The 57,671-nt window shown below is 73.7% G+C and carries 46 protein-coding genes and 1 pseudogene (2 of these 47 running past the window's edge); 26 read left to right on the forward strand and 21 right to left on the reverse strand.

Annotated features, from left to right (window positions below; all coding sequences use genetic code 11):
* On the forward strand, positions 1–2,157 hold the 3' portion of the coding sequence (locus BN6_RS11040) for an AfsR/SARP family transcriptional regulator (protein ID WP_158509372.1). It extends 675 nt beyond the left edge of the window; 2,157 of the gene's 2,832 nt are visible here — the last part of the coding sequence; its start codon lies off the left edge, out of view; the stop codon is at positions 2,155–2,157.
* Here BN6_RS11040 and BN6_RS11045 read toward each other — a convergent pair.
* Positions 2,088–2,714, reverse strand: coding sequence for a maleylpyruvate isomerase family mycothiol-dependent enzyme (locus BN6_RS11045; protein WP_015099702.1), 627 nt, complete (start codon positions 2,712–2,714; stop codon positions 2,088–2,090). The genes BN6_RS11040 and BN6_RS11045 overlap by 70 nt on opposite strands.
* A 296-nt stretch (positions 2,715–3,010) precedes the next feature.
* Between BN6_RS11045 and BN6_RS11050 the strand changes: the two genes are divergently transcribed.
* From BN6_RS11050 to BN6_RS11070, 5 genes are all read left to right on the forward strand, one after another.
* Positions 3,011–3,586, forward strand: coding sequence for a dihydrofolate reductase family protein (locus BN6_RS11050; RefSeq protein ID WP_015099703.1), 576 nt, complete (start codon positions 3,011–3,013; stop codon positions 3,584–3,586).
* A gap of 351 nt (positions 3,587–3,937) precedes the next feature.
* The gene (locus BN6_RS11055; RefSeq protein WP_015099704.1) at positions 3,938–5,704 is read left to right on the forward strand and encodes a Xaa-Pro dipeptidyl-peptidase; all 1,767 of its coding nucleotides are present in this window, start codon (positions 3,938–3,940) and stop codon (positions 5,702–5,704) included.
* 442 nt (positions 5,705–6,146) lie between these two features.
* Positions 6,147–8,102, forward strand: coding sequence for a purple acid phosphatase family protein (locus BN6_RS11060; protein ID WP_015099705.1), 1,956 nt, complete (start codon positions 6,147–6,149; stop codon positions 8,100–8,102).
* Between the two features lie 65 nt (positions 8,103–8,167).
* Complete coding sequence (locus BN6_RS11065; RefSeq protein ID WP_015099706.1) at positions 8,168–9,205, forward strand: WxL protein peptidoglycan domain-containing protein; 1,038 nt, start codon at positions 8,168–8,170, stop codon at positions 9,203–9,205.
* Between the two features lie 157 nt (positions 9,206–9,362).
* Positions 9,363–9,779 (forward strand): hypothetical protein, encoded by a 417-nt coding sequence (locus BN6_RS11070; RefSeq protein ID WP_015099707.1) that lies wholly within the window; start codon positions 9,363–9,365, stop codon positions 9,777–9,779.
* A gap of 87 nt (positions 9,780–9,866) precedes the next feature.
* Here BN6_RS11070 and BN6_RS11075 read toward each other — a convergent pair whose 3' ends face one another.
* The 8 genes from BN6_RS11075 to BN6_RS50150 all read right to left on the reverse strand — a co-directional run bounded on the left by BN6_RS11075 (position 9,867) and on the right by BN6_RS50150 (position 21,461).
* Complete coding sequence (locus BN6_RS11075) at positions 9,867–11,600, reverse strand: ABC transporter ATP-binding protein (protein ID WP_015099708.1); 1,734 nt, start codon at positions 11,598–11,600, stop codon at positions 9,867–9,869.
* The gene (locus tag BN6_RS49540) at positions 11,597–14,269 is read right to left on the reverse strand and encodes an ABC transporter ATP-binding protein/permease (protein WP_015099709.1); all 2,673 of its coding nucleotides are present in this window, start codon (positions 14,267–14,269) and stop codon (positions 11,597–11,599) included. The genes BN6_RS11075 and BN6_RS49540 overlap by 4 nt, the downstream gene beginning before the upstream one ends.
* Positions 14,269–14,973 (reverse strand): TetR/AcrR family transcriptional regulator, encoded by a 705-nt coding sequence (locus tag BN6_RS11085; protein WP_015099710.1) that lies wholly within the window; start codon positions 14,971–14,973, stop codon positions 14,269–14,271. Before BN6_RS11085 ends, BN6_RS49540 begins: the two co-directional genes overlap by 1 nt.
* Positions 14,974–15,123: 150 nt before the next feature.
* Positions 15,124–16,035: a DMT family transporter gene (locus BN6_RS11090; RefSeq protein WP_015099711.1), complete on the reverse strand. Its 912-nt coding sequence runs from the start codon at positions 16,033–16,035 to the stop codon at positions 15,124–15,126.
* Positions 16,032–17,510 carry a class I adenylate-forming enzyme family protein gene (locus BN6_RS11095; RefSeq protein ID WP_015099712.1) on the reverse strand — a complete coding sequence of 493 codons (1,479 nt, stop codon included), beginning with the start codon at positions 17,508–17,510 and terminating at the stop codon, positions 16,032–16,034. Before BN6_RS11095 ends, BN6_RS11090 begins: the two co-directional genes overlap by 4 nt.
* Before the next feature lie 154 nt (positions 17,511–17,664).
* Positions 17,665–18,564, reverse strand: a complete 900-nt coding sequence (locus tag BN6_RS41785) for an SAM-dependent methyltransferase (RefSeq protein WP_015099713.1) — start codon at positions 18,562–18,564, stop codon at positions 17,665–17,667.
* Between the two features lie 1,293 nt (positions 18,565–19,857).
* Positions 19,858–20,349 carry a hypothetical protein gene (locus tag BN6_RS11110; protein ID WP_015099715.1) on the reverse strand — a complete coding sequence of 164 codons (492 nt, stop codon included), beginning with the start codon at positions 20,347–20,349 and terminating at the stop codon, positions 19,858–19,860.
* A gap of 77 nt (positions 20,350–20,426) precedes the next feature.
* Positions 20,427–21,461 (reverse strand): helix-turn-helix domain-containing protein, encoded by a 1,035-nt coding sequence (locus BN6_RS50150; RefSeq protein ID WP_084672628.1) that lies wholly within the window; start codon positions 21,459–21,461, stop codon positions 20,427–20,429.
* 83 nt (positions 21,462–21,544) lie between these two features.
* On the opposite strand from BN6_RS50150, the gene BN6_RS11120 reads away from it, so the two are divergent.
* The 7 genes from BN6_RS11120 (at position 21,545) to BN6_RS11145 (ending at position 29,679) form a co-directional block, all read left to right on the forward strand.
* Complete coding sequence (locus BN6_RS11120) at positions 21,545–22,213, forward strand: aldo/keto reductase (RefSeq protein ID WP_231905204.1); 669 nt, start codon at positions 21,545–21,547, stop codon at positions 22,211–22,213.
* Positions 22,210–22,395 (forward strand): hypothetical protein, encoded by a 186-nt coding sequence (locus tag BN6_RS48600; protein WP_015099718.1) that lies wholly within the window; start codon positions 22,210–22,212, stop codon positions 22,393–22,395. The genes BN6_RS11120 and BN6_RS48600 overlap by 4 nt, the downstream gene beginning before the upstream one ends.
* Positions 22,396–22,700: 305 nt before the next feature.
* Positions 22,701–23,720, forward strand: a complete 1,020-nt coding sequence (locus tag BN6_RS11125; protein ID WP_015099719.1) for a FecCD family ABC transporter permease — start codon at positions 22,701–22,703, stop codon at positions 23,718–23,720.
* Positions 23,717–24,745: a FecCD family ABC transporter permease gene (locus BN6_RS11130; protein WP_015099720.1), complete on the forward strand. Its 1,029-nt coding sequence runs from the start codon at positions 23,717–23,719 to the stop codon at positions 24,743–24,745. Before BN6_RS11125 ends, BN6_RS11130 begins: the two co-directional genes overlap by 4 nt.
* Complete coding sequence (locus BN6_RS11135; protein ID WP_015099721.1) at positions 24,745–25,590, forward strand: ABC transporter ATP-binding protein; 846 nt, start codon at positions 24,745–24,747, stop codon at positions 25,588–25,590. Before BN6_RS11130 ends, BN6_RS11135 begins: the two co-directional genes overlap by 1 nt.
* Entirely contained in the window at positions 25,587–26,543 is a 957-nt protein-coding gene (locus tag BN6_RS11140; protein WP_015099722.1) for an ABC transporter substrate-binding protein, read from the forward strand. The genes BN6_RS11135 and BN6_RS11140 overlap by 4 nt, the downstream gene beginning before the upstream one ends.
* A 280-nt stretch (positions 26,544–26,823) precedes the next feature.
* The gene (locus BN6_RS11145; RefSeq protein WP_015099723.1) at positions 26,824–29,679 is read left to right on the forward strand and encodes an AfsR/SARP family transcriptional regulator; all 2,856 of its coding nucleotides are present in this window, start codon (positions 26,824–26,826) and stop codon (positions 29,677–29,679) included.
* On the opposite strand, the gene BN6_RS11150 is transcribed toward BN6_RS11145, so the two are convergent.
* Complete coding sequence (locus BN6_RS11150) at positions 29,648–30,703, reverse strand: hypothetical protein (RefSeq protein WP_015099724.1); 1,056 nt, start codon at positions 30,701–30,703, stop codon at positions 29,648–29,650. The genes BN6_RS11145 and BN6_RS11150 overlap by 32 nt on opposite strands.
* Before the next feature lie 195 nt (positions 30,704–30,898).
* Positions 30,899–31,412 (reverse strand): annotated as a pseudogene (locus BN6_RS43525) (helix-turn-helix domain-containing protein); the annotation flags it as partial.
* A gap of 179 nt (positions 31,413–31,591) precedes the next feature.
* Here BN6_RS43525 and BN6_RS11155 point away from each other — a divergent pair.
* Entirely contained in the window at positions 31,592–32,095 is a 504-nt protein-coding gene (locus BN6_RS11155; RefSeq protein WP_041312576.1) for a GNAT family N-acetyltransferase, read from the forward strand.
* A 6-nt stretch (positions 32,096–32,101) separates the two neighbouring features.
* Here BN6_RS11155 and BN6_RS11160 read toward each other — a convergent pair whose 3' ends face one another.
* On the reverse strand, positions 32,102–32,776 hold the full coding sequence (locus BN6_RS11160) for a hypothetical protein (RefSeq protein WP_015099727.1): 675 nt from the start codon (positions 32,774–32,776) through the stop codon (positions 32,102–32,104).
* Between the two features lie 256 nt (positions 32,777–33,032).
* Here BN6_RS11160 and BN6_RS11165 point away from each other — a divergent pair, with 256 nt between their 5' ends.
* Positions 33,033–33,536 (forward strand): hypothetical protein, encoded by a 504-nt coding sequence (locus tag BN6_RS11165; protein ID WP_015099728.1) that lies wholly within the window; start codon positions 33,033–33,035, stop codon positions 33,534–33,536.
* A 319-nt stretch (positions 33,537–33,855) separates the two neighbouring features.
* Here BN6_RS11165 and BN6_RS11170 read toward each other — a convergent pair whose 3' ends face one another.
* Both BN6_RS11170 and BN6_RS41795 read right to left on the reverse strand, forming a co-directional pair.
* Positions 33,856–36,405, reverse strand: a complete 2,550-nt coding sequence (locus BN6_RS11170) for an ABC transporter substrate-binding protein (RefSeq protein WP_158509373.1) — start codon at positions 36,403–36,405, stop codon at positions 33,856–33,858.
* A gap of 195 nt (positions 36,406–36,600) precedes the next feature.
* Positions 36,601–38,154, reverse strand: a complete 1,554-nt coding sequence (locus tag BN6_RS41795; protein ID WP_051075514.1) for a lipase family protein — start codon at positions 38,152–38,154, stop codon at positions 36,601–36,603.
* Positions 38,155–38,423: 269 nt separating this feature from the next.
* Between BN6_RS41795 and BN6_RS11180 the strand changes: the two genes are divergently transcribed.
* Both BN6_RS11180 and BN6_RS11185 read left to right on the forward strand, forming a co-directional pair.
* Complete coding sequence (locus BN6_RS11180) at positions 38,424–39,170, forward strand: class I SAM-dependent DNA methyltransferase (protein ID WP_015099731.1); 747 nt, start codon at positions 38,424–38,426, stop codon at positions 39,168–39,170.
* 236 nt (positions 39,171–39,406) lie between these two features.
* Positions 39,407–39,808 (forward strand): hypothetical protein, encoded by a 402-nt coding sequence (locus tag BN6_RS11185; protein WP_041316510.1) that lies wholly within the window; start codon positions 39,407–39,409, stop codon positions 39,806–39,808.
* Between the two features lie 12 nt (positions 39,809–39,820).
* Here BN6_RS11185 and BN6_RS11190 read toward each other — a convergent pair whose 3' ends face one another.
* The 6 genes from BN6_RS11190 to BN6_RS11215 form a co-directional block, all read right to left on the reverse strand.
* Positions 39,821–40,780: a helix-turn-helix transcriptional regulator gene (locus BN6_RS11190; protein ID WP_041312581.1), complete on the reverse strand. Its 960-nt coding sequence runs from the start codon at positions 40,778–40,780 to the stop codon at positions 39,821–39,823.
* 495 nt (positions 40,781–41,275) lie between these two features.
* Entirely contained in the window at positions 41,276–42,490 is a 1,215-nt protein-coding gene (locus BN6_RS11195) for a multidrug effflux MFS transporter (protein ID WP_015099734.1), read from the reverse strand.
* Positions 42,487–43,470 (reverse strand): alpha/beta hydrolase, encoded by a 984-nt coding sequence (locus BN6_RS11200; protein WP_015099735.1) that lies wholly within the window; start codon positions 43,468–43,470, stop codon positions 42,487–42,489. The genes BN6_RS11195 and BN6_RS11200 overlap by 4 nt, the downstream gene beginning before the upstream one ends.
* Entirely contained in the window at positions 43,467–44,444 is a 978-nt protein-coding gene (locus tag BN6_RS11205) for an alpha/beta hydrolase (protein WP_041312583.1), read from the reverse strand. The genes BN6_RS11200 and BN6_RS11205 overlap by 4 nt, the downstream gene beginning before the upstream one ends.
* Before the next feature lie 29 nt (positions 44,445–44,473).
* On the reverse strand, positions 44,474–45,430 hold the full coding sequence (locus tag BN6_RS11210; RefSeq protein WP_015099737.1) for an aldo/keto reductase: 957 nt from the start codon (positions 45,428–45,430) through the stop codon (positions 44,474–44,476).
* A gap of 16 nt (positions 45,431–45,446) precedes the next feature.
* Positions 45,447–46,556 (reverse strand): zinc-binding dehydrogenase, encoded by a 1,110-nt coding sequence (locus tag BN6_RS11215; protein ID WP_015099738.1) that lies wholly within the window; start codon positions 46,554–46,556, stop codon positions 45,447–45,449.
* Positions 46,557–46,659: 103 nt separating this feature from the next.
* Between BN6_RS11215 and BN6_RS11220 the strand changes: the two genes are divergently transcribed.
* Entirely contained in the window at positions 46,660–48,009 is a 1,350-nt protein-coding gene (locus tag BN6_RS11220; RefSeq protein WP_015099739.1) for an amidohydrolase, read from the forward strand.
* Between the two features lie 57 nt (positions 48,010–48,066).
* On the opposite strand, the gene BN6_RS11225 is transcribed toward BN6_RS11220, so the two are convergent.
* The gene (locus tag BN6_RS11225) at positions 48,067–48,789 is read right to left on the reverse strand and encodes an SDR family NAD(P)-dependent oxidoreductase (protein ID WP_015099740.1); all 723 of its coding nucleotides are present in this window, start codon (positions 48,787–48,789) and stop codon (positions 48,067–48,069) included.
* 269 nt (positions 48,790–49,058) lie between these two features.
* Between BN6_RS11225 and BN6_RS11230 the strand changes: the two genes are divergently transcribed.
* The 8 genes from BN6_RS11230 to BN6_RS11265 form a co-directional block, all read left to right on the forward strand.
* Positions 49,059–50,036: a methyltransferase family protein gene (locus BN6_RS11230; RefSeq protein WP_015099741.1), complete on the forward strand. Its 978-nt coding sequence runs from the start codon at positions 49,059–49,061 to the stop codon at positions 50,034–50,036.
* A gap of 267 nt (positions 50,037–50,303) precedes the next feature.
* A complete protein-coding gene (locus BN6_RS11235) occupies positions 50,304–51,839 on the forward strand; it encodes an ABC transporter substrate-binding protein (protein ID WP_015099742.1) in 1,536 nt (511 codons plus the stop codon).
* A gap of 64 nt (positions 51,840–51,903) precedes the next feature.
* On the forward strand, positions 51,904–52,845 hold the full coding sequence (locus tag BN6_RS11240; protein WP_015099743.1) for an ABC transporter permease: 942 nt from the start codon (positions 51,904–51,906) through the stop codon (positions 52,843–52,845).
* On the forward strand, positions 52,842–54,683 hold the full coding sequence (locus BN6_RS11245) for a dipeptide/oligopeptide/nickel ABC transporter permease/ATP-binding protein (protein ID WP_015099744.1): 1,842 nt from the start codon (positions 52,842–52,844) through the stop codon (positions 54,681–54,683). The genes BN6_RS11240 and BN6_RS11245 overlap by 4 nt, the downstream gene beginning before the upstream one ends.
* Positions 54,680–55,519, forward strand: a complete 840-nt coding sequence (locus BN6_RS11250) for an ABC transporter ATP-binding protein (protein WP_015099745.1) — start codon at positions 54,680–54,682, stop codon at positions 55,517–55,519. The genes BN6_RS11245 and BN6_RS11250 overlap by 4 nt, the downstream gene beginning before the upstream one ends.
* A 24-nt stretch (positions 55,520–55,543) precedes the next feature.
* Entirely contained in the window at positions 55,544–56,134 is a 591-nt protein-coding gene (locus tag BN6_RS11255) for a TetR/AcrR family transcriptional regulator (protein ID WP_015099746.1), read from the forward strand.
* A gap of 41 nt (positions 56,135–56,175) precedes the next feature.
* Positions 56,176–56,907, forward strand: coding sequence for an alpha/beta fold hydrolase (locus tag BN6_RS11260; protein ID WP_015099747.1), 732 nt, complete (start codon positions 56,176–56,178; stop codon positions 56,905–56,907).
* A gap of 279 nt (positions 56,908–57,186) precedes the next feature.
* A protein-coding gene (locus tag BN6_RS11265; protein ID WP_015099748.1) for an alpha/beta fold hydrolase crosses the window boundary here: on the forward strand, positions 57,187–57,671 show its 5' portion. Its footprint extends 394 nt past the window's final position; 485 of the gene's 879 nt are visible here — the first part of the coding sequence; its start codon is at positions 57,187–57,189; the stop codon falls past the right edge of the window.

Genomic DNA, 57,671 nt, shown 5'->3' on the forward strand with positions numbered 1-57,671 from the left:
GTCGACCCCGGCCCGGCGCTGCGGGAGCTGCACCGGGGCATCCTGACCGCGAGCACGTCGCTGGCCACGCCCGCGCGGCCGGAGCGCCCGCGCTCCCCGGTGCCCCGGCAACTGCCCGCCGCGCCGCGCGCGTTCACCGCGCGGGAGGGCGAGCTGGCCGTGATGACCGCCGTCGCGGACCGGGCGGCGACCGTCGTGGTGTCGGCGCTGTCGGGCATCGGCGGCATCGGCAAGACGTGGCTGTCGCTGCACTGGGCGTACCGGCACCTCGACCGGTTCCCCGACGGCCAGCTGTTCGTCAACCTGCGCGGGTTCGACCCGGCGGACCGGCCGCTGCCCGCGCCGGTGGCGCTGCGGGGCTTCCTGGACGCGCTCGGCGTCGTGCCCGAGGCGATCCCGCACGACCTCGACACCCAGGCCGCGCTCTACCGGAGCCTGGTGGCCGACAAGCGGATGCTGATCGTGCTCGACAACGCCGTGGACACCGCCCAGGTCGTGCCGCTGCTGCCCGGCGGCGACACCTGCACGGTCGTGGTCACCAGCCGCAACCGCCTGGCGGGCCTGGTCACCGCGCACGGCGCGCACCCGTTGCGGCTGGACGCCCTCCCGGCCGCCGACGCGCGGGACCTGCTGGTGGCCCGGCTCGGCGCGGACCGGGTGGCCGCGGAGCCGGCCGCCGTGGACGACCTGGTGGCCCGGTGCGCCGGGCTGCCGCTCGCGCTCGGCATCGTGGCCGGCTGCGCCCAGCAGGACCCGGACCTGCCGCTGGCGGGCATCGCGGCCGACCTGCGCGACGCCGCCCGGCTGCTCGGCGGCCTCGACGAGGACGACGCGGCGGCCAGCGTCCGGGCCGTGCTGTCCTGGTCGACCACCGCGCTGACCGAGGCCGAGGCGCGGACGTTCACGCTGCTCGGCACCGCACCGGAGGTGGACATCAGCCTGGCCGCGGTGGCCCGCCTGACCGACCGGGGCACCGAGGAGACCGCCGCGGCGCTGCGGGCGCTGGAACGGGTGTCGCTGGTCCACCAGGGCCGCGCCGGCCGCTACCACCTGCACGACCTGGTCCGCCTCTACGCCGCCGAGCAGCCGCTGCCCGAGGGGGAGCGGCGCGCCGCGCTGGTCCGGCTGGTCGACCACTACACCGACACCGCGCACACCACCTCGGACGCGGCCTTCCCCTCCCGCCAGGCGTGCCTGTTCGGCACCGCGAGCCCCGAGCCGCCACCCGACCACGCCGGCGCGTGGGAGTGGTACCAGGCCGAGCGGACCAACCTGGTGGTGATCGAGCGGGCGGCGACCGCGCAGGGCCTGGTCGACCGGGTGTGGCACCTGGCCTGGCACCTGGTCGCCTTCCGGACCAACCAGGGCGCGCTCCAGGAGAACCTCGCGGCCTGGCAGAACGCCCTGACCTGCGCCGAGCGCCTCGGTCGGGCGGACGTGACGTTCCACTCGCTCCTGCTGCTCGGCCACGCCCACGCCATCCTGGGCGGCTACCGGGAGGGGCTGCACCACGTGCGGCGGGCGGCGGAGGTGGTGGACCGGACCGGGAACCCCGTCGACCGGGTCCGGCTGGAGATCGGCTTGTCGACCGTGCTGGCGCGCAGCGGCGACCTGCGCACGGCCCTGGTGCACGCCCGGCGCGCGCACGCGCTGTTCGAGGGCGTGGACGACCCGGGCCTGGAGTCGAACGTGCTGGGCATGGTCGGCTCGCTGGCGGGCCTGCTCGGCGACCACGAGGAGGGCCGCGCCGCCCTGGAGCGGTCGCTGGAGCTGGACCGGCGGTTCGGCGACCGGTACGGCCAGGCCGGTTCGCTGCGCTGGCTGGCCGAGGTCGAGCGCAAGGCGGGCCGGCTGGAGCGGGCGCGGGACCGCTACCGGGCCGCCGCCGAGACGAGCCGGGCCGCGAACTACGCCTACAACGAGGCCACCGTCCTGGTCCTGCTCGGCGAGGTGCACCTCGAACTGGGCGAGCGCGCCGAAGCCCGCGCGGTGTGGGAACTCGCGCTGGACCTGCTGCGCGGCCAGCACCGCACCTCGGACGTCGACCGGTTGTGCCGGCGGCTGCACGACCTCGGGTGGGCGGCCCGTCAGGCGGGTGTCGGCAGCGCGGCGACGCCCGGCCCGTCGAGGGCGGCCGGTGCCGTCGGCCGCCCGTAGACGCCCAGGAGCAGCGCCGGCGCGGTCCCGGCCACCTCCGGGCCGTCGCCGATGGACAGGTCGGTGTCGGTCGCGGTGAGCCGGACGCGGGCCACCAGCTCCTTCGCGCCGCCGAAGGACGCCGGGGTGCTCGTCAGGTAGCGCAGCGCCTCGACCACGGCCTCGGTCGGGTAGTCGCGGGTGAGGCCGAGGGGACGGCGGATGTCCTCGCCGTGCACGACCTCCTCCACGAGCCGGCTGCCCAGGGGCGCGGGCGGCGTCGACGTCCGGGTGGCCACCACGCGCAGCCGCGCCAGCGTCTCCCGCGCGGTGGCACCGCGTTCCCGGGTCACGCCGCGCGCGTTCTGGCGGTCGAAGTCGAACCGGGCGGCGACCAGGCCGACCACGAACCCGAGGCGCGTCGTCCGCGCGGTGTCGACCAGGTGGGCGACCACGTCGTGCACCGTCCACCCGGCGCACAGCGACGGCGTCTCCCACGCGCTGTCGTCCAGGGGCGCGAGGTCCTCGATCAGGGCCGCCCGCTCCACGTGCACCATCGACCAGATCTCGTCCTTCACGGTTGCTCCTCCGCTCGACCGCAGTGTGTCGTCGGGTGGGACTGCCGGCACAGCGCGAACTCGTCGCACAGTGACCGGGATCACTCTCGATGGCCGGTGGTCCGGCCGCTGCCCTGGTCGGACGTCCCGCACGATGAGCACCACTACGGCAGAAGAGTGCGTCGCGGGACGTGCGGACGGCGGTAACGCGGTGCGTCCGGACGGTGCCGGAAAGTTTTCGGCACGGGCTGTCGATCCGCCGGCCCGTCGTTCGACGCACTGGTGAGAAGCAGGAAAGACCGACCTAGGAGCACCCGATGCGCACCCTGATCGCCACCGCGTTCGTCTCGCTCGACGGCGTTGTCGAGGGACCCGGCGGGGAGCCGGGCTACCGCAACAGCGGCTGGACCTTCCAGGACATCGAGTTCGACCCGGCCGTCTACGAGCTCAAGGGCCGCGAGCAGGGCGAAGCCGCGGCGATGCTGCTCGGCCGGGTCAGCTACCAGGCGTTCGCGCCGGTGTGGCCGGGCATGACCGAGGACTTCCCCGAGTACAACGCGATGCCCAAGTACGTCGTGTCGACCACGCTGCGCGACGAGGACCTGGTGACCAACTGGGGGGAGACCACCATCCTGCGCTCGCTGGACGACGTCGCGGCGCTCAAGGAGGGCGAGGGCGGCCCGATCAGCGTGCACGGCAGCGCCACGCTCAACCGCAACCTCTCCGACGCGGGCCTGATCGACCGCTACCACCTGCTGGTCTTCCCGGTCCTGCTCGGCGCGGGCAAGCGGCTGTTCAGCGAGACCGACAAGGACCGGCAGAGCCTCAAGCTCGTGGAGAGCGAGTCCTACTCCAACGGCGTCCAGAAGCTCATCTACGACGTCGTGCGCTGATCCCGGCGCAGCAGTCGTTCCCGACGCGGAGGTCGGCCTGGCGCGGTCGGCTTGGCGCGGTCGGCTTGGCGCGGAGGTCGACGTGGTGCATCGAGGCCGTGCGCTGAGGCCGGGCGCTGAGGCCGGGCGCGAGGGGCGGCGTCGTGCGCGCCGACCTCGGAGCGGGACCGGATCCGGCCGGGTGATCGAGCGGCCGGCGCCGTCGAGGTGTGAACGTACCGGTCCTTTCGGACGGGTCCCGCGCTCTGTCGCCCGGCCGACGCCCTGCGCCAGACTGGTCGGTACCGCCGCTGTCGTCCTTGCGCTCGCGTTCCCGCCCGGTACGCGAGTCCCCTGCGAAGGAGACCTGCGATGGAACCACCTCCCGACGCGCCCGCCCGCGTGCGCCGTCGTCACCGGAAGTCCCTGGTCGGGCTCGGCGTGGTCGTCCTGCTGGCCGTCACGGGCGCGCCGGCCGCCGGAGCACCTGCCGCGTCCGCCGTGCCGCCGTCCGCCGCCGCCGTCGAGGAGCGCGTCTTCGTCGAGTCGACGGTGGACAGCGACCACGACGGCCGGCCCGACCGCATCGCGCTCGACATCGCCCGCCCCGCCGGGACCGGCCGCTACCCGGTCGTGTTCGAGCACAGCCCGTACCGGACGGGGCTGGGCTCGCCGCCGATGTACCAGGTGAACGTCGACCGGCTGCCGCAGGAGGGGCTGTTCGGCGCGGCGGCCGGCGGGCGCGGTGCCGTGCGGGTGGCGTCGCCGAACCTGCCCGGCTGGCTGGACGACTACTTCGTGCCGCGCGGCTACGCGGTCGTGCTCGGGCACAGCATCGGCACCGGCGCGTCCGAGGGCTGCCCGACCAGCGGCGACCAGCAGGAGGCGCTGGCCGGCAAGGCGGTCGTGGACTGGCTCAACGGCCGGGCGCGCGGGACCGACAGCGCCGGCCGGGCGGTCACCGCGTCGTGGAGCAGCGGGAGCGTCGGCATGACCGGCATCTCCTACAACGGCACCCTGCCGAACATGGTCGCGACCACCGGCGTGGCGGGGCTGAAGACGATCGTGCCGATCGCCGCGCAGTCGAGCTGGTACGACTACTACCGCGCCAACGGGCTCGTCGTCGCGCCGGGCGGGTACCAGGGCGAGGACGCCGACGTGCTGGCCAAGGCGGTGGTCACCCGCAGCGGGTGCGCGGACGAGATCGCCGCGCTCACCCAGCGCCAGGACCGCGTCTCCGGCGACTACAACGCGTTCTGGGACGAGCGCAACTACACCCGTCAGGCCGGGCAGGTGAAGGCGAGCGTGTTCGTCATGCACGGCCAAGGCGACTGGAACGTCAAGGGGTCGCAGTACTCCCAGTGGTGGGAAGCGTTGCGCCGCAACAACGTTCCGCGCAAGATCTGGCTGCACCGGGGTGGCCACGCCGCACCGTCCCGATCGGACTACCAGGCCACGCTGCTGCGCTGGTTCGACTACTGGCTCAAGGGCACCGACAACGGCATCATGCGCGAGCCCGCCGCCGAGGTCGAGCAGACCACCGGCTGGCGCAAGCTCGCCGACTGGCCCGACCCCGCCGCCCGGCCCACCACCCTGCACCTCGCCGCGACCTCCGCCACCGCACCCGGCCGCCTCGCCCCGGCGGCGGGAACCGGTGTGCCGCAGTCGTTCGAGGACCAGGGCCGCACCCGAACCGCGGCGCAACTGGCGGCCCGCCCCGACACCGCCGACCCGAACCGGCTGGTCTACCGCTCGGACCCGCTGACCGCCGCGTCCCGCCTGTCCGGGGTCGCGACGGTCGCGTTGCGGGTGGCGGTGGAGAACCGGGACGACGCCAACGTGACCGCGCTGCTGGTCGACTACGGCCCGGTCGGCAGCACGGCCGCGCCGGTGGTCGTGACCCGGGGGTGGATCGACCCGCAGAACCGCGATTCGGCGTCCACGGGCGCGAAGGTGGTGCGCGGGCAGGAGTACGACCTGCGCTTCTCCCTGGAGCCCAAGGACCACGTGTTCGCGGCGGGCCGCCGGATCGGCCTGGTGGTCGTGTCGACCGACTACGACTACACCCTCCGCCCGGCGGCGGGCACGAAGCTGCGCGTGGCCCCAGGCAGCTCCGTGACGATCCCGCTGGCCCCCTGACCCGACAAGCCGCTCCGAACCGTCCTACCGGGACCGTTCGGAGCGGCGTCACGGGCCCGCCGCCGAACGTGTCCGCGGCGGAACGGGTTCCGTTTGGTCCACCGCCTTGCCCCACTGGGGTGACGGGCCGACGCACGCCGGGCCGACGCACGCCGGGCCGACGCACGCCGGGCTGACGCACGCCGGGCCGACGCACGCCGGGCGGGCTGCGGTCGGCGTGACGAGGGTCGCGTGCGGGTCGGTAACGGTGACCGATTGGTTCGGACCAACTGCGGGCGGCGACGAAAGTCGGTGTCTACGCACGTCCGGGCGGTGTCCGTCCGCGCAAACTTGTTCCTGCCCCGGGATCGTCATCCGCTGTTTGATGAGCGTTCCTCAACTGGCAGGGGTCGCTTGCGAGCGTCTGCGGGCACCACCCCGGACCAAAGGAGCACTCCGCAGCATGTCTTCTCAGCAGCCGAAACGCGGTGTGCGCAGACCCTCGCGCACCGTACTGGCCGCCGCCGTCGTCGGGTCCTTCGTGGCGGGCGCGCTCGCCTTCGCCGTGCCGGCGTCGGCCGAAACGGCGAACGTCAGCCGGGTGATCCTGACCCCGACCGCGACACCCAACGACTCGCAGAACTTCACCTGGCGCAGCACCGACGCCGGCGGCGGGACCGTCCAGCTCCGCCCGGCGGGCGGTGACGCGGTCACCATCGCGGCGCACGCCGTGGACACCAGCAACCTCGCCGGTGTCGACTACACCCACTACTCGGCCACCGCGACCGGCCTGTCCGCGGACACCGCGTACGAGTACCGCGTCGGCACCGGTGACGAGTGGAGCCGGTGGCGGGCGTTCCGCTCCGCGGCCAAGGGCGCGAAGCCGTTCGAGTTCTTCTACTACGGCGACGCCCAGATCGGCCTGGACTCCACCTGGCCGGCCGTCGTCGCGGCCGCGAACGCCAAGTCGCCGAACGCGGCGGGCAGCGTGCACGCGGGCGACCTGATCGACAGCAGCACCCAGGTCCAGTGGACGAGCTGGTTCAAGGGCATGGGCGAGAGCGCCGCCACGACCCAGGTGCTCGCCGCGCCCGGCAACCACGAGTACAGCGGTGACAGTGCGCTGCGCAACTGGAAGATGAACTTCGAGTACCCGGCCAACCACCCGAACCTGACCACGATCGGCGCGCTCGCCGACCGGGCCAAGGGTGACACCGACGCCGCCCGCCAGACCGCGGCGTACTTCGCGCACTGGGACAACGTCGCCAAGGAGACGGTGTACTTCAGCGACTTCCAGGACGTCCGCTTCATCACGCTCAACGCCACCCAGAACCTCGGCTACCTGCGCCCGGCGACCCTGCCGACGTGCGCGGTGGACTGCCCGGACGCCGCGTCGCTGTGGGTCCAGTTCCAGGCCGCGTGGTTGGACCACATCCTGGCGAACAACCCGAACAAGTGGTCCGTGGTGACCTTCCACCAGCCGGTCTACAGCACCTCGACGGGCCGTGACGAGCCGATCCTGCGCGCCAACTGGGTGCCGGTGTTCGAGAAGCACAACATCGACCTGGTGCTGATGGGCCACGACCACACCTACGCCCGCGGCTTCAAGAACAGCGACGCGAGCGGCACCCCGGGCATCACCAACGGCCCGGTGTACGCGGTCAGCAACTCCGGCGCGAAGCACTACACGCTGGCTCCGGTCGACAACAACGTCTGGACCCAGAACGGCGCGACCCAGGTCCGCCGCGGCCAGGGCATCACCACCTACCAGGTGATCTCGGTCAACGGCGACACCGTCACCTACCGGTCGTACGTGGCGGAGAAGATCGCCTCCTCGCCCGAGCCGGAGAAGGTCGGCGACCTGTACGACACCTTCACCATCACCAAGCGCGGCGGCGTCAAGCACGTCACCGAGGCCGGCATCGAGCCGCCCGTGGCCGACGGTGAGCAGCGCTTCAAGGTGACCGTGCCCGAGCGCGCCCCGGGCGAGCTGGTGTGGAGCATCGACGGCGGCAACGGCGTGGTCGACCTCGGCACCGCCAAGGAGTCCGGCGACCACTTCGCCGCCACCGGCTCGCTCAACCCGGTGCGGGTGACCGACACCCGGATCGACGGCCCGCAGTGGTCGCTGTCCGGCCAGGTCGGCGACTTCACCTCGGCCGGTCAGACGTTCAGCGGCAAGTACCTGGGCTGGACGCCGTTCCTCGGCGGCAACGACGGCGGCGCCGTCCCCGGTGCGGAGGTCGCCTCCGGCTTCCTGGCCGGCAACGGCCTGTCCCAGTCGGCCACCCTGGGCAGCGCCCCGGTGGGCCACGCGGGCGGGTCCGCGGTCCTGCGGGCGGGTCTGGACCTGAAGCTGCCGGTGACGGTGGCCGACGGCACCTACCGCGCGACCCTCACCCTGACCGCCCTGGGCTGAGCCGGCCCCGGTGGGGCGGCGCACCGCGCGCCGCCCCACCGGCTTTTTTCGTTGGGAGAACGAGAATGTCCCGCACCCTCCGCCCGCTGCTCGTCCTGGTCACCGCCGCGTTCGCCTGGGTCTCGCTGCTCTGGGCCGCGCCCGGTGCCGCGCTGGCACAGGACCCGGTGACCTGGGGGGTGCGTCCCGCGGCCTCCGCCGACCACGGCGACAACCGCCCCAACTACAGCTACGCGGCCGAGCCGGGCAGCACCGTCCGCGACGCCCTGACCATCGCCAACCACGGCGACCGGCCGATCACCCTGCTGGTCTACGCCGCCGACGGCTTCACCACGGCGGGCGGACAGCTCGACCTGCGCCCCCGCGGCGAGCAGTCGACCGGCCTGGGCGCGTGGGTGAGCGCGGCGCAGTCGCAGGTCGAGGTCCCGGCCAAGTCGGCCGTGGACGTGCCGTTCACCATCGCGGTGCCCGCCGACGCCGGCCCCGGCGACCACAGCGGCGGCATCGTCACCTCGCTGGCCGTGCCCGAGCAGTCCGGCGGCGTGAACGTGGACCGCCGGCTGGGCACCCGCATCCACCTCCGGGTCGCGGGCGAGGCCGCGCCGGCCCTGGCGATCAGCGACCTGGCCGTGGACTACCGGGGCACGGTGAACCCGCTCGGCCTGGGCTCGGCGACCGTCGGCTTCCGGGTGACCAACACCGGCAACCTGCGGATGAGCGCCGAGCAGGCGGTCTCGGTCGAAGGACTTTTCGGGCTGGGCGGCCAGGAGCGTGCGCTCACCGTGCCGGAACTGCTGCCGGGTGCCCACTTGGACTTCACCGTGGAACTGGCCGACGTGCCACCGCTGGTCCGGCTGGACGCCGAGGTCCGGCTCACCCCGAAGGTCGAGGGCGTCGACGCCGGCGGCCAGTCCGGTGACGTGACGGCAGCCGCCGGCGCGTGGGCCGTGCCGTGGAGCGCGCTGGTCTTGTTGGTAGTGGTGGTGGGCCTGGTCGTGCTGCTGCGCCTGCGAGCACGCAGGCGTCGGGTGGCCACCGACCGCCGCATCGCCGAAGCGGTGCGGGAAGCGCTCGACAACGACCGGACCCCGGCCGACCACTGACCCCCGGCGGTACGCCCGAACGACGTTCGCCGACCGCCCACGCCGATCGCCGGCCGCGTCGATCGCCGGCCGACGTGGTGCCGGCACCGGGTGGTGGTGTTCCGCGCCGGTCGACGGGGTAGCCGGGAGCGGACACTTCGGACGTGGGAGGACGAGCATGGAACCGTTTGCCTTCACCCCGTGGGCGTGGCGCGATCCCGCCTGGATGGCCGTCGCGTTCGACCGGTCCCCCGCGGACTCGGACGACGAGCAGCCGGAGGCGGAGCTCGCCGGGTACCACGTGGAAGCCACCGACGGCGGCATCGGCAAGGTCGACGGGGCCACCGCCGGAGTCCCGGACGGGTGCCTGCTGATCGACACCGGACCGTGGATCTTCGGCCGCACGGTCGTGCTGCCGGTGGGGATCGTGCGGCGGGTCGACCACGACGAGCGCACGATCCACGTCGACCGCACCAAGGAGCAGATCAAGGCCGCCCCGGAGTACGACCCGGCCGGGCCGGACCACGCCGAGTTCCGCACCCGCACCGACGCCTACTACGCGGAGAGCTACCGACTGCTGCCGCCGATGCTCTAGCGGCCGCGCGGCGGGAGTCCCGTGTGGACGGTCGCATCACCGCGCTCTCCGGCCGCGTCGAGACGGGGTGGTCGGGGTGGTCGGCGGCTACTCCGGCGCGGGTGTGGTCTGCCGGCCGACGCGCCAGGTGGCGCTGCGCTCGTGGTGGGCGCGGAACTCGGCGAAGCGGCCTCCCCGCGCGGTGAGCTCGGCGATGGTGCCCTGCTCGACCACGGCACCGTCCTCCAGGTACAGCACGTGGTCGGCGGTGCGGATGGCGTTGAGGCGGTGGGCGACGATCAGGCGGGTGCGGGGGTGGGCGTCGTCGGCGAGGGTCGCGGTGATCGCGGCCTCGTTCTCGGTGTCCAGCGCGCTGGTGGCCTCGTCGACGAGCAGGACGGGGGCCGGGCTGAGCAGGGCGCGGGCGATGGTGACGCGTTGGCGCTCGCCGCCGGACAGCGCCGTCCCGGCTTCGCCGACCTGGGCGGCACCGTCCGCGATCCGGTCGACGCGGGCCAGCGCGGCGGCGCGGTCCACGGCCGCCTCGTCGGCGGTCGGGTCGCCCGCCCGGATGTTGTCCCGGATGCCGCCGGTGAACAGGTAGGGGTGCTGGAAGACCATGCTGCACAGGCGTCGGCGCTCGGCCGGCGGCAGGGCGGTGGTGTCCACGCCGCCGATGAGGATCCGGCCGCTGTCGGGTTGGTGCAGGCCCGCCAGCAGGGCGAGCACCGTGCTCTTGCCCGAACCGGACGGGCCGACGATCGCGGTGGTGGTGCCGGGCCCGACGGTGAACGACAGGCCGTCCACGACGGGCGTCCCGCCGTAGCCGAAGGTGACCCCGCGGAACTCGATGCCGGGCGGGACGTCGACCTCGATCGGTTGTCCCGCTTCGGGTTCGGCGTCGGCGGTGCGGACGGCGCGGATGTCGTCCAGGCTGCCCCGGACGGTCTCCAACGCCGGGGCCAGTTCGGCGAGCGTGGTGAACGGCTCCAGGAACCGCACCGCCACCACGACCAGCGCCACCGCCTCCGGGCCGGGCAGGTCGCCGCGCACCGCGAGCACGGCGACCGTCCCGGCCAGCAGGAGCAGCCCGATCTGGGCGGCCACGCCGAACAGCAGTTGGCCGGGCACCTGGAGCAGCAGCAGCCGCAGGGTGGTGCCGCGCTGCGCGGTGACGGCCGCACCCGCCGCGCTGCGCGCCGGGTCGACGCGGCGGGCCGCGCGCAACGCCTGCTGGGTGCGGGCGAACTCCAGCACGCGTTCGGTCACCGCGCTGTGGGCGCGGGCGTCCGCGGCGTCGGCGGCCCGGCTGACGCGGTTGCCCGCCCACAGCGCGAACAGCAGCGCCGGCACCGCGAGCGCGGCGGCCACGCCCACCGGCCACGCGACGACCAGCAACCCGAGCGCGAGCACGACGGGCAGCAGCACGGCGCTGAGCAGCGGCGTGAGCAGGTTGACGACCAGGCCGACGAGTTCCGGCCCGCCCGCCGCGACGGCCCGCCGGGCGGTCGCGGTGCGCTCCCCGGTGAACCAGCCGAGCGGGACGCGGGTGAGCCGCTCGGCGGTGTCCCGGTGGGTCCGGCCGAGCAGGGCGAAGCCGATCGTGAAACCGAGCCGGGCCAGCGCCGCGTCCACCGCCCAGGCGAGCGCGGTGACCGCGGTGAGCGCGCCCAGCCAGCCGTACGCGTCGGCCGGGGTGGCCGAGAACAGCGCCGACACCAGCGGGACCAGCAGCAGGCAGCTCGTCGCGCGCAGGACCGTCGAGCCGACCGCGAGCACGGCGTACCGGGTCGCCTTGCCGCGGTCCTCGGCCGGGATCAGGCCGATCAGGGTGCTGATCATCGGGTGGCCTCCGCTCGGGCGGGCGCTCGGTGGCTGTCCCACAGCGCCCGGTAACGGCCGGCGGCGGCGTGCAGGTCGGCGTGCGTGCCGGTCTCCACCACCCGCCCCCGGTCCAGGACGACGATCTGGTCCGCGTCGGTGACGGTGTGCAGGCGGTGCGCGATCACCAGCACCGTGCGGTCCCGGGTGAGCCTGCTCAGCGCCTGCTGGACGAGGTACTCCGACTCCGGGTCGGCGAACGCGGTGGCCTCGTCGAGGATCAGCACGGGCGTGTCGGCGAGCAGGGCGCGGGCGATGGTGAGCCGCTGGCGCTCGCCGCCGGACAGCGCGGCCTCCGGACCGATCACCGTGTCGTATCCCTCGGGCAGCCGGATGATCCGGTCGTGCACCAGGGCTTCCCGCGCGGCGCTCTCGACCTCGGCGTCCGTTGCGTCCGGGCGGGCCAGGGCGATGTTGTCGCGCACGGTGCCGCGGACGAGCTGCACGTCCTGGAAGACGAACCCGATCCGCCGGTACAGCTCGTCGGAGCCCAGCGCGGCGACGTCCCGCCCGCCGACCCGGATCGCGCCCGCGTCGACGTCGTGGAACCGGGCCAGCAGGCCCGCCAGCGTGGACTTCCCGGACCCGGACGGGCCGACCAGCGCGGTGACCGTGCCCGGCCGCAGGGTCAGCGTCACGTCGTGCACGACCGGCTTGCCCGGCCGGTAGCCGAAGGACACCCCGTCGAAGTGGACGGTCCCGGGTTCGGCGGCGCGCGGCGCGGACTCCCGCTCGACCAGCTCCGGCTCGCCCAGGGCCACCGCGATCCGCCGGGCGGCCAGCACGCCCGCCCGGACCCCGCCGAGCCCGTAGCCGATGCCGAGCAGCCGCGCGCCGAACGTCGTGCCCAGCAGCAGGAACGGCAGCAGGGTCACGGGGTCGAGCGCCCCGCCGACCACCATCGGCGTGCCGGCGGCGGCGATCAGCCACAGGAACGTCGTCGGCCGGGTCACCAGGTCGATGAACGTCTTCTTGCCGATGAACGGCCGCTGCCACTCCTCCAGGAACGCGGTGTACCCGGTCTGCGCGCGGCGGAACGACGACGCGGCCACGCCGAACACCCGGATCACCGGCTGCCCGTCGAGGTAGGCGGCGGACTCGGCGGTCATCCGCTCCGCCCAGCGCGCCGCCTCGGCGATCTTGGGCCCGCTCTGGAACATCATCGCGGCGAACGCGAGCAGGTACACCAGGACCGGCACCAGCAGCACCAGCGCGAGCCGCCAGTCGGTGGCGAACAGGTAGCCGAGCACGGCGACCGGCGCGACCACGGCGGCGACGGCGTCCGGGATGGCGTGCGTGACCAGGGAGTGCAGGGCCAGGGTGTCGTCCTGCACCAGGTTCTTGACCGACCCGGAACCGCGCCGGGTGAACCACCCCAGCGGCAGCCGGGTCAGCTTGCCGAGCAGCCCGTGGCGCACGTCCGCGCCGAAGCGGGCGTCCACGACGTGCAGCCACAGCATGAGCGCGCTGCCCAGCGCGGTGCCCGCCGCGAGCAGGACGAGGAACGCGATCCCGGTGCCCCGCAGGCGTTCCGCGTCCGCCCCGGCGAGCAGCAGCCGGGCCAGGTCGACCAGCACCACGAACGGCGCGAGCTGGACCAGCGTGATCACCGCCTGGAGCACGCCCGCCGCGATGATCGTCTTCTTGACCGGGGCGAACAGCTCCCCGGCGGCCTGCGACCGCCAGCGCCCGGCCTTCCTGGTGGTCGCGGCCTTGGTCGCCGCCGGCCCGGTGGTCGGCCCGGTGGTCGGCCCGGTGGTCGGCTCGGCGGTGGCGGACCCGGTGGCGGACGCGGTGGTAGATCCGGCGGCGGACCCGGTGGTAGGTCCGGTGGGGGACGGCGTGGGGTCGGGTGCCGGGGGATCGGGTTCGGCGGGTTCGGTGCGGCGCAACGACCCCATCGCCCGGCCGTGCGCCCAGTACGCCTGGGCGTGCAGGTCCGCCTTGGGGAAGCCGAACCCGTCCCGCAGCAGCTTGCGGACGTGCTTGAGGGTGCCGGTCTCGGTGGCGACCCAGGCGTGCCAGTCCGACCAGTCGCGGTCCTCGATGGCGGCGGCCAGCGACGTCTCGCCGCGCCGGGGCACGCGGTGCACGCGCAGCCCGGGGTGCTCGGCGAGCGGGATCAGCCCGTCCTCGTCGTGCTGCTGCTCCAGGTACAGCTCGACGTCGGCGTCGTCGGGCAGCACGCCGAGGATCCCGTTGACGGCCGGGACCGACGCCGGGTCGGCGACCAGCAGGTAGCCGGCGGGCGGCTGGTCGGGCAGCGCGAACCGGGACGAGCCGAACGAGGTGACGGCGACCGTCGCGCCGGGCTCGGCCGCGAGGACCCACGCCGTCGCCGGCCCGGCGGGCTCGTGCAGCACGACGTCGACCGCGAACTCGCCGGTCTCCCGGTCGGCCCGGACGATCGTGTAGGCGCGCTGGTGCTCCTTGTCCGAGCCGGTCGGGTCGGGGAACCAGAACCGCAGCCACTCGGTCGGCTCCGGCTTGAGCGCGTCGACCAGGTCGGGCGCGGACAGCCGCACCCGCACGAAGTTCGGCGCGATCCGGGACACCCCGACCACGGTCGCGACGTGGTCGCGCGCGCCGAACCCGCGCAGCACCGCGCCCTGGAACCCCCGTGCGGCCATCAGCGCTCTCCTGTCGACAGGCCCAGCGCGGTGGTGATCTCGGCGACCGAGCGGCCCGCGGGGGCGGTGGTGAGGATGCCGCCCAGGCACGCGGTGACGACCAGGCGGAAGTAGGCGTCGGTGCCGATGTCGGGCATCTCGGCGTGCGCTTCGGCGAGCAGCCCGCCGGTCCCGAGCAGCCGCCGCGACTCGGCGAGCCGGCGCTCGAACCCGGGCGTCGCCGCGATGCCCTGGCGTTGCCGCTCCTCGGCGGCGGCGAGGCTGATCGCCAGCAGCGCGACCGTGCCGCAGACCACCGACGCCGCGTCGGGCCGGTAGCCGCGCCGGACCAGCGCGGCGATCCCGCCCTCCAGCAGCGCCGCGCCGGAGGGGCCGCGCGGGAACAGGACGTGCAGATAGGTGGACAGACCCGGGTGGTCGAGCACGAAGTCCCGCAGCTGCACGGCGAAGGACACCAGGTGCCCGGCCACGTCGTGCGCGGGGTCGTCCACGACCCGCAGCCCGGCCAGCACCGCCTCGCCGACCAGCGTCTCCAGCCCGAACCGGCCGTCGACGTGCCGGTAGAGCGCCGTGGGCGTCACCCCGAGCGCGGTCGCGACGGCCTGCACGGTGAGGTCGGCCAGCCCGATCTCCCGGCCGGCCCGCTCGATGTCGGCCAGGCCGATCCGCGCGGGCCGGCCGCCGACCCGTCCCCGTGCCGCCATGCCGAGCCTCCAGGTTAGGGCACCCTTTGTTGAGGCCGTAACTTAGCTCTGGGCAGCACTGTTGTCCAGGGCCGGCCAGCGGGGCCGTCCGAGGCACGCCGACCCGGCGGGGTCGCCGCGCCCGGACCACGAGACCCGGCGGGTTGGGCGTCAACCGGCGGGCGGCGCCGCCGGCTCCCGTTCCCGCGCGGCGGGCTTGGTCCGCGACACGGCGACACCGACCAGGCACAGCGCGCCGCCCAGCACGGCCACCGGGCCGGGCACCTCGTCCAGCAGCAGCCACGACAGCAGCACCACGATCGCGGGCACCGCGTACGTCGTCGCCCCGAGCTTCCCCGTCGTGGTGCGGGACAACGCGTACGCCCACGTGTAGAACGCCAGCGCGGTCGGCAGCAGACCCAGGTACACCACGGAAATCGTCGCCGACGCCGGCGCGGCCACCACGTCGTCCACGAGCCGCCCGGCGAACGGCAGGCACGCCACCGCGCCGATCGCGCACCCGAAAGTGGTGGCCTGCAACGCCGACGCGTGCGCGAGAGCGGGTTTCTGCACCACCACGCCCACCGCGTACCCGGCGGCGGCGAGCAGGCACAGCAACACCCCGGACGTCGTCGAAGACCCGTGACCGCCCGCCAGACCGGCCGCCACCGCTCCCGTGAACGCGATCGCCAGCCCCGCGACGAGCCGCGCCGGCAGGCCCTCCTTCAGCACGACACCGGCCAGGATCGCGGCCAGCACCGGGCCGACGCCGACGACCACCGCGGCGGTACCCGCGTCGGCATGCCGCTCGCCCCAGTTCAACGCCACCGTGTAGAGCGCGAACCAGAACACGCCCGACCCGGCGATTCCCGGCCACGCAGCGCGCGGCGGAGCCGTCACCCCCTTCACGACGGCCACCGCGCCCAACGCGAGCGCGCCGACGAGCAACCGGCCGAGTGCCAGGGAGCCGGGTTCGTAGTGCGCCCCGGCGTAGCGGATGCCGACGAAAGCCGACGCCCACAACACCATCGTGACCACGACGGCCGCCAGGGTTTTCCAGTCCACTTCGGACCGACGGGTCACCGCGCGGCCAGCGCCCGGACCTCGCGCCGCCGCAGCTTGCCGCTGGGCGTGCGGGGCAGCGCGGTCACGAACACCACGTCCTCCGGGACCTTGTACCAGGTCAGCTTCTCCTTGGCGGTGTCGAGGAGTTCCGCGCCCACCCGCTCCGCCACACCGTCCGGTGCCCTGTTCTCGCGGGCCGACTCGGTGAGGGCGACGTAAGCCCGCAACGTCGTCACACCGTTGCCCCGCCGGACCGAGCACACCCCCGCCTCCTGCACGTCGGGGTGCCGCATCAGCAGGTCCTCGATCTCGGTGGGGTGGACGTTCTGCCCGCCGACGATCTCCACGTCGTCCAGCCGGCCGTGCAGCCGCACGTACCCGTCCACGTCGGCGGTCGCGGCGTCACCGGTGGCGTACCAGCCGTCCGCGCGCGAGAACTCGTCGCCGCCGTGCAGCACGCCGGGCGTGATCGACGGTCCGGCCACCTCCAGCCGGCCCTCCACGCCGGGCGGCGTCTCGACGCCTTGCTCGTCCACGATCCTGATCCGGTACGGCGGCAGCACGCGGCCGACCGTGCCGGGGCGTTGCGCGCCGGGGGCGTTGGAGATGGCGGCGTGCCCGATCTCGGTACTGCCGAACACGTTGAGCAGCCGGTCGCCGAGCAGCTCGCGCACCCGCGCCTCCACCGCCTCCGACAGCACCTCGCCGCCGACCATGGCCAACCGCAGCCCGGTCAGCTTCGCGTGGTCGGGGTGCCCGAGCAGCCGGGCGTAGAAGCTGGGCTGGCCGTAGAAGAGCGTGACCCCGTGGCGCTGCACCAGGTGCAGCGCGCTGTCCTCGGTGGCCCGTTCGCGGGACAGCACGACCGACCCGCCCCGGTGCAGCGGGACGAGCAGCGAGTTCGCCAGGCCGAACGCGAAGTACATGCGGGACACCGAGAACGTGACGTCCGCCGGGGTGACGCCGAGGACCTCGCCGATGCCCTGCTCGTACACCCCGGGGTCGCCGTGCGTGTGGAAGCACAGCTTCGGTTCGCCGGTCGTGCCGGAGGTGAACACCGCATACGCCGGGGTGTCCGCCGTGACGTCCGCGACCGCCGCTCCATCGCGCGCGGCACGCAACTGCGCCGGATCGACCACCGCGTCGAACAGCGCGGCCAGGTCGGCTTCGGCGACGATGACATGCGGTTGCGCGGTCCGCACCGCCCGCACGATCTCGTCCGGGTGCAGCGCGCGGTTGACCGGCACGGCCACCGCGCCCAACCGCACCGCGCCCAGGAACGCCCACACCAGGTCGATGCCGTCGGGCAGCGCCAGCACCACCCGGCTGCCCGGCCCCGCACCACGCGCGCGTAACGCGGCGGCGAACCGCGCCGCACCCGTGTGGACGTCCTCGTAGGTGTACACGTCGTCGCCGACGCGGTAGGCGGGCAGGGGGTTCCAGCCGTTGTCGAGCGCCCGGAGCGCCAAGTACCCGGCCAGGTTCGCGGTCATCGGAAGGGTCTCCTCGAATTCGCCCAGCGGTCACGTCGATGTTGACCTACACCACCGCCGCGTCCGGGCTCAACACCTCCCGCACCGCCCCCGCTCCCACCCGCCGATCAGCCGGGTCGGGTCGCCGAACGTCACTACGGCCCGCGCCGCCGGCTCACGCGGGCTTGTCCAGGACCAGCGCGCTGTAGCGGCACGGGGTGACCAACGCGTCGAGGTGCGCGTCCATCAGCCGGACCAGGTGCCGCCAGTCGGCGTCGGTCAGCGCGCCGAGCGCCGGCCGGTAGAGGCGGGCGGCCCGACGTCCCGCCCGGGTGGCGAGCACCCGCCGCAGCGGCGGCACGAGCCGGCCGTAGTGGGCCAGGACGTGGGGCGTCCAGTCGTGGACGGCCCGCACGGTGAAACCGGTGTCCCGCGCGGCGGTCAGGTAGCGGTCCAGCGGCTCGAACTCCTCGAAGTGCCAGGTGGTGCGGACCAGGCGGTCCCGGTCGAGGGCGTCGATCGTGGTGGGGTCGCTGCCGCGCCAGGTGAAGTCGACCAGCACGAGCCTGCCTCCCGGGCGCAGCAAACGGTGCGCCGACGCCAGGAACGCCCGCCGGCCGTCCGCGCCGAAGTGGAACGCGGCCTCCAGGCAGTGCACGCGGTCGAAACCGCCGTCGGGCAGGTCGACGTCCCCGGCCCGCGCCGGCGGCGCGGTCACGTCGGCGACGGCGAACCGGGCTCCGGGCTGCCGCCCGAACCGGGCGCGGGCCTGCGCGACCTGCTCGGGCTGGATGTCGACGCCCACCGCCCGGCAGCCCCGCCGGGCCAGCCACGCCGTGGTGAGCCCGCGCCCGCAGCACGCGTCCAGCACCGCCTCGCCCGGCCGGGCGTCCAGCAGCGCGAGCGACCGGCGGACCAGGCGGCGTTGGAACCACCCCAGGCCGCCGAGCGCCAGCGGCAGGGTGGGCCAGGTCAGGTAGCCGACGTTGACCAGGTCGCCCCAGCCGACGTGACCGAGCACGCGGAAGAGCACGCTGTTGTCGTTGTAGGAGTCGGCGATGCCGTCCGAAGTCATGACCGGTCTTCCTCCTCGGTGTGCCGCATGGTGGCCCTGGTCCAGTGTGCGCCATGCGGTCCGGGCGGCCGGCCCCGGCCTTCTTCAGTCCACAGTGGACGATGGCTGGCCGCGTCGGCGGCTGACGACGTGCGGTGAACGGCTGATACCGCTGCGCCACCACCTCGCCGCCTCCGGCAGGCCCGACCGGCACGGCGGCGGGCGTGCCGCAGAGTGCGGGGGTGCGACGAATTCCCGAGGGTGCCGAACTGACCGTGCTGATGCGGTGCGCCGGCTACCGCTTCAACCGCAACGGCGTGGCCTGCGGACGACCCGGAGCGCCGACCGCCGAAGACCCTCGCCGAGGCCGCGCGCCTGGGCCGGCCGGTCGACGTCCGGCAGCCGGTGACCGCGCATGAGGTCGTCGCGCGGTCGGCGGCGACCGCCGCCCGGTCGACGCCGGGGGAGGTGGCCCGCGCGTTCGTGGACGGGGTCGGCGGCAGCGCGCCGCGCGGGCGGCAACTGCTGATCTCCTACGCGTGGGCCGCCCACCTGCCCTTGGACGCGGCCGACTGCCGGGGTAGGTGTTGCCCCGCACCGACAAGTGCCGGCGCTACGGCATCCTCGTGGGCCTGGCCGAGGCGGACGTGCTGCCCACCGCCGTGATCGCCCCGTCGCTGGACCGGTCCGTGCCCACGACGGAACGCCACGAGGCCGCCCGCCGGGTGCCCGGCGGCTCGCGGTCGGACGTCGTCCTACCACTGGCCGCGTGGCGAGGTGCCGACGGGCGTCCTCGGTCGCAGGTGGGCGCGGGGCACTGGAACAGCCTCTTGGCCTGGGCGATCGCGTTGTGCATCCCGACACCCAGGACCGTCACGTCCGGGGCCGGTTCCCGTCCGGCGCGGCGGAGAGGTGCGGGGCGCCCAACGCGAGGGGCGGTCGGTGGGGCGGAAGTGGTTGGCGGGACTGGGAAAAGCCGAAGATCCCGCTGATCGGGCTGGTGCCCGATCAGCGGGATCCGGTCTGGCTACGGCCTTTCCCGATACCTCCGCGACACCGTGCGCCGGACGGAGCCGGCGGCGTGGTGCCCGGAGAGTCGGACGGATCGACCCGGGTGGAGCGGCGGACGGACTATTGGGCTGGGGGGTTTCGATCCCACCCCCCGGAGTGGCAGGATCGGGGTACCCGATGCCGCCTCCGCGAATCGGGAGCCCGGTGTTGAGTCCGGGCTCCCCTTGCCTGTGGTGTCCGCTTGTCCCGGCACCCCGCGGGCAACCGTCCCTACTGGACGGGTTCGGCCGTGCTGAACGATGTTCAGCCGTTCGCTTCGCCGGTCAGGTTGGCGATGGCGACGCCGGGGGCCTCGCTGACGCCCACCACGCCGGCGCCGTCGCTGTCCTCGTTGCCGCCCGCGCCGTTGCCGTTGCCACCGGCGCAGCTGTTGTTGCCGGTCTGCTCGTTGATCACGGTGCTGGTGGTGGTGTCGCCGTTGTGGCCACCCAGCACGTTGATCTCCGGCAGGCCCACGTTGGGCTTGATGTCCTGCACGGCCGCCGCGACGGCGACGAGGCCGACCGCAACCGGGATCTGCGGCTTCGCCACGCTGACGCACTGCAGCGCGTTGGCCGCCGCACCGTCGGCGACGCTGACCTGGTCAACGCCGATCACGTTGTCCTTGTGCACGATCTCCCGAGCGCCGGGCGCGAAGTCATGACCCTCGACCTCACCGGCGGAGGCCATGCCGGTGCCACCAATCATGAACAGACTGGCGACCCCGGCAAACACGATACCGGCCTTCTTCAACACTGTAGGTTCTCCTTCGATTTCCCTGCGAATGCCCGACGAGGTCCGTGAAACGCTTCGGATGTCGAACGACGGGGACACTATCGGGATGTTCCGGCCCGAAATCGCCAGATAGCCGCATGGTGTACACAAGTCACCCAATCCAGTGAACATCGCCATTCGGACGGTAACCGTTTCGCTGGCCTTTGGTGGAACCGTCGTCGAATCGCCCTGACCAGCCCGGATCTCCGTTCGCGCCGGGTTCGCGCGGTGCCCGGCGGGGCGTGGCGGCGCCACCGGACCGGCGAGCGGTCCACGACGCCACTGCGGTCCGTATCCGCAGGTCCATCACCTGGGCGCGGTCGTGGACACCCCGGGGCCGCCGCGAGCCCGGACGGAAAGTGCCTGGTGGCGAAGTCGGGCTGGTTCTCCGGTGTCGGTGGCGACGGTGTCGGCGACCATCGTTTCACCCGAACGGGTTTCGGGTGACGAATCGCCCGGCCATCGTGACGGGCCGTCCGATCACCGCGCGAACAACGGACTGCGACGCCACGTCGAGGCGGGCGGCGAGCGCGTCGGCCGCCACCCGGTCGCCCGGCAGGGTCAGGCTCTCGTAGGCCAGGTCCAGCACGCCGGCCACCGGGTGCCGCCACGACCGGACCCCGGTCCCGTCGGGCACGGCGGTCGCGGCGGTGAAGCGCCGGCCGAACTCGTTCGGCGAGCCACCGGAACCCGGTGGTGCACGCGAGCACGTCACCCCCGCTGTCCACGACGTACGCCGGCGTCGGTTCCGGCCGGTCGAGCAGCGCCGGCACGGTGGGGCGCACCGGGCGCGGCGCGGCCATCGCCGAACACGTCGCGCCGCCCGCCTTCACCAGCCGGTGCACGTGCACGCGCTCGTGGGACGAGAGCCGCAGCGCGTCCGCCAGCGCGCCGACGACCTGCGCCGACGGGTGCCGGTCGCGGCCGCGCTCCAGCCGGGTCAGGTACTCCACGCTGATCCCGGCCAGCACCGCCGGCTCACCCCGGCGCAGCCCCGGCGTGCGCCGGCGGGTGCCGTCCGGCAGCCCGAACCCGGCCGGGGCGGCGGCCTCCCGCCGGGCGCGCAGGAACCTGCCCAGTGCGTTCTCGGCCATGTTCCGAGTCCAGGTCGCGCCGGGTGCGCAGAGGGGCCCTGCGGGGCCTCCCCACGGCGGGCCGGCCGTTGCACGCTGGGGCCATGACCATGAAGTACCGCCTGTTCGGCCGCACCGGGCTGCGCGTCTCGGAACTGCTGCTCGGCACGATGACCTTCGACGACCCGGCCGAGGCCGGGCGGATCGTCGACGCCTACGCCGACGCCGGCGGCAACGTGCTGGACACCGCGTCGGCGTACGGCCGGAGCGAGGAGCTGATCGGCTCGGTCGTGCGGCGGCGGGACCGGTTCGTGCTCGGCACCAAGTACACGCTGTCCCGCGACGCCGCCGACCCGAACGCCTCGGGCAACCACCGCAAGAACCTGACCGTGTCGCTGGAGCGCAGCCTGCGCCGGTTGCGGACCGACCACGTCGACCTCTACTGGGTGCACATCTGGGACCGGCACACACCGGTCGAGGAGACCCTGCGCGCGCTCGATGGCGCCGTGCGCGCGGGCAAGGTCCTCTGCACCGGCATCTCCGACGCGCCGGCCTGGGTGGTCTCCCGCGCGAACACCCTCGCGGACTGGCGCGGCTGGACGCCGTTCACCGCCGGCGCGCCGGGCCGACCCGGCCTCGCTCACCGGGCGGGAACGGGCGGTGGTCGCCGCCGTCCAGCAGGTCGCGGGGGAGCTGGGCGCGACCCCGGCGCAGGTGGCGCCGGCGTGGACCCGCCGCCGGTTCCGGTCGGTGCTGCCGCTGGTCGGGGGTGAGCAGCGTCGCCCAGCTCACCGACAACCTCGCCGCGCTCGACCTCGTGCTGCCCGACGACGCGGTGGCCCGGCTGGAGGCGGCGACGGCGTTCCGGCTCGGGTTCCCCGGTGAATTCATCGCCGAGTGCGAGCCGTCGTCGTTCGTGTTCGGCGACACCGCGACCCTGGTCGAGCCGCGCTGAATGGCGTCGACCCGCTCCCGTGCAGGTGGACGGAAAGGCGAATTGCCTCGCGGCGAATGAGCATTTCCGGACAGGTCGCGCGAGCGCCAAGGTCGGATCGTGCTTTTATTCGCCCGGAATGCCGTACCGGAGCATCCCGGTCGGCACGATCCGGTCCGCGCCGACGTCCGGCCGCTCCAGGACCGGTGGCGACGGAGGGTGACCCGGTGGGCCGTTGTGAGCAGCGGCTACGGCGTTGCGACTACGCGCCGCTGTCTTGTTAGCCTAACCTAAGGAGCTGGTCGGACGCGGGCTGCGGAGGTGGCATGGGACAGGCGGGAGCGCGGCGGGCCGGACGCCTGTCGGCCTGGCTGGTCGTCGCCCTGCTCGGCCTCGCCGCCGTGGCCGTCGTCAGCGTGTTCGTCGGTGCCAAGCCCATCCCGCTGTCCACTGTGGTCGACGCGTTCACCCGGTTCGACCCGACCGACAACGACCACCTGTTCGTCCGCGACGAACGGGTGCCCCGCACGCTGGTCGGCCTGCTGGTGGGCGCGGCCCTCGGCGTGGCCGGCGCGGTGATGCAGGGCGTGGCGCGCAACCCGCTGGCCGACCCCGGTGTGCTCGGGATCAACGCGGGCGCGGCGCTGTTCGTGGTCGTCGGGATCACCGTGTTCGGCGTGACCGCGCTCGCCGGGTACGTGTGGTTCGGCTTCGTCGGCGCGGCGCTCGCGGCCGTGCTCGTCTACGGCGTGGGCGCGCTCGGCCGCGAGGGCGCGACGCCGCTGAAACTGGCCCTGTCGGGCGCGGCGACCAACGCGGCCTTCGTGTCGATGACCACCGCCGTGCTGCTGACCAGCACCGACGCCTTCGACCAGTTCCGGTTCTGGCAGGTCGGCGCGCTGGCCGGGCGGTCCATGGACATCTTCTGGCAGGTGCTGCCGTTCATCTCGTTCGGACTGGTGCTGGCGCTCGGCTCGGCCCGCGCGCTCAACGCCCTGGCGATGGGCGACGACCTGGCGCGGTCGTTGGGCCAGGACGTCGCGCGGAGCCGGGCGCTCGCGGGCGCGTCGGTCGTCCTGCTGTGCGGCGCGGCCACGGCGAGCGTCGGCCCGGTGGCCTTCGTCGGCTTGGCCGTCCCGCTGCTCGCGCGGGCCGTCACCGGCCCCGACCACCGGTGGCTGCTGCCCTACTCGATGGTGCTCGCGCCGGTCCTGCTGCTCGGGGCGGACGTCCTGGGCCGGGTGGTCGCGCGCCCCGGCGAGGTGCAGGTCGGCATCCTGACCGCGGCGATCGGCGCGCCGGTGTTCATCGCCCTGGTCCGCGGGCGGAAGGTCGCCGCGCCGTGAGCGCCGAGGTGATCGCGCGGGCCCGGTTCCGCGTCCGCCGGCGGCAGGCTGCCGTGGTGGGTGGACTGGTCGCGGTGCTCGTCGTGCTCACGGCGGTGGCCCTGACCCTGGGGCGCGGGCACGTGTCGCTGCCCGACGTGCTGTCCACAGTGGTCGGTCAAGGATCCCGGGCCACCGACTACATCGTGCTGGAGCTGAAGCTGCCGCGCGCGCTCGCGGCGATCCTGGTCGGGCTCGCGTTCGGCGTGTCCGGCGCGGTCTTCCAGAGCCTGCTGGGCAATCCGCTGGCCAGCCCCGACGTGATCGGGATCAGCACCGGGGCGAGCGCGGCGGCGGTGTTCGGGCTGGCGGTCCTCGGGGTCGGCGGGCCGGCGCTCTCCGCGCTGGCGCTCGCGGGCGCGCTGCTGACCGCGGTGGTGATGTACCTGCTGACCTGGCGCGGCGGGGTGACCGGCTCGCGGCTGGTGCTGGTCGGCGTCGGGCTGGCGGCGATCCTGCTCAGCGTCGTGTCCTACCTGCTGACCCGCACCCGGGTGGCCACCGCCCAGGACGCCCTGGTGTGGCTCACCGGCAGCCTCAACGGTCGCAACTGGACGCAGGTCGTGCCGCTGGCCGTCCTGCTCGCCGTCCTGCTGCCCGCCGTCGCCGCACTGGCCAGGGCGCTGGGCCTGCTCACGCTCGGCGACGACGCGGCCAAGGGCTTGGGCGTGGCCGTCGAACCGGTCCGGCTCGGCCTGCTGGCCTGCGCGGTCCTGCTGGCCGGCGCGGCGACGGCGGCCGCCGGGCCGGTGGCGTTCGTGGCGCTGCTCGCCGCGCCGATCGGCCGCCGGCTGGTCCGCGACGGCGGGCCCGCGCTCGTCGCGTCCGGGCTGGTCGGTGCGGCGGTCGTGCTGGGCGCGGACTGCGCGGCGCAGAACCTGCCGGTCGACCAGTCCTACCCCGTGGGCGTGCTGACCGGCGCCGTCGGCGCCCCCTACCTGCTCCTGCTGCTGGCGCGGGCGAACCGGACCGGGAAGGGCGGCTGATGACCGCGGAGCACACCCTGCGCACTGAGGCGCTGCGGCTGGCCTACGACCGCCGCGAGGTCGTCAAGGGGCTGTCGGTGACGATCCCGCCCGGCCGGGTGACGATGATCGTCGGGCCGAACGCGTGCGGGAAGTCCACCCTGCTGCGCGGGCTCGCCCGGCTGCTCGCCCCGGTGTCCGGGGCCGTCTACCTGGACGACCGGGACGTGCACACCATCCCCAACCGGGAACTGGCCGCCGTGCTCGGCATCCTGCCGCAGGGCCCGGTCGCGCCCGAGGGCATCACCGTCGCCGACCTGGTCGGCCGCGGCCGCTACCCGCACCAGGGCTGGTTCCGGCGGTGGAACCGGCGCGACGACCAGGCGGTGGCCGAGGCGCTGGCGGCCACCGACACGCTGGAGGTCGCCGACCGGCCGGTGGAGGAGCTCTCCGGCGGCCAGCGGCAACGGGTGTGGATCGCGATGGCGCTGGCCCAGCGCACCGACCTGCTGCTGCTCGACGAGCCCACCACCTACCTCGACCTCACCCACCAGGTCGAGGTGCTCGACCTGCTCACCGACCTCAACCGCGACCGCGGCACGACCGTGGTCGTCGTCCTGCACGACCTGAACCTGGCCTGCCGCTACGCCGACCACCTCGTCGCGATGCGCGCCGGGGAGATCGTCGCCCAGGGCCCGCCGGCCGACGTGCTGACCGAGGACGTCATCGAGCGCGTCTTCGGGCTGCGGTCCCGGATCGTGCCGGACCCGCTGTCCGGCACGCCGATGGTCGTGCCCGTGGGCCGGTACCACTGCGCTGATCCCCCGCCGGAGGACCAGCGCCGCGCACAAGGAGGAACTCCGTGACATTCCGCCTCGCCGCGGCGATCGCCGCCGCTGTCCTGCTGACCGCGTGCGGTCAGGTCGAGGAGACGGCCGGCCCCGCCGCCTCCGGTGCCACCGTGCAGACGATGTTCGGTCCGGTCACCGTGCCCGCGAACCCGACCAAGGTGGTCGCCCTGGGCTGGTCGGACGCCGAGACCGCGCTGGCGCTGGGCGTGCGGCCGATCGCCGCCGCCGACTGGCTGGCGTTCGGCGGCGAGGGCGTCGGACCGTGGGCGGCGGGCAGGTACACCACCGCGCCCAAGATCCTGCCGACGCTGGAACCGGACTACGCGGCCATCGCGCAGCTCCAGCCCGACCTGATCCTCAACACCCGCTCGGACAACTCCGAGGAGAAGTACCGCGAGCTGAGCAAGATCGCGCCCACGGTGTCGGGTCCGGCGGGCGTGGTGTCCTACGGCACGACGTGGCGTCAGCAGATGGAGCTGGTCTCCCAGTCGCTGGGCAAGCCCGACGAGGGCCGCCGGCTCATCGGCGAGGTCGACGCGGCGTTCGACCGGGCCAAGGCCGACAACCCGGTGTTCGCGGGCAAGACGGCCGCGATCGGCGCGTACTACTCGGAGAAGTACTCCGCCTACGTCCGCGGCGACTCGCGGGTGGACTTCGTGGAGGGCCTGGGGCTGAAGAACAAGCCCGAGGTGCAGGCGCTCGCCGGGACGAGCTTCGCGGTCGACCTGTCCCGGGAGCAGATCGAACTGCTCAGCGCGGACCTCACGGTCGTGTTCCCGATCGGCGGTGACGCGGCACCGTTGCGCGCCGACCAGGTGCTCAACCAGCTCCCGGCGGCGCGGGCCGGGCACCTGCTGATCATGGACGACAAGACGTTGGTCAACGCGTTCAGCAGCGGGTCGACCCTGGGCACCTTGTACGCCATCGAGAAGGCCGTCCCGCTGTTCGCCTCGACGTTGACGAAGTAGCCCGCCGGCACGGGGGCGCACTGCGGCAACTCGCGGGCCGGGGTCGCCTTGACCCTGGCCCGCGAGTCGGTTGGTCCCGTGAGCGGGTCCGGTTGCGCCGGAAGCGGCGATCGAGACGCTGCGGGCGCGGCTGGGCCGAGCCGACGCACGATCCGCTGCCGCACGGACCACCTGGTGCGGTCGAACGTTCGCGACCTCCCAGTAGGGGTTGAGCCGGTGGCGCGGAGCGGATAGGAAGCGTGCGGTGATCCGCACCGCGGCATCGACCCAGAGGATCGGGATGACGGTCGAGTTCCGACTGCTCGGCGAGATCGAGGCGACGGTCGACGGCCGGCCGGTGGACGTCGGCTCGGCCAAGGGGCGGTGCCTGCTCGCCGTCCTGCTGATCGACGTCGACCACCCGGTGTCGGTGGACCGGCTGGTGGACCGGGTGTGGGGCGGGCAGCGGGTGCCGCGCCGGCCCGCCGCCATCGTGCAGAGCTACCTCTCCCGGCTGCGGCGGGGCCTCGCGCCGGCGGCCGGGGTGCGGATCGTGCGGCTCTCCAACGGCTACCGGCTCACCGCCGACCCCCGCACCGTCGACCTGCACGACTTCCGCCGGCTGACCCGCGACGCGCGGGCGGCCCCTCGCGACGAGGACGCCGAGGAGCTCTACGAACGCGCCCTCGCGCTGTGGCGGGGAGATCCGTTCGGCAGCCTGGACGTCCCGTGGCTCAACGTCGTGCGCTCCACGCTGGTCGACGAGCTGCACGCCGCCCGGCTCGACCTGGTCGACGTCCGGCTCCGGCTGGGCGACCACGCGGCGCTGCTCGCCGACCTCGCCGCGCGGGCCCGGCGGCACCCGCTGGACGAGCGGGTCGCGGGCCAGCTCATGCTGGCGCTGCACCGCAGCGGCCGGTCGGCCGACGCGCTCGCGCACTACGACGGGCTGCGCCGGCGGCTGGTGGAGGAGCTGGGCACCGACCCGGGCGCGCCGATTCGGCGGCTGCACCAGCAGATCATCACCGCCGATCCCGCGCCGGCCCTGGCGCGGACGCCCACCGACGCGTCCCCCGGGCCGTCCCCCGGGTTCTCCCTCGGGCCGCCCGGCGGCACTCCGGTGCCGCGCCAGCTGCCCTCCGCGCCGAGGCTGTTCGCGGGCCGGGCCGCCGAGCTGGCCTTCCTCACCACCACGCTGGGCCGGCACGTCGACGCTGGCACGACGGTGGTGATCACCGCGATCGGCGGCATCGGCGGGATCGGGAAGACGTGGCTGGCGCTGCACTGGGCGCACCGCAACCTCGACCGGTTCCCGGACGGCCAGCTGTTCGTGAACCTGCGCGGCTTCGACCCGCTCGACGCGCCGATCCCGCCGGCCACGGTCGTGCGGCGGTTCCTGGACGCCCTGGGGGTCGTCCCGGCCGCCGTCCCGGTCGACCTCGACGCCCAGTTCGGCCTGTACCGCAGCCTGGTCTCCGGGCGGCGCATGCTGATCGTGCTGGACAACGCCCGGGACAGCGCGCAGGTGGTGCCGCTGCTGCCCGGCAGCCCGACGTGCGCGGTCCTGGTCACCAGCAGGAGCAGGCTCACCGGGCTGTGCGCGAACCACAGCGCGTTCGCCGCGGACCTGGACCGGCTGTCCGACGGCGAGGCGCGCAACCTGCTCGTCCGGCGGCTGGGCCGCGACCGCGTCGACGCGGAACCCGGTGCGGCGGCCGAACTCCTGGACTGCTGCGCCGGCCTGCCGCTCGCCCTGGGCGTGGTGGCCGCCCGCGCGGCGGCCCACCCGGACTTCCCGCTGGCGACCCTCGCCGCCGAGCTGCGCGATGTCGCGAACCGGCTGGACGCGCTGGACACCGGCGACCTGACGGCCAACGTCCGCTCGGTGCTGGCCTGCTCCTACCAGGCGCTGGACGCCGTCGCGGCCAGGGTGTTCGCGCTGCTGGGCGTCGCACCCGGGCCGGACCTGGGCCTGCTCGCGGCCGCGTCCCTGTGCGCGCTGCCGGTCGCCCGGTGCCGCAACGTCCTGCGGGAGCTGGAGGAGATGCACCTGGTCCAGCAGCACGTGCCCGACCGGTACCGGATGCACGACCTGGTCCGCCTGTACGCCGCCGAGCAGGGCCGCCAGGACCTGTCGGCGGACGAACGGGACGCCGCCCTGCACCGGTTGGTCGACTGCTACACGCACACCGCGTACGCGGGGGACCGCCTGCTGGAGCCGCACCGCCCGCCGATCGGGCTGGACCCGCCGGCCGAGGGCTGCGCGCCGGCCCGGCTCGCCGACGCCGACGCGGCGGCCGGCTGGTTCGCGGTGGAGGGCTCGTGCCTGGTGGCCGCGCAGCAGGCGGCGGCCGACCGGGGCTGGCACACCGAGGTGTGGCGGCTGTCCTGGGTGCTGCACACCTTCCGCGGCCGGCAGGGCCTGTTCCACGACCTGATCGACGGCTGGCGGGTCGGCCTCGCCGCCGCCCGCGAGCTCGACGCGCTCGGCCCGCAGATCCAGGCGCACCGCCACCTGGGCACCGCGCACAGCCGGATCCGCCGCCACCAACTGGGGTTCGAGCACCTGGGCCAGGCGCTCGCGCTGGCCGAGCTGGCGGGCGACCTCCAGGCCCAGGCGCACTGCCACCACGGGCTGACGGCCCACTGGGAGCTGGTGGAGGACCACGAGCAGGCGCTGCGCCACGCCATGGCCGCCCTGCGCCTGTACCGGGAGCTGGGCGACCCGGTCGCCGAGGCGAGGGCGCTCAACCACGCGGGCTGGGAGTACGCGATGCTCGGTTCGTACGAGGACGCGCGCTCCTTCTGCGAACAGGCCCTGACCCTCAACCGGCAGCACTGGGACAGCGACGGCGAAGCGGCCACCTTGGACAGTCTGGGCTACATCGCCGGCCAGACCGGCGGGCACACCGTCGCGGTGCGCCACCTCCGCGAAGCGCTGGAGGTGTCCCGCCGGATCGGCAACGCCTTCCTGGAAGTCGACGTCCTCGAACACCTGGGCGTGGCCCACCTCGCCCTCGGCGAGCACGCCGAAGCCCGCACGGCCTGGCAGCGCGCCATCGAACTGTGCCGGTCGCAACGCCGCGCCCCCGACGCCGAACGCGTACAACGCCGCTTGGACGAACTCACCGCAGCACAACGCCGACAGGACCGTTGAGCGCCCCAGGCGATCGCGGCGTCCAGTCCCGCAGGTCGGACAGGACCAGCACGTCGTCCTTGTGCACGGTCAGCACCGAGGTTCCCCTGCCGCGCACCGAGTACGCGAAGTCCCCGCACGGACTGTGGTCGTCGGCCAGGGCCGGGTAGAGCTGCGCGGTGGTGAGCACCGGGTGGCCGGCCAGGGCGATCTCGTCCACGACGGACATCGTCGTGAGGTCGACCGTGCGCAGCCTGCCGTTCCCGGTGCTCCACGAGCCGGCACCGCCCGGCAGCAGCACCAGGTCCGCGCCCGGCAGGTCGGTGCCGTCCCGGTCGGCGTCCGGGTCGACCTCCGCCCACTCCAACGTGCCCAGGCAGGCACCGCCCGGCCACGACCGGCGGACCAGGCGGTCGTCGTCGGCGGCCGGCAGCCAGGTGCCGTCCGGGCCGACCAGCGCGGGCAGGCAGTCGTCGGCCGGCAGGGGGTCGGCCGCGGGGGCGGCGGGATCGCGCAGCAGCCAGGACCGCTGACCGTCCTGCCCCGCCGCGACCCACAGCACCACCGCGTCCGGAGCGGGGTGGGGGAGCAGCATGACCGAGGAGCCGCCGAACTCGTCCGGCACCGTCACCGAAGTCCGCACGCGGCCGTCGGGCGTGCGGACTTCCACGTGGACGTGATCCCCGGTGCCGTGCGCCACCCACAGCGCCTGCCCGGACGGCAGCCACCGGCACGCGGCCTCGCCGGGCAGCGGCACGGACACCGGGTCGTCGGGGTCGCCGAGCCGCAGCCGCCCGTCGACCACCCAGGCCCACCCGGCACCGTCCGCCGACACGGCGAGGTCGCCCGTCGGCCCGCCCAGGTCGACCTGCCGCACGACCCCCAACCGGTCGTCCACAACGGTGAGCGCCCCGTCCGGCGACACCAGCGCGAAGCCCGCACCGCACGCCCGCCCGTAGTACGCGCGGTGGTCGAGCACGGCGGTCGCGGCGACCGGGACCTCACGTGCCGGACGCTTCCCCCCGCTGCTGCCCTCGGACTCCACGCCGCCAACCTACCGCCGGCGGGGCCGTGTATCCGTTGTCACGTCGAAAGGTCCGGCGCGTCCCGCTTTCGGCAACGGAGCTTGTCCGGCGGAGCCGCCGCGCACAACCTGGGCACCGGGGGCGGCGGCGGGTGTGTCGCGGGCGAGCCGGAACCCGTTGTGACCGCCCGGATACCTCCCGAACGGGCATCGCCGTCAGAACAGATCCGGTGCCAGGACCTGACCAACGAACTCGCCGCGCCCAACCGCCGGGGGCTGCCACCGGCCGTCCACCTGCGCGAGGATGTTGAGCACCTCGACCGGGCCCGCCCCGGTGCTGCCGAACCAGTGCGGGGAGGCGGGTCTCGAACTCGGCGGCCTCACCGGCCGCCGGCACCAGGTCCTGCTCGCCCAGCACCAGCCGCAGCCGGCCGGAGACGACGTAGAGCCACTCGTGGCCCTCGTGCGTGCACAGGTCGGGCGTGCTCCGGTCCGGCGGGATGATCGTCTTGAAGGTGTGCAGCGGGGCCGGCTGCCGGGTGAGCGGGAGCACGACGCTGCCGTCCACCCGCCGCGGCGTCGGCCGGATGCTCGGATCGGCCACCTCCGGGCCGCCGGTCAGCTCGTCCAGCGGCACCCGGTGGGTGCGGACGATCGGCAGCAGCAGCTCCAGGCTCGGCCGGCGCTGCCCGACCTCCAGCCGGGACAGCGTGCTCCTGGAGATCCCGGTCCGCTCGGGTCGAACGGTGCCATGGGGCCAGGACAGCATGTCGTCCCGGAACCGGCGACGAACGTTGCCGTTCCAGCACCGAGCGGGCCGGCCAGCGTCAGCACGGATGGACCCTTGTGCCGGTGATGCAAGGGTTCGAGGCCGCGAAGGTGTGGACAGGGGCCGGGCTAGGCTGGGTCATGGCTCCGGAACGGTCGATGTCGCTGCACCTGGAAACCGAACGCCTGGTGATGCGCCCTTGGGTCGCCTCGGACGTCGGGGAGTACCGCGCGCTCGTCACCGAACGGGGCGGCGGGGTGCCCGCGGTCGAGAACATCCAGGAGCGCATCGAGTCCCAGCTCGCCGCCACGGCCCGGACCGGGATCGCGCTGCTGACCCTGCGCCGGCGGGTCGAGGGGGACTTCATCGGGTACTGCGGGCTGATCATCGGGCGGGCCAGCCTCGACGAGCCGGAGATCGCCTACGAGCTGTTCCAGCGGGTGCACGGGTTCGGCTACGCGACCGAGGCGGCCCGCGCGGTGCTCGACGCGGCGATCGCGGGCGGGTGGACCCGGCTGTGGTCGACGGTCGGAGCGTGGAACGCGCCGTCGTTGCGGGTGCTGGAGAAGCTCGGGTTCGAGCAGGACCGCGTCGAGGAAGGCGACCGGGGAGGGTTGGTGTGGCTCACGCGCACCCTGCCGTGACGGCGTTCAGGGCGTGTCGGCCGGTGGGTAGCCGATGGCGGTGACGGCGTTCTCCAACCCGGCCGGGGTGACCTCCGGGTTGAGGGCGGCGACCACCCCAGGGGTCAACGGGCGCAGCGCGTAGACGTGACGGACGGCGTCGAGGTCCACGGGGGTCTCGTAGTAGTCCCGCGCCCAGTCCCGGTACCCCTCGGGCGTGCCGTCGATCAGCAGGCCGAACAGGTAGTCGGCCCCGTCCGGGACCTCGTCGGTGCCGTCGAAGTCGACGTCCCCGGTCCGCCACCGGTCGTCGCCGGGCTCCCGCCACAGGCACGCGGTCACGCGGGGGAGGCCGTCCTCGTCGGCGAACGACGGTTCCCGGACCCAGTCGTGGAACACCTCCGGCACGGAGTCGAGCACCCCCGGCCACGGGCGCGGCTCCGCCACGAACGGGCTCATCGGCGAGTGGTGGTCGAACCCGCGCACGTACGCGCCGGCCGCCGAGAACACCACCGAGTACTCGTCGCCCGCCCCGTTGTCCATCCACGCCAGCTCTCGCGCCCCGGACCAGCGGGCGTCGTAGCCGTGGCGGCGGTACTCGTTGTCCGGGTTGAGGATCGCCTCCACCATGGCCATCGACCGGCACAGGTCCCGCAGCGCGGCGATGTCCGGGAGGCGTGCGGCGACGTCACGGGCAGACATGGGGCCATTCCACCACGAGGCGTCCGGTGGTCACGCTGCGCGGTTGATCGGGGACGCTGGAGAACCGTTCGGCACGAAGGAATAACGGTGCCGAGGGACGTGTAGCGCGCCGGTCCTCGCCCACGACGTCCCATTGCGACACGACGATCATCCTGCGGGCGGCGTGCGCACCGCACCGGACGACGGCGCGCCGAGCGGGCCGCTCCGCCACACTGTTCCGGGTACGCGAGGTGTCACGGGTTCAAGAGAGGCGACGATGGACGAGCTTGCGCGACGGATGCGGGAACAGCAGCGGGAGCAGGACGCCCACCGCAACCGGATGGCGGCGGAGGCCGACGAGAGCCACCGGCACTGCCGGCAGTTCGTCCAGCTCATGCGCACCAACGACGTGCCGACGTGGACGCTGTACGTGAAGACGCGCGAGCGGATCACGCCGCCGCCGGTGAAGAGGTTCCTGCGCAAGCCGGCGCAGCCCGAGAGCCGGATCGAGGACAGGTACGCGGTGGTGGGTCGGGGCTGGCTGGTCGAGGCCGGCGACGCCGACGGCACGGACTACTACCTGATCCTCGAATCCGGCGTGTCCCACCCGTGCACCCCCGCCACCCGCTGGGGCAACGAGCCGTTGCCGGGCCTCGAGATGCCGTACGCCGTGACGACGACGACCGAGAACAACCTGGTCGAGAACCGCCGGTTCATCGGCAAGTACGGCCTCGACCTCCTGGCCCGCAACGCAACCACCCTCCTCAACCGCTCCCGCTAGCCCCGCCACTCGCCGCCGCCGCACGCCGCGCACCACCGCGCCGCCGGGTCGCACCGGGTCGCATCGGGTCGCCGCACCGGGCCGGGCAGGGCCGCACCGGATTGCCGCACCGGGGCGCCGCGCCTCGCCGCGCTGTACCGGGCCGGGCCGCACCGGGGGGCTGCGCCACGCCGCGCTGCACCGGGCCGGGTCGCACCGGGGCACTGCGCCTGCTGCGTTCCGCCGTGCTCGAAAGACTCGCGTCCGCACGGGTTGCGCCGGACGACTCGCGGCCGGAGGTTGCGCGCGCTTGGCCAAGGCCGGGGCCTGCGGTGTCCGCTCAGGCGTACGCGACCACGTAGCCCAGGACGACCGTCAGGATGAAGACCGGGTAGGCGACCCTTGCGAAGGACGACAGCTTCGCCTCCGTCCGCCCCCGCCCCCGGTTCACGAAGCGCTTGCGCAGCATGGCGACCAGCACGCACATCGCCGCCAGCAGGATGAACGCGTAGTAGCCCCACTCCAGCGCCACGGTGTAGCTGACCGACGGGAGTTGCGACGTCACGTTGTTCAGCAGCACCGCCGTGCTCAGGATCGCCGTGACACCCATGGAGACCGGTGCCGCGCCGTCGCTCGCCTTGAAGAACAGCGACAGGTAGGTGACGCCGATCAGCAGCACCAGCGGCAGGAGGTTCTTCACCAGGAAGGGCAGCACGTCCCGGGCGATCTCGACGTCCGCGGTGTACTGGCTGTAGTAGATGCCCGACACCGCCCCCGACGCCTCGTTCCCGCCCAGGGCGTCGCTGCTGCCCACGGTCCGCTGGGCGAAGGTCACCGAGGACGCGAACCAGTTGGGCAGGTTGTCGATGCCGGCGTCGGCGTCGGTGCCGCTGCGCAGGTACTCCTCCGGCGACTGGTTGAGGATCTCCTTGTCCGTCACGTAGATCACCTCGTCGGCGGTGCGCGTGCGGTTCTGCAACCGGACGTCCAGCGCCTGCCGGTCGAACGGGAAGTCGCGGAACTCCAGCGCGTTCTTGAACCGGTCGGCCACCCGGTAGAGCCGGTAGGTGCGGCCGTTCTCGGTCACGTCGCGCAGCGGCTGCCCCAGCTTCAGGTCGGGCTTGACCGAGTTGACGAACGACACGTCGGACGCGACGTGGTCGCCGTTGTACTTCAACCACAGGAAGAAGTCGACGAAGTAGGTGCCGTCGCGGGTGTCCAGGTCGCGCACCTCGTTGAGGTTGACGCCGGTCGCCACCACCTGCCGCAGGGTCAGGTACCGGCCGTCGATCGCGATCACCTCGCCGCCGGCCAGGCCCTCGCGCAGCGCCCGGTCCGACGGCGGGTCGTAGGCGGTGAACTGGACCGGGGCGGACACCAGCCGGGTGCCGTCGCTGACCACGAACGACACCGGCATCTGCGCCGAGCCCGCCGCCGAGAAGTACAGCGGCCCGAGCAGCGCGGGGAAGGCGTTCTTGCGGTCCTTCAACGACGCCAGCGCGTCCCGCAGGCGGCGGCGGTCCTCGCCGCGGTGCGACTCGTCCAAGCCCAGGCCGCCGGTGAGGGCGGCGTGCACGCCGATGTCGATCGCCTGGCGCGCGGTCGCGGCCGGCCACAGCGGGCGCTGGCCGTAGCGCTTCTCGTAGTCCTGCGCCCAGGTCAGGGCCGGGCCGGACAGCGAGTCCAGTGCGAGCGGCGTGGCCAGGTGCAGCCCGGCGGTGAACAGGCCGGGCCGGCCGCGCTCCCGCTCGTCGCGCACCAGCGCCCGGTGCACCGACTGCGTGCCCATCGAGGAGGTGCCGAGGACCGGCGCGGTGAAACCCGCTTCCCGCAACCGTTCCACGAATCGCAGCCCGCGCTTCTCGGTCGTCGCCAGCACGACCGGATCGGCCGAGCGCGAGTCGGCGAGCCGCCGCACGGCGTCGTCCGCGGTGGCGTCGTCGGTGACCGGGATCCCCTCGGCCGTCGACCCGAGCAGGCCGAACGCGGTCGAGAAGGACTGGTTCACCGACTGCCCGTACTCCTCGTCGTCGTACACGACCTTGGCGGCTCGCGCGCCCAGGGCCTTGGCCGCGTAGGCGGCCAGGAAGTCGCCCTGCGTGCGGTTGCCGAACATGCTGCGGAAGTACCACTCGCTGTCGTCGGTCAGCCGCGACGACCCGGCGGACGGCGTGACCGCCGCGATCCCGGCCGCGCGGTACACCGGTGACGCGGCCAGCGCCGTGTCGCTGCCCCCGTGCCCCACCACGAACAGCGCCCGCCCGTCCCGGACCACCTCTTCGGCGACCGCCCGTGCCCGGTCCGCTCGTCCCTCGTCGTCGTAGACGTCCAGTTCGACCCGGTGGCCGGCGACGCCGCCGCGGGTGTTCAACTCGTCCACGCGCATCCGCAGGCTGCGCTCGACGTGCGCGGACTGCTCGGCGATCTCGCCGGTGCCGGAGGTGACGACGGCGATGTGCAGCGTCGGGCCGAGGCCGCCGCCGGTCATCGTCCACGCGGCGATCAACGTGACCAGCAGCACCGCGGCGAGCACGATGGCGACCATCCTCCGCTTGCCCCGCAAACGCTTTCGGGTGCGCGCGACGCTCACCGGACGCGGCGGGTCCACCAGGTCCGCCACCTCGGTCGGCGGGCGGCGCGGGCCCCGGCCCAACGCCGCGCGTGCCCGCAGCGTGTCCGGCTCGGCCACCAGGTTCGCCGCCTTGTCCAGGCAGAACCGGCGTTCGGCGGGGTCGTCCACGAGTTCGGCGAGCCACCGCCACGCCGGTTCGTAGCCGAAGTCCTCGGCCAGCGCCCGGCCGAGCAGCTCGCGCGCCCGCGCCGGATCGGCTTCCCGGGCGCGCAGTGCTTCGTGGGTGTACGCGGACGCGGTGCCGGGTAGGTCGGGCACGGTCACAACCTCCGGAACCGCGTTCGCGGCGACAGGCGGGATCGTCGTGGCGCAGCGGGCCGCCACAGCGGGACAACCCGAGAGTACGGCCGGGGGCGTGCGCCGATCGAAGCTGTCCATGATCGACGCGGAGTGATGAGAAGTGTTCCGCGCCAAGGACTTCCGCCACGTCCGAGTGAACGGACGGTACTGCCGTCAGAACCGGCCGAACAGCCAGTGCCCGGGGTGCGAGCGGTCGGGGGCGCGGCAGTACCCGCGGATGGCGTCGACCAGTTCGGCCACCGACAGGTGCCCGTCACCGCTGGAGTCCAGCCGCGCCACGATCTCCCGGGCCTCCTGCTCCGGCACCGCGCAACCGCTCAACAGGCGGAGGAGTTCGTCGTTGCGCACGACGTCGTCGCCGCTGGTGTCGACCAGCGCCAGCACCGCCGTCGCCAACGGCAGCACCTCGGCTTCCGCCGCGCCGTCGACGATCCAGCGCAGGAACTCGGCTTCGCCCACCCGGCCGTCGTGGTCGGTGTCGGCCCGCCCGACGACCGCCCGCCACAGCGCGCGGTAGCCCTCCCGGACCGCGCGGGCGCGCGGCGACCCCGGCGGTTCGCCGAACGCCTGGACCAGGCGCAGGGCGAACGCCTCGTAGTCGTCCAGGCTCAGGTGACCGTCGCCGGTCGGGTCCGGCAGGGCGAACCGGGGCGGGGCCGGCGGGGGAGCGTCGGTGGCCCGCCGCGCCCACCGGGTCAGCGCCCCGACGTCGACCGACAGCAGGTCGGCGTGCCTCGCCCCCTCGTGCGCGACCAGCGAGACGTCGGCACCGGCGGCGCGCAGCTCGGCGGCGTACCGGCGGACCACGTCCAGCGGCACGATCTCGTCCGCGTCGCCCGCCACGATCAGCACCGGCCGGTCCAGCCGCGCGACCGGCACCCGGCAGGACTCCAGCACCTCGGCCACGCCCGGACGCCCGGCCAGCCCGGTGGTGCCCAGGTCCCGGTTGGTCAGCGCGGCGGTCGCCCTGTACACCTCGAACAACGTGGCGTGCTCGGCCAGCGCCACCAGTTGCGCGCCCCGCTCGGTGAGCAGCCCGCGGGCGTCGAACCCGGGGTGCGTCACGCGCAGCCCGGCCAGCAGGAACGGCACCAGGATGGTCACCGGGGCGTCGTCGTCGGCGGTCTGCCGGTGCACGATCTGCGGGATGTGCACCGGCGGCGCGAGCGCGATCGTGCCGCGGAAGTCCAGTTCCGGGGCGTACCGGGTGGCCACCAGCCCGGTGAACAGCGCGGCGTGCCCGCCCTGCGAGAACCCGACCGCCAGCCACTGGTCGCGCAGCGCGAGACCCAGGCCGTGCGCGGCGCGGACCACGTCGATCACGTCGTCGGCCACCGCCTCGCCGTTGAGGTACGGGTGCGGGCCGGGCGTCGCCAGCCCCTCGTAGTCGGTGGCCGCCACGACGTACCCGGCCGCGAGCCAGCCCTCGACCAGCTCGCGTTCCCGCCTGGTCAGCCCGGCCCGCGAGGGCGCGGCGGCGTCGGAGAGCCCGGTGGTGCCGTGGGCGAAGCTGACCACCGGCCACGGGCCGTCGCCCTCGGGCACGAACACCGAGCCGGACACCTCCCGCCCCGCGCCGTCGTACCCGACGCCCTGGTACCGGATCCGGTGCGCGACCGCCGTCCGGCCCGGCCACAGGTGCCGGTCCAGCACTTCGGTGTGCAGCGGGGAACCCGCCGGTAGCGCCCCGGATCCGACCACGTCCACCTCACCGCCGCCGCGACACCGACCACGACAGCGTGGCAGCAGCCGGCCCCCGCCACGCGACCGGGCGGGCGACGACACCCGATCGTCCGAACGCGAACCCGACCGCCGCGAACCCGAGGCGCACCCACCGCCTCGAACCGCCTCCGCGCGCCTGCCGGCGAACCGCGCCCGCGTCCGGGCCGTGGTGCCGTGGTGCCGTGGGGACCTCGTGCCGTGGGGGCGCGGAAAAGCGGGCGACCCGGGCGAAGCCTTCGCGCTACGTTCCGGCGGTGACCGATGAGGACGGGTACTTCGGGGAACGCGCCGCGGGTCGTTACGACGAGTCGTCGGCGGAGATGTTCGAGCCGGCCGTGGTGGAGCCGGCGGTCGACTTCCTGGCCGGGCTGGCGGGCACCGGAGGTGCGCTGGAGCTGGGCATCGGGACCGGCCGGATCGCGTTGCCGCTGGCGGCGCGCGGCGTGCCGGTGCACGGCGTGGACCTGTCCCGGGCGATGGTCGCCAGGCTGCGCGCCAAGCCCGGCGGCGACGCGATCCCGGTGACCATCGGCGATTTCGCGAGCACCGAGGTCGGGTCGACGTTCTCGCTCGCCTACCTGGTGTTCAACACGATCATGAACCTGACCTCACAGGACGCGCAGGTCGACTGCTTCCGCAACGTCGCCGCGCACCTCGAACCCGGCGGCTGCTTCGTCGTCGAGGTCGGTGTGCCGGACCTGCGCTCGCTGCCGCCCGGTCAGCGCGCCGTGCCGTTCCACGTGAGCCCGACGCGCTGGGCGTTCGACCTCTACGACGTGGCCACCCAGGCGATGAGCTCGAACTACGTCGACGTGGTCGACGGCCGCGGCGACTACCGCTCGATCCCGTTCCGGTACGTGTGGCCGGCCGAGCTGGACCTGATGGCCCGGATCGCGGGCCTGCGGCTGCGCGAGCGGTGGGAGGGCTGGGCGCGGGAGCCGTTCACCAACGAGAGCCGTCGGCACGTCTCGGTCTGGCAGAAGCCCGACACCGCGAGCTGAGCGACCGGGCCGGCGCGGCGGGCACGCCCGCGCCCCCGGGCACCGGCCGGCGAGTCCCTCGCACGGGGGCTCCTGCCCCGGTGGACCTCCTCGGGAGGGTGGACGCCGGTGGCGGCGGGGACTGGTCGGCGCGGACCGGGCACGACTCCGCGCGGCCGATCTCGACCATGGTGCGGGGGTGCGCGGCCCGCAGGTACTACGGTTTGGGGAGCGGCCGGACGCGGGAGGCGACGACGGTGACCACCTGGGTCAATGTGATCAACTATGTGCGCAGTCGGTACGAGGTGCTGGAGGAGTCCGACACGTGGCTGCGGTTCCGGCTGGACACGGAGGGCGGGCGCACCCAGCAGGTCGCGGTGCACCACGTCACCGACGCGGCCGGCGCGGCGTGGCTGGAGATCTCCTCGGCGGTCGGCCGGGCCGACGCGGTCGACCACGCGCGGCTGCTGGAGCTGGCCGGCACGTCGCTGATCGGCGGCGCGGCCGTGGTGGACGGTGTCGCGCTGCTCAAGCACACCGTGCCGCTCAAGGACCTGGACGACCTGGGCGTGCGCGAGGAGTTCGAGCGCCCGCTGACCATGCTCGTGGCGAGCGCCGACGCGTTCGAGCACGAGCTGACGGCGGCCGACCACTTCTGACACCCACCCGGCTCACGGACCCGAGCCCGCCGCGAGCAGCCGCCGGCCCAACCGCCGCGCGGCCTCCCGGAGCTCGGGGCAGCCCACCACGGTGAACGCGGCGGGGAGCGTCGCGAGCTGCCCGGCGTACCAGGCCGGGTTGCTCGTGCTGCCCACCAGCCGGGTGGTCCCGGCGTCGACCGGCGCCAGCCGGCCCAGGGCCCGGGGCACGCACCCGGTCAGCACGTCGACCGGCGCGTCCAGCAGCACCTCGGCGGGGAACTCCCAGCCGACGGCCAGGTGGTCTTCGAGCACGGCGACCGGGTCGAGGTCGGCGGGCGGCCGGAAGCCGTCGGCCAGCACCTCCACGTCGTGGACCCGGTCGACCCGGTACGCCCGCAGCGCGTCGGCGACGTGCGAGTGGCACAGCAGGTACCACCGGCCGTGGCGCACGACGACCGCCCACGGGTCGACCTCGCCGACCCACGCCGACCCGGCCTCGGACCGGTAGCCCAGCCGCACCCGGCGGTGCGCCGAACACGCCTGCACCAGGTCGGCCGTCGTGGTCGGGTCGGGGCGGGCGGCGTAACGGTCGGGCGCGGGGGCGGTGGCCCGGCGGACGGCCTCCGCCTGCGCGGCCACCGGCGCGGGCAGGGCCCGCACGATCTTGCCCAGCGCGCTGCCGACCAGGTCGGTCGGGTCGCCGGCGTCGTGGTGACCGTCGAGCACGGCCATCACCAGGCCCAACGCCTCGGCGGAGGTGAACACCAGCGGCGGCAGCCGCAGCCCGCGACCGAGCCGGTAGCCGCCGTGCGGGCCGCGGGTGGCGTCGACCGGGATGCCCGCCTCGCGGAGGGTGCCCACGTAGCGCCGGGCGGCCCGGTCGGTGACGCCGAGCTTGGCCGCCAGCCGCTCGGCGGTGATCCCGGGCGAGGCCTGGATCAGCTCCAACGCCAGCAGCGCGCGGGCCGTGGGGCTCGTTTCGGGGTTCATCGGCAGCCAATCCGGAAGGACAACGTCCGCAACGGCTCCCAGTCTGCCGGACAGGGCCGACCCGACCACCGACCAGGACACCCGGATCGTCCCCGCCGGCCTGGTCGCCTACCTGGACGGGCGTGTGGTCGATCACCGAACCGGGCAAGGTGATCAACTGGGGCGAACTGCACGTCGGAGCCCGCCAGGTGTTCGAGGAGGCCGGGTTCGCGGAGGCCGGCCGGCCGACCCTGCGCCGGGTGGTCATGCGCGTCGACTTCACCGCCGAGGCCGCCGCCGAGCCCCTGACGCCCACGCCGCGCTGTGCCCCCGCGATGTCACCCCGACGATGTGACGCAGGGTCGCGCGGGCCGCAGCCGGTCCCGTCGCCTCGATCGGTTCGGCGCGCGGAGCGCCGGTCCGCCTCGGCGTTCGAGCCCGGAAATTTCGAGCCCGGTGGTGACGAGCCCGGTGGTGACGTCCGGCCGACGCCCCACGAGTCGGCCGGACGTCGGGTCACAGCGGGCCGGGCGGGACCGGGGCGGCTTGCTCGGCCTCGACCTGGCGGCGGCGCAGGCGGGGCAGGACGGCCAGCCACACCAGGGCCGCCGCGGCGCAGTACGCCACCGTCATGGTGAGGCTCATCGACAGCGGGCTGGTGCCGTTGAGGGACACCAGCGGTGCCACCAGCGGGCCCAGGGCGAACGAGGTGGTGCCCAGCAGGGCCGCCGCCGTCCCGGCGCGGTCGCGGTGGTCGGCCAGGGCCAGGGCCGAGCCGTTGGACTGGGTGCCGCCGCTGGCCAGCATCATCAACGCCAACCCGATGAGCAGCGGGACCAGCCCGGCGTCGAACAGCACCGAGACGAGCATCCCGACGGTGGCCACCGCGCCCAGGGTGGTGCCGATGGCGTACATCCGCGCCGGCCCCGCGCGCCGCACCACCACCCGGTTGACCTGCGCGCCCAGCACGGCCATCACCGCGTTGGCCGCGAAGCACAGGCTGAACACCTGCGGGCTGAGCGAGTAGCTGTCCTGTAGCACGAAGCTGATCGACGCCAGGTAGGTGAAGAACGCGACGCCGCCGCACGCGCCGACCACCAGGAACCGCAGGAACATCCGGTCCTGGAGCACCTCGCCGAACTGCCGCACGCCGCCCTGCGCGGAGCGCGCTTCGGGTGGCAGGCTCTCCGGTAGCGAGGTCAGCGCCAGCAGGAACAGCGCCACCCCGATCCCGGCCAGCACGCCGAAGATGCCGCGCCACCCCATGAACGGGGCCAACTGCCCGCCGACGACCGGGGCCACGATCGGGGCCAGCGCCCCGACCGTGGTCAGCATCGCCAGCAGCCGCACCAGCTCCACGCCGTCGGTCAGGTCGCGGGCGACCGCCAGGGCGATCACGATCCCGGCGGAACCGCACAGCCCCTGGAAGAACCGCGCGGCCAGCAGCAGCTCGATGGACGGCGTCAGCGCGCACGCCAGCGACAGCAGCGCGAACAGCCCGACGCCGAACAGCAGCGGCCGCCGCCGGCCGAACCGGTCGCTGAGCGGGCCCACGACCAGTTGGCCGAGGGCCAGCCCCAGCATGCACGCCGACATCGTCGCCTGCGCGAGGCCGTCGCTCGTGCCGAGTTCGGCGGCGAGCTCGGGCAGCGCGGGCATGTAGAGGTCCATCGAGATGGGACCGAAGGTCTCCAGCAGGCCCAGCACGACGGCGACGCGGCGCAGGCTCACGGTGCCCGCAGGATCCGGCGCAGCCAGGACAACCGGACGGCCTCGGCGCTGCGGGAGACCTCGGCGCCGGGGGAGAACCCCGCGAAGCCGTGGTACCCGCCGGCCCACACGTGCAGCTCGGCCTGCCCGCCGGTGGCCCAGATCCGGGACGCGTACTCGGTCGCCTCGACCCGGAAGATCTCCGCCGCGCCGACGTCGACGAACGCGGGCGGCAGGCCGGACAGGTCCGCCATCCGCGCCGGCACCTGGTACGGCGACGCCTCGTCGGTGCCGCGCAACGGCCCGAGGATGGCGTTCCAGGCGGTGTCGTTGTTGTTGCGGTCCCACGCGCCCAGCCCGTCGTACTGGAGCGTGGACACCGACTCGTTGCGGTCGTCGAGCATCGGGCACATCAGCATCTGCCCGGCGATCGCGGGACCGCCCCGATCCCTTGCCAGCAGGGAAACCCCGGCGGACAGGCCGCCGCCCGCGCTGGCCCCGGTGACCACGACCCGATCGCGGTCGACGCCGAGCTCGTCGGCGTGCTCGGCGAGCCACACCAGGCCCGCGTAGCAGTCCTCCACCGCCGCCGGCGCGGGGTGCTCGGGGGCCAACCGGTACTCGACCGACACCGCGACCGCGTTGAACCGCAGCACGTCCGCGATCAGGCCGTCGATGCCGAAGTACCGGTTGCCCAGGACCATCCCGCCGCCGTGGATGCCGTAGAACGCGGGCGCGTCCACGACCCCGCCGCGCGGCCGGATGATCGTCAGCTCGACGTCCGGCGCGCCGGCCGGGCCGGGCACCGTGCGCTCCTCGACCTCGACCGGCCGGTCGCCGACGATCTGCCCGACCGGCGGGACGATGGTGGCGAAGTGCGCGCGGTTGGCCAGGATCGTGTCCGCCCGCAGCGGGATCCCCTCGACCAGGTCGAGGAACGCGGCGAGCCCCGGTTCCAGCTCGGGGTCGTACGGGACGGGCGGGTACCGGTCGGCGCTCATCCCGCGACCAGTCCGAGCACCCGCCGCAGCCACGACGTGCGGGTCTCGATGGCGATCTTGCTGACGTGCCACTCGGGCACGTACATGTCGAACCCGTGGAACGCGCCGCTCCACACGTGCAGCTCGGCCTGCCCGCCGGTCTCCCAGATCCGCAGCGCGTACTGGGTGTCCTCGTCGCGGAACGTCTCCGCGCTGCCGACCTCGATGAACGCCGGCGGCAGCCCGGACAGGTCGGTGGCCCGGGTGGGTGCGGCGTACGGCGACACCGCGTCGGTGCCGTAGTCCGCGCCGAGCAGCGACTGCCAGCCCGCCAGGTTCGTCTCGCGGGTCCACGTGCCCCGGTTGCTGTACTGGTGGCTGGCGACGGTGGTGTTGGTGTCGTCGATCATGGGGCACAGCAACAGCTGGCCGACCAGCGCGGGGCCGCCCCGGTCCCGGGCCAGCAGCGCGACGCCCGCGGACAGGCCGCCGCCGGCGCTGCCGCCCATGACCACCACCCGCGACGGGTCGATGCCCAGCTCGGCGGCGTGCTCGACGGTCCACACCAGACCGGCGTAGCAGTCCTCGACCGGCGCGGGGTGCGGGTTCTCCGGCGCGAGCCGGTACTCCACGTTGACCGCGACGACGCCCAGCTCCAGCACCAGCGCGAGCAGCCGGCCGACGTCCATGTTGCGGTGGCCGACCATCATGCCGCCGCCGTGGATGTTGTACAGGCAGGGCACCGGGCCCTCGACGTCACGCGGGGAGATGACGGTGATCTCCAGGTCCGGCGCGCCCTCGGGGCCGGGTACCATCCACTCGGCGACGTGCACCGGCGCGTCGCCGACCTGCTCGGCGGCGGGCGGGAACATCGCGGCCATCGCGGCGCGCATCCCGGGGATGGTCTCCGGCGTGAACGGCGGCGCGTCCGGCGAGAGGATCTGCGCCAGCGCGGGCTCGATCTCGGGGTCGAAGGGGACCGGGGTGTGGGTCACGGCAGGCTCCTGGGATGTGGTTCGGGTGCTCACGGCCCCTCCGGGTCGACCACGCCCTTGTCGGCCCAGAACGGCTCGACCAGCGCGCGCAGCTCCTCGGCGCCGACCTGCTCGACCAGGTCGACGGCGGCGAGGTTGTCCTCGACCTGCGCCGGCCGGGACGCGCCGAACAGCGTGGTGACGTTGGCCGGGTGGGTCAGGGTGAAGGCGACGGCGAGCCGGGCGGCGCTGGTGCCGAGCTTCTCGGCGACCTGGGCGATGCCGGCGGCGTGGCCCTTGAGCGTCTCGCGGATGCCGCCGGGGTCGCGGCCGATCTCGCGGCTCTGGCCGTCGGAGCCGGCCAGGATGCCGCCTTCGAGGACGTCCGAGGCCTGCATGGTGAAGCCGCCCGCGAACAGCTCGGCGAAGGGCGCGCCGTCCGGGATGGACCGCCGGCCGATGCTGTACTTGAGCTGGGCGATCTGCGGGCCGTCGACGCCGCGCGCGGCGGCGATCTCCTGGAGGCGGCGGATGTTGCCCGCGGACCAGTTGTTGACGCCCCACGCCCGGATCAGGCCGTCGCGGGCCAGCCCGGACAGGTCCTCCACGAGGTCCTCCAGGGCGACGTCGTCGCGCCGCAGGTCGCCCAGGATCACCAGGTCGGCGACCTCGTAACCGCCGCGCAGCACGGCGTTGGCCAGCTGCGGGCGGAACCCGTCGTCGCCGAAGCCCTCGATCCACAGCTTGGCCGAGACCAGGTACTCCTCGCGCGGGATGCCGGCGGCGCGCATGATCGCGCTCCAGATCACGTCGGTGAACACCGGCGGCATCCCGGGGAAGCCGTAGACGCCGACGTCGAACAGGTTGATCCCGGCGTCCACGGCGGCCCGGATCATCGCGACGGCGTCGGCGAAGTCCATCCGGTCGTAGGTGTGCCAGGAGCCGAGGGACAGCAGCGAGACGTCCAGGTCGGACGTTCCCACGCGGCGGCGGGGCAAGGGGGACACGAAGCCTCCTACGAGGTCAGGGGAGACGGGGGTCGACGACGGCCTTGACCTCGTCGAGGCGGTGCATGGCCTCGATCCGGTCGGACGCGGCGGACAGCCCCACCGGGGTTCCGAACAGGTCGTGCCACGGCATCCGCTCGCCGAAGGCGCCGAAGAACTCGATCGCGCGGTGGTAGTCGGCGATGTCGCCGTTGAGCGAACCGACGACGGTCAGCTCCTTGCCCATGACCGTGCCCAGCGGCAGCGGCGCGGAGTCGGGGCCGGTGGTGCCGACGATGACCACGCGACCGCGCTGGGCGGCCATGGCCACCGCCTCGCGGCCGACCGAGGGCGCGCCGGCGAAGTCCATCACCAGGTCGGCGCCGTGGCCGCCGGTCAGCTCGCGGACGCCCTCGACGATGCCGTCCGAGCCGAGCGAGATGTCGACGGTGGCGTCCGCGCCGAACCGGCCGGCCAGGGTGAGCCGGGACGCGGGCGCGCCGACCGTGATCACCTTGCCCGCGCCGGAGATGTGCGCGACGGCGGTGGCGAACAGGCCGAGCGCGCCGGAGCCCTGGACCACGACCCGGGAGCCCGGCGTGACGCCGCCGACGTTCTGGAAGGCGCGCAGCACGGTCTTGGCGGCACAGCCCGCCATGGCCGCCCAGGTGTCGGGCAGGTCCTCGGGCAGCAGCAGCTTGGCCGCGCCCGGCACGACGTAGGCGTACTCGGACAGGCCCGCGGTCGCGTAGGGGTGGACGTCGGAGCGTTGCAGGAAGCCGTAACCGCGGCGGGAGCAGGCGACCGGCTCGCGCAGGACGGTGCAGCCGTAGCACTCGCCGCACGTCGACTCCGACCAGCCGATCCGCGCGCCGACCGGGACGTCCCGGCCGAGCGCGTCCCTGGTGCCCGGACCGACGGCGACGACCTCGCCGACCATCTCGTGGCCCAGCACCATCGGCAGCATCCCGGGGAAGCTCATCTTCCCGGACCAGATCTCGACGTCCGTGCCGCACAGCGTGGCGCACGAGACGCGCACCAGGGCGGCGCCGGGTTCGACCTCGGCGGGCAGCGGGAGTTCGGTGAGGTGCAGCGGTTTGCCGTGATCGACTAGCACCGCCGCACGGGTGGAGGTCGGGACGGGCATCGGACTCCTTCCGGTGGCGGGAGGCGCGAACAGGCCACCCGGTGGGTTAGTCTACGGATGTCGACTAAAATGTCGAGACCCCCGGACACAACAGGGAGCGCCAGTGGGGACTTCAGTTGCGGACCTCGTCCTGCGCGGCGGACCGGTCCACACCATGGCCGGCGCTCGCCCCGCCACCGCGCTGGCCGTCCGGGACGGGCGCGTGCTGCGCGTCGGCTCCGACGAGGACGTGCGAGACCTGACCGGGCCGGGCACCGAGGTGGTCGACCTCGCCGGTCGGGCGGTCCTGCCCGGCATCAACGACGCCCACCTGCACGCCACCTGGCTGGGCGCGCTCTGGCCGCACACGCTGTTCGGCGACACCGGCGCGCCCGGCATGGCCCCGGAGCGCCCGCTGACCACGCCAGCCGAGCGCCGGGCCGCGATCCTGCGGGCCGGGGACCTGTTGGCGGGGCTGGGGATCACCAGCTACACCGAGCCGGGCCTGGGGCCGGGCGAGGACGCGGGCAGCACCGGCGCGTTCGGCACGTCGGTGGTCGAGCAGTACCGCGACCTGGCGGCCGAGGGGCTGCTCAAGGCCAGGGTCACCGCGCTGTGGCTCTACGGCGAGCTGGACGGCCCGAGCACGCTGGCCGACTTCCGCGCCGGACTGGCCACTGTGGAGGGTGCCGGCCCCGACCCCGAACGGCTGAACTTCGCCGGCGTCAAGATCTTCGCCGACGGCATCCCGCCGATGCGCTCGGCCTACACCCACCACTGCTACGCCGACGGCTCGCGCGCCGAACTGCTCGTCGCGGGCGGTGACGACGCCGAGCGCGAGGCGAACCTGACCCGGATGGTCCTCGACGCCCACCAGGCGGGGCTCCAGGTGGGCCTGCACGCCACCGGCGACCGGTCGATCGACCTCATGCTGGACGCGGTCGAGCGGGCCCGCGCCGAGCACGACGTGGACCTGGGCCACTACGTCATCCACGGCGACCTGGTGAGCGCCGCCCAGCTCGACCGGATGGCCCGGCTCGGCGTGGGCCTGTCCGCGCAGGCGGGGATCGCCGTGCGCACGGTCGGCGTGGTCAACGCGGCGCTGGGGCCGGGCCGGGCGGAGGGCGCGTGGCCGTTCCAGGCGGCGCTGGACGCCGGCGTGCCGCTGTGCCTGACCTCGGACTCGCCGGTGCTCCCGCCCGACTGGCGGCGCGAGATCGCCGCCGCCGACCGGTGGATGGGCCCGGCGGCGGACCCGAGGCAGCGGGTGGCGACCCTGCTGCGCTGCTACACCGTGCACCCCGCGCGCCAGGACGGTGCCGCCGACTGGAAGGGCACGCTCGCCGAGGGCATGGTGGCCGACCTGTGCGTGCTGGCCGCCGACCCGCTGGAGCTGACCGCGGCCGAGCTGCCCGACGTGGCCGTGGACCTGACCGTCCTGGGTGGACGGGTGGTGTTCGAGCGCGCGGTCTGAACAACGCCGTAAAGGGGCCGGACCCGCTCGGGTCCGGCCCCTTGTCGCACGCGGAGATCAGGTGAGGAGCTGGCCGCCGTCGACCGGCAGGCTGGTGCCGGTGATGTGCGCGGCGGTGTCGCCGGCCAGGAACACGACGGCCGCCGCGACCTGCTCGACCGCCGCGAGCCGCCGCAGCGGGATTCGGCCCTCCCACGCCAGCCGGGCGGGCGAGCCCTCGGGCAGGCCGGCCGCCAGCATCGGGGTGAGCACCGGGCCGGGGGCCACCGCGTTGACCCGGATGCCGTGCTCGGCGAGCTCGATGGCCGCCCACCGGGTCAGCGCGTCGACCGCCGCCTTGCTGCTCTCGTAGCCGCCCATGCCGGGGGTCGGCTGCCGCCCGCCGATGGACGACAGGTTGACCACCACGCCGCGCACGCCCGCGTCGACCATCCGGCGCGCCACCTGCTGCGTGACCAGGAACGTGCCGTGCACGTTGGTCTGCAGGATCCGCAGCATGTCGGCGGCGGGCAGGTCGAGCAGCTTGCCGTGCACGCTCAGGATGCCCGCGTTGTTGACCAGCACGTCGACCGGGCCGACCTCGTCGAGCGCGCGGGCGATCGAGTCCTCGTCGGTGATGTCCACGGTCACCCCGCGCACACCGAGCGTGGCCGCGGCCTCCTCGACGCCGTGCACGTCGGCGAGGACGACGGTGTCACCGAGGGCGGTGAACGCGGCGGCGATCGCGCGGCCGATGCCGCCGGCTCCTCCGGTTACCAGCACGGTGCGGGCAGAGGTCATCGTCGGTTCCTCTCGCGGGACCGGGTGTCCGGTCGGGCTGTCAGTATACAAGCGTAGAAAATAAACCCGTTGAACGCCAAGCGGAACCGGGTGGTGGCACCCGTCGCGTCCACTCGGTCGGGTCCGGTCGGCCGGGGGTCGCGGCCCGATCGGGTGGACCGCCGGCGGAACCCGGCTCAGGGGGTGGCGCTTTTAATCGACGTGCGTAGACTAACGCTCTCCCGTCCTGGGCGGTCCGAGGCCGCCCGCATCCCGCCAGAGGAGCCGTCATGACCGGACCCGCACCGGACCGCATCGTCGACATCGCCATCGGTTACATGGGTGCCAAGCAGTTGTTCGCCGCGTCCCGGATCGGGCTGTTCCGCGCTCTCGCCGACGGTGACCGCTCGGTCACCGAACTGGCCTCGGCCACCGGCACGAGCGAGCAGATCGTCCGCATCCTGGCCGACGCGATGAACGCCCAGGGCCTGCTCGACCGCCAGGGCGGCCGGTACTCGCTGGCCGCCGACGCCGCGGAGTACCTCGCGGGCACCGGCGCGACCGACCTCGCGCCGTTCCTCGGGTTCCTCAACGAGATCAGCTACGGCCACTGGTTGCAGTTCGACACCACGGTGGACACCACCAAGCCGGGTGACCTCCAGATGGACGACGCCCGGTGGGGCACGTTCATGTCCGGCGTGATGACCTACAACTCGCTGCACGCCGCGATGCTGGCCCGGGGCTTCGACTTCACGTCCTACCGCTCCATGCTGGACCTGGGCGGGCTGTCCCCGGAGTTCGCCATCGGCGCGCTCAAGGCCAACCCGGACCTGACCGTGAAGTTCGTGTTCGCGCCGATGTCGACGCAGGGCATCAACGACGCCCTCGCCGCCAACGGCTTCACCGACCGGGCGACCGTCGAGCCCGCCGAGACCGAGACGGCCGCGCCCGGCGGCGAGCACGACATCGTCATGGTCAACCACGTCATCCACCGGTTCAACGCCGAGCAGAACAAGGTCATCCTGGCCAACGCCCGCGCGGCGGCCAAGGAGGGCGCGACCCTGCTGCTGCTGGACTTCTTCCTGGACGACGACGAGCGCCAGCGCCCGATCGACGCGCTGCACGCGGGGGAGTACTTCGTCATCGACGGCACGATCGTGTACCCGGAAGCCGAGGTGCGCTCGTGGCTGGAGGGGACCGGCTGGCGCGCCCGCGAGGTCCTGGCGCTGCCGGGCAGCCCGCGCGTGCTGGTCGCCGAGGCCGTCTGACACCCGCCGGAGTGGTCTACGGTCGTCGGTATTCGATGTGTGACCCTCAGGTTCGACCTTCTCGCGGCCAAAACGTTGACAGTCCGTTACTTCCGCGACGAATTGTAGTCGGTCAACCGTTGATTTTTTTGCCGACGAACGTAGACTAACCCGCACCACGGTGAGCCAGGTCTCACCTCTTGATCTAAGAATGCACCAGGCGCGGACCGACCCGCCCCAGCGGAACGCGGCCCACGCCGGCAGTCCATCACCCGAGAGAAGGACTCCATGACGAGGAACCGGACAGCGGCACTGGTCGCGCTAGTCGCCGCGGCGGCTACCGCGCTCGCCGGATGTACCAGCTCAGGCACCGGTGGCGGCAACGCCGCCGGCAACGCGGCTGTGGACGAGCTCAAGGCCGGGGTGTTCCTCGACGTGACCTCATGGGATCCGGCCATCGCCGACATCGGCTTCGACGGGCCGTACCTCTCCGCGGTCTACGACCCGCTGGTGGCCCTGGACAAGGACGGCAAGCCGGTGCCGGCGCTGGCCTCCTCCTGGGAGTGGTCCGCCGACCGCCTGACCCTGACCGCCAAGCTGCGCACGGGCGTCACCTTCGAGGACGGCCAGAAGTTCGACGCCGCCGCGGCGGTCGCGAACATCAAGCACCTCAAGGCCGGCGTCCGCTCCAGCCAGGCCTACCTCAACGTCGCCGACGCGGCCGCGAAGGACCCGGAGACGCTGGAGATCACGCTGTCCAAGCGGGACGACGCGCTGCTCTACCAGATGGGCCTGGGCCGCAGCTGGATGGCCTCGCCCGCCGCGCTCGAGGCCAACGCCCTGGCCAACGGTCCGGTCGGGTCCGGCCCCTACAAGTACGACAAGGCCAACTCCGCGCCGCAGTCGCAGTACGTCTTCACCAAGAAGACCGACCACTGGGACACCGCGACCTACCCGTTCACGTCGGTGAAGCTGTTCCCGATCACCGACCAGACGGCCAGCTTCAACGCGATGCTCTCCGGCCAGCTCAACCTCCAGTTCGCCAACGCGGCCAACCTCGCCAAGGCCAAGGAGAACGGCTGGAACATCGCCTCCAAGGCGGCCTCCTGGGTCGGCGTGCAGTTCGCCGACCGGACCGGCTCCCAGGTCAAGGCGCTGGGTGACCAGAAGGTCCGGCAGGCGATCAGCTACGCGTTCGACTCGGCGGGCATCCTCAAGGCCGTCGGCAACGACTCCGGCACCGTGACCAACCAGGTGTTCTCGGTCGACGCGCAGGTCTACGACAAGTCGATGAACGACAAGTACAAGACCGACATGGCCAAGGCCAAGCAGCTGCTCAAGGACGCCGGCTACGCGGACGGCTTCACCGTCAAGATGCCGATGTCGCCGATCTTCGCCGCCTGGCAGCCGGCCGCCAACCAGACCTTCGGCGAGCTGGGCATCAAGGTCGAGTGGCAGGACATGGCCATGCCCGACTACCAGAAGAACGCGCCGACCTACCCGATGTTCCTCGCGGTGATCGCCCTGGCGGGCAACGACATGGCCACCCTCACCGACCAGGTCACCACCGCCCAGTGGTACAACCCGAACCCGGCCGTCGACGTCTTCCCGGAGATCAAGGCGCTGGTCGACCAGGTCGAGAAGGCGGAGCCGGGCCAGCCGCAGGTCGACCTGCTCAAGCAGCTCAACGGCAAGCTCGTCGACCAGGCCTGGTGGGCCCCCTGGTACCAGGCGAACAACACCTACTTCAGCGTCAAGGGGATCACGGTGACGCCGGTCACCGGCATGATGTTCCCGACGCTGCGGTTCATCCAGCGCGGCTGACGCGCCCGTGCTCCGGCGGGTCCGTCCACATCGGACGGGCCCGCCGGTGAGGAGCCGACTGACTATGCTGTCCTTCATCGCGAAACGCCTGCTGTCCGGGATCGTGCTGCTCGTGGTCGTCACCAGCGGCACGTTCTTCCTGGCACACCTGGCGGTCGGGGACCCCACCCTCGGCCTGCTCGGCGCCAGCGCCACCGCCACCCAGCAGGACGCCCTGCGCGCCAAGATCGGCTACGACCGGCCGCTGCTGGTCCAGTTCTGGGACTGGCTCTCGCACGCCGCCACCGGCGACTTCGGCAGCTCGTGGCGCACCTTCCTGCCGGTCAACGACCAGCTGCTGCAACGCGTCCCGGTGACGCTGTCGGTGGTGGTGTTCGCGACCCTGCTCTCGGCGGTCATCGGCGTGGCCGTGGGCATCGTCTGCGGGCTGCGCCCCGGCGGGCTGCTCGACCGGGCGCTCAAGCTCGCGTCCGTGGTGCTCTTCGCGCTGCCCGGGTTCTGGATCAGCCTCGTGCTGGTCACCTGGTTCGCCATCAACCTGAAGTGGTTCCCGGCGGTCGGGTACGTCTCGCCGGACCAGTCCGTCGGCGGGTGGCTGAGCTCCATCACGCTGCCGTCGGTCTCGCTGGCGCTCGGCGCGATCGTCATGGTGGCCGAGCAGCTGCGCAACGGCTTCCTCCAGGTGACCAACCAGGACTTCGTGCGCACGCTGCGGGCGCGCGGGCTCTCCGGCCGCCGCGTCACCACGCACGTGCTGCGCAACGCGTCCCCCGCGGCGCTGACCGTGCTCGCGCTGATGTTCGTCGGACTGCTCGGCGGGGCCATCGTCGTCGAGATCGTGTTCAACCTGCCCGGCATCGGCAGCCTGACCCAGTCGGCGTCGCAGATCGGGGACATCCCGGTGCTGCTCGGCCTGACCGCCGTCACCGTGGTGTTCGTCGTCATCGTCAACTTCCTGCTCGACCTGTTGCTCGGGTGGGTCAACCCGAAGGTGCGCGACCGATGACCGCTGCCCCCTTCCCCACCACGCTGGCGCCCGTCAAACGGATCTCGCTGACGCGGCGCTACCTGCGCCGCCCGCTGGGCGTGATCGCGCTCGCGGTCATGCTGGTCATCGTCGCCGCCGCGCTGCTCGCACCGTGGCTCGCGCCGTTCGACCCCAACTTCGTGCAGTTCACGCTCACCCACGCCGAACCGGGCAACGGGCACCTGCTCGGCGGCGACTCGGCCGGCCGCGACATCCTCAGCCGGCTGCTCTACGGCGCGCAGACCACGTTGTTCGGCGCCGTCATCACCTGTGGTGCGGGCCTGCTGCTCGGCGTGCCCACGGGCGTGCTGGCCGGGTACGCGGGCGGCAAGACCGACCGGGCGCTGTCCTGGATCAGCGACGCCCTCCAGTCGGTCCCCGGCATGATCGTGCTGCTGGTGGTCGCGGCGGGCTTCGGCCAGAACTTCGCGATCCTCATGGTCACCCTGGGCATCTTCCTGGCCCCCGGCTACTACCGGATCACCCGGGCGCGGGCGCTGGCCGTGCGCAAGGAGCCCTACATCGACGCCGCGCGCGTCGCGGGCGTGACCAACGTCCGGATCCTGCGCACCCACATGCTGCGCGCGGTCTACGCGCCGGTCCTGGTGCAGACGGCGCTGACCGCCGGCATCGCGATCGGCATGCAGGCGGGTCTGCAGTTCCTCGGCATCGGCTCGGCCTCCACGCCGAGCTGGGGCCAGATGATGAACGACGGCTTCCAGACCATGCTCACCTACCCGCTGATCCTGCTGTGGCCGTCGATCGCCCTGGGCGTCACGATCGCCGCGCTGGCGTTCATCGGGTCGACCCTGGCCGACCTGGTCAGCGTCCGCTCCGAGCAGCCCACCCGGCGGGCCCGCACGCGGGTGCGCGAGGCGCTGGCCGCACCGGCCGCCGCCGACCTGACCGAGCGCGTCGCGAGCGGCGAGCACCAGCACGAGACGGCGGACAGCGTCCTGCGGGTGGAGAACCTGCGGGTCGGCTACGCGACCCAGAACGGGGTCAAGGAGGTCGTGCGCGGGGTGTCCCTGGACGCCGCGGCCGGCGAGGTGCTCGGCATCGTCGGCGAGTCCGGCTCCGGCAAGACGCAGACCATCTTCACCGTGCTCGACCTGCTGCCGCCGGGCGGCACGGCGGTCGCCGACGGCATCTGGGTCGGCGGCAAGGAGGTCGGCAAGCTGCCCGCGCGCGAGCGGGCGGCGCTGCTGGGCCGCTCGATCGGCTACGTGCCGCAGGAGCCGATGAGCAACCTCGACCCGTGCTACACGGTCGAGCGCCAGCTCGTCGAGCCGCTGCGGCACGTGCACGGCCTGTCCAAGGACGCGGCCCGCGCGCGGGCCCGGGAGGTCCTGGTCCGGGTGGGGATCACCGACCCGGACCGGGTGCTGCGGTCCTACCCGCACCAGATCTCCGGCGGCATGGCGCAGCGCGTGCTCATCGCGGGCGCGGTGGCCGGGCGGCCGTCGCTGCTGGTCGCCGACGAGCCGACGACCGCGCTCGACGTGACCGTGCAGGCCGAGGTGCTGGAGCTGCTGCGCGAGTTGCAGCAGGAGTACGGGATGACGCTGGTGATCGTCACGCACAACTTCGGCGTCGTCGCGGACATCTGCGACCGGGTCGTGGTGATGAAGGACGGCCGGATCGTGGAGACCGGTCCGGTGGACCGGATCTTCAACAACGCCGAACAGCCCTACACGGCGGAGCTGATCAGCGCGTCGCTGGACGACGTCGAGGACCGGCAGCAGTTGGACGAGGACTGGGCGCGGGTCGCCCCGGCCGTCGCCGCGCACGTGGGTGGAGAGGACGACGCACGATGATCGCGCCCGAGGACGCCGCACCGCTGCTCGCGGTGGAGGACCTGGTCGTCGACTACCGGCTGCACCGCAAGCTCAAGCTGCGCGCGCTCAAGGGCGTGTCGATCTCGGTCGGGGCCGGCGAGTGCGTCGGGCTGGTCGGGGAGAGCGGCTCGGGCAAGTCGACGCTGGGCAAGGCCGTGCTGGGCCTGGCCGCCGTCGCGTCCGGCCGGATCTCCTTCGACGGCAAGGACATCACCCACGCCAAGGGTGCCGAGCGGCGGCGGCTGGCCAACGACATCCAGGTCGTGTTCCAGGACCCGTACGGGTCGCTGGACCCGACGATGACCGTCGGCGAGGTGCTCGCCGAACCGCTCCAGGTGGGCGGGACGTCCAAGGCCCAGGCGCGGTCGGTGGTCGCCGAGATGCTCGACCACGTGCGGCTGCCCGCGGACTCGGTGCACCGGTACCCGAGCGAGTTCTCCGGCGGCCAGCGGCAGCGCATCGCCATCGCGCGGGCGCTGGTCCGCAGGCCCCGGCTGATCGTCTGCGACGAGCCGGTCAGCGCGCTCGACCTGACCACCCAGGCGACGATCCTGGACCTGTTCATCGACCTCCAGCGCGACACCGGCGTGTCGTACCTGTTCGTGTCGCACGACCTCGGCGTCGTGCGGCGGATCTGCCACCGCGTCTCGGTGATGTACCACGGCGAGATCGTGGAGTCCGGGCACACCGCGCAGGTCACGCAGGACCCGGAGCACCCCTACACGCGGCGGCTGCTGCTCGCCGCGCCCGTCGCCGACCCGGCCCGCCAGGCCGAACGCCGAGCCGCCTGGCTCGGCCTTCGGGACTCGGCGTGACCTGCGTGCATTAGAGTCGTCACCATGCCGAAGGTCATCGACCACGACCAGCGGCGCCGCGAGATCGTCGAGGTCGCCAAGAAGCTCATCGCCGAGGGTGGCTTCGAGGCGGCCACGATGCGCAGCATCGTCGCCGCGGCCGGTTTCGCCAACGGCGCCCTCAAGCACTACTTCGCCAGCAAGGACGAGATCATCGCGGCGACGTTCGAGAGCGTCCTGCAGGCGACCGCGCAGCACATGTCCGAGCTGGGCCCGTACGCGAGTGCGGTGGAGTCGCTGCGGGGGTTCGTCACCGCCGCGATGCCGCTGGAGCCGCACCAGATCACCTCCGCGCGGGTGCTGCTGGTGCTGTGGGAGCACTCGGTCGCCAACCCCGACCTGGCGCGCCGCTACCGCGACCTGCTGACCACGTGGCGGGCCGAGCTGTGCGTCCGGGTCGCGGCCGCGCGGGGCGCCGGCGAGTCGCCGGAGGACGCGGCGGTCGGCGTGCTCGCGGACGAGATCATCTCGGTCACGATCGGCGCGAACGTGGCCGGCCTGATGTACGCGGTGGGCGACCTGGTGCAGCGCTACACCGCCTACATCGACGGGTTGATGGTCCGGATCGCGGGCTGACCTGCCTGGACCGGTCCGGCCTTTTTGTCTACACTCGTAGAATGACAAGTGTCGTCGCGCTGCCGGTCACCCGCACCCGCCCCACCGCCGAGGTCACCGGCCCGCCCGTCGTGCTCCTGCACGGCTTCGCCGCCACCGGCGACTCCGACTGGCCCGCCGAGCGCTGGGCCGCCCCGCTGGCCGCGGCCGGCCGCGAGGCGGTCGTGGTGCACCTGCCCGGACACGGCGGCGGCCCGGCCGTCGCCACGCCCGACGAGGTGACCACCGCGCACCTGCTCCAGCGCGTCGCCGCGGGCGTCGACGCCGACGAGGTCGACGTGGTCGGCTACTCGCTGGGCGCGCGCCTGGCGTGGGACCTGGCGGCCGGCAAGGCCCTGCGGGTGCGCCGGCTCGTGCTCGGCGGCCTGAGCCCGATGGAGCCCTTCGGCGCGGTCGACCTGGCCGCCGCCCGTGCCGCCGTCCACGGTGGACCGCGCCCGACCGACCCGCTGACCGGCATCATCACCGGCATGGTGACCGGCGAGGGCCAGGACGCCGAGTCGCTGCTGCGCGTGGTCGAGGGCCTGGCCCGGGAGCCGTTCGACCCGGCGTCGAGCGCACCCGACGTGCCGACGCTGTTCGTCGCGGGCCAGGAGGACCAGATGGCGCAGGGCATCGAGCAGATCGTCGCGCGGGTGCCCGGGGCACGCCTGGAGCACGTGCCGGGCGACCACTTCGGAGCCCTGACCGGCGACGAGTTCCGCGCCGCCGCCTTCGGGTTCCTCGGGATCTGACCTCGCCGGGACCCGGCACCGCCGTTTCGCGGAGAGCCGCCGAGTGGTCGCGGCGATTCACAGATCTGCTCCGGTCGGCCCGCGAGGCGTTGCTGCACAAGGCGGCGGGCCCGGGTCGGGGTGTTGAACCGGGAGGGTGATTCGCCCCGGCAGCCGGGTGAGCGCGGTTCCGGTCGGGTGCGGCCGCCGGCGACGATGGGTCGTCGCGGCGGTCGCACCCGACCAGACGTCCACAACGGACGGTCGTCCGCGAGTCCCGGTCGAGGAGGAACCCGAGTCATGCCCGAAGAACCCGGTGCGTACGCCCCCACCAACGGCATCCGGCTGTGGTACCGCGAGGAGGGCGACCCCGGCGGCGAACCGCTGCTGCTCATCATGGGCCTGAACTCGCAGCTGATCCTCTGGCCCGACGAACTCGTGCGCGAGCTCGGCGAGCGCCGCTACCGGGTGATCCGCTTCGACAACCGCGACTGCGGCCGGTCGGACAAGATCGCCGCCACCGTCCCGCCCGGCGGCGGCCCGGCCTACCACCTGGTCGACCTGGCCGCCGACACCGTCGGGCTGCTCGACCACCTGGGCATCGAGCGGGCGCACGTCGTCGGCGCGTCGATGGGCGGCATGGTCGCCCAGCTGATCGCCATCCACCACCCGGAGCGCGCCGCCACCCTGACCTCGATCATGAGCACCACCGGCAACCCCCTGGTCGGCTACCCGACTCCCGAAGCCGTCGCCGCGGTGCAGGAGCCCACGCCCACCGAGCGCGA

The sequence above is a fragment of the Saccharothrix espanaensis DSM 44229 genome (genome assembly GCF_000328705.1).
GTDB classification, from domain to species: Bacteria; Actinomycetota; Actinomycetes; order Mycobacteriales; family Pseudonocardiaceae; genus Actinosynnema; species Actinosynnema espanaense.

Coding starts and splice junctions, on each gene's coding strand:
- BN6_RS11070 (WP_015099707.1), top strand. CDS start 9,363: ATGGAACCGTTTGCCTTCACCCCGTGGGCGTGGCGCGATCCCGCCTGG.
- BN6_RS11255 (WP_015099746.1), top strand. CDS start 55,544: ATGCCGAAGGTCATCGACCACGACCAGCGGCGCCGCGAGATCGTCGAG.
- BN6_RS11145 (WP_015099723.1), top strand. CDS start 26,824: ATGACGGTCGAGTTCCGACTGCTCGGCGAGATCGAGGCGACGGTCGAC.
- BN6_RS11155 (WP_041312576.1), top strand. CDS start 31,592: ATGGCTCCGGAACGGTCGATGTCGCTGCACCTGGAAACCGAACGCCTG.
- BN6_RS11200 (WP_015099735.1), bottom strand. CDS start 43,470: ATGAGCGCCGACCGGTACCCGCCCGTCCCGTACGACCCCGAGCTGGAA.
- BN6_RS41785 (WP_015099713.1), bottom strand. CDS start 18,564: ATGACTTCGGACGGCATCGCCGACTCCTACAACGACAACAGCGTGCTC.
- BN6_RS11085 (WP_015099710.1), bottom strand. CDS start 14,973: ATGGCGGCACGGGGACGGGTCGGCGGCCGGCCCGCGCGGATCGGCCTG.
- BN6_RS50150 (WP_084672628.1), bottom strand. CDS start 21,461: ATGGCCGAGAACGCACTGGGCAGGTTCCTGCGCGCCCGGCGGGAGGCC.
- BN6_RS11095 (WP_015099712.1), bottom strand. CDS start 17,510: ATGACCGCGAACCTGGCCGGGTACTTGGCGCTCCGGGCGCTCGACAAC.
- BN6_RS11190 (WP_041312581.1), bottom strand. CDS start 40,780: ATGAACCCCGAAACGAGCCCCACGGCCCGCGCGCTGCTGGCGTTGGAG.
- BN6_RS11135 (WP_015099721.1), top strand. CDS start 24,745: ATGACCGCGGAGCACACCCTGCGCACTGAGGCGCTGCGGCTGGCCTAC.
- BN6_RS11075 (WP_015099708.1), bottom strand. CDS start 11,600: ATGATCAGCACCCTGATCGGCCTGATCCCGGCCGAGGACCGCGGCAAG.
- BN6_RS49540 (WP_015099709.1), bottom strand. CDS start 14,269: ATGGCCGCACGGGGGTTCCAGGGCGCGGTGCTGCGCGGGTTCGGCGCG.
- BN6_RS11165 (WP_015099728.1), top strand. CDS start 33,033: ATGGACGAGCTTGCGCGACGGATGCGGGAACAGCAGCGGGAGCAGGAC.
- BN6_RS11260 (WP_015099747.1), top strand. CDS start 56,176: ATGACAAGTGTCGTCGCGCTGCCGGTCACCCGCACCCGCCCCACCGCC.
- BN6_RS11060 (WP_015099705.1), top strand. CDS start 6,147: ATGTCTTCTCAGCAGCCGAAACGCGGTGTGCGCAGACCCTCGCGCACC.
- BN6_RS11225 (WP_015099740.1), bottom strand. CDS start 48,789: ATGACCTCTGCCCGCACCGTGCTGGTAACCGGAGGAGCCGGCGGCATC.
- BN6_RS11120 (WP_231905204.1), top strand. CDS start 21,545: ATGACCATGAAGTACCGCCTGTTCGGCCGCACCGGGCTGCGCGTCTCG.
- BN6_RS11160 (WP_015099727.1), bottom strand. CDS start 32,776: ATGTCTGCCCGTGACGTCGCCGCACGCCTCCCGGACATCGCCGCGCTG.
- BN6_RS11125 (WP_015099719.1), top strand. CDS start 22,701: ATGGGACAGGCGGGAGCGCGGCGGGCCGGACGCCTGTCGGCCTGGCTG.
- BN6_RS11230 (WP_015099741.1), top strand. CDS start 49,059: ATGACCGGACCCGCACCGGACCGCATCGTCGACATCGCCATCGGTTAC.
- BN6_RS11250 (WP_015099745.1), top strand. CDS start 54,680: ATGATCGCGCCCGAGGACGCCGCACCGCTGCTCGCGGTGGAGGACCTG.
- BN6_RS11055 (WP_015099704.1), top strand. CDS start 3,938: ATGGAACCACCTCCCGACGCGCCCGCCCGCGTGCGCCGTCGTCACCGG.
- BN6_RS11235 (WP_015099742.1), top strand. CDS start 50,304: ATGACGAGGAACCGGACAGCGGCACTGGTCGCGCTAGTCGCCGCGGCG.
- BN6_RS11215 (WP_015099738.1), bottom strand. CDS start 46,556: ATGCCCGTCCCGACCTCCACCCGTGCGGCGGTGCTAGTCGATCACGGC.
- BN6_RS11240 (WP_015099743.1), top strand. CDS start 51,904: ATGCTGTCCTTCATCGCGAAACGCCTGCTGTCCGGGATCGTGCTGCTC.
- BN6_RS11050 (WP_015099703.1), top strand. CDS start 3,011: ATGCGCACCCTGATCGCCACCGCGTTCGTCTCGCTCGACGGCGTTGTC.
- BN6_RS11065 (WP_015099706.1), top strand. CDS start 8,168: ATGTCCCGCACCCTCCGCCCGCTGCTCGTCCTGGTCACCGCCGCGTTC.
- BN6_RS11245 (WP_015099744.1), top strand. CDS start 52,842: ATGACCGCTGCCCCCTTCCCCACCACGCTGGCGCCCGTCAAACGGATC.